Source organism: Corallococcus exercitus (genome assembly GCF_003611585.1).
In the GTDB taxonomy this organism is placed as follows: Bacteria; Myxococcota; Myxococcia; order Myxococcales; family Myxococcaceae; genus Corallococcus; species Corallococcus exercitus.
In genome coordinates this window covers 1-44,792 of the sequence record NZ_RAVW01000022.1, presented here as the reverse complement: position 1 = coordinate 44,792, position 44,792 = coordinate 1, and the positions used below count along the sequence as shown (strand labels likewise).

At 69.4% G+C, this 44,792-nt stretch carries 36 protein-coding genes and 2 tRNA genes; 31 read left to right on the top strand and 7 right to left on the bottom strand.

Translation table 11 applies throughout. The features are described from left to right. The coding region (locus tag D7W79_RS04955) for a fatty acid desaturase (protein ID WP_208729639.1) at positions 1-379 on the top strand (379 nt) is incomplete at its 5' end. 67 nt (positions 380-446) lie between these two features. On the opposite strand, the gene D7W79_RS04950 is transcribed toward D7W79_RS04955, so the two are convergent. After that, positions 447-2,969: a DNRLRE domain-containing protein gene (locus D7W79_RS04950; RefSeq protein WP_120524164.1), complete on the bottom strand. Its 2,523-nt coding sequence runs from the start codon at positions 2,967-2,969 to the stop codon at positions 447-449. A gap of 198 nt (positions 2,970-3,167) precedes the next feature. Here D7W79_RS04950 and D7W79_RS04945 point away from each other — a divergent pair, with 198 nt between their 5' ends. Further along, positions 3,168-4,547 carry an FAD-binding oxidoreductase gene (locus D7W79_RS04945; protein ID WP_120524163.1) on the top strand — a complete coding sequence of 460 codons (1,380 nt, stop codon included), beginning with the start codon at positions 3,168-3,170 and terminating at the stop codon, positions 4,545-4,547. 3 nt (positions 4,548-4,550) lie between these two features. Here D7W79_RS04945 and D7W79_RS04940 read toward each other — a convergent pair whose 3' ends face one another. After that, a complete protein-coding gene (locus tag D7W79_RS04940) occupies positions 4,551-5,513 on the bottom strand; it encodes a hypothetical protein (protein ID WP_120524166.1) in 963 nt (320 codons plus the stop codon). Between the two features lie 206 nt (positions 5,514-5,719). Between D7W79_RS04940 and D7W79_RS04935 the strand changes: the two genes are divergently transcribed. From D7W79_RS04935 to D7W79_RS04875, 11 genes are all read left to right on the top strand, one after another. Continuing rightward, entirely contained in the window at positions 5,720-6,094 is a 375-nt protein-coding gene (locus D7W79_RS04935; protein WP_120524162.1) for a hypothetical protein, read from the top strand. Positions 6,095-6,120: 26 nt separating this feature from the next. Then, positions 6,121-6,411 (top strand): hypothetical protein, encoded by a 291-nt coding sequence (locus D7W79_RS04930; protein WP_120524161.1) that lies wholly within the window; start codon positions 6,121-6,123, stop codon positions 6,409-6,411. 46 nt (positions 6,412-6,457) lie between these two features. Next, positions 6,458-7,312, top strand: coding sequence for a hypothetical protein (locus D7W79_RS43525; protein WP_158616890.1), 855 nt, complete (start codon positions 6,458-6,460; stop codon positions 7,310-7,312). A gap of 38 nt (positions 7,313-7,350) precedes the next feature. Further along, on the top strand, positions 7,351-8,268 hold the full coding sequence (locus tag D7W79_RS04920; protein ID WP_120524165.1) for a DUF6310 domain-containing protein: 918 nt from the start codon (positions 7,351-7,353) through the stop codon (positions 8,266-8,268). Next, a complete protein-coding gene (locus D7W79_RS04915) occupies positions 8,265-9,020 on the top strand; it encodes a DUF5953 family protein (RefSeq protein ID WP_120524160.1) in 756 nt (251 codons plus the stop codon). The genes D7W79_RS04920 and D7W79_RS04915 overlap by 4 nt, the downstream gene beginning before the upstream one ends. A 137-nt stretch (positions 9,021-9,157) precedes the next feature. Then, positions 9,158-9,823, top strand: a complete 666-nt coding sequence (locus D7W79_RS04905) for a TetR/AcrR family transcriptional regulator (protein WP_120524159.1) — start codon at positions 9,158-9,160, stop codon at positions 9,821-9,823. Positions 9,824-9,920: 97 nt separating this feature from the next. Beyond that, positions 9,921-10,064 carry an acyl-CoA dehydrogenase family protein gene (locus tag D7W79_RS04900; RefSeq protein WP_244221601.1) on the top strand — a complete coding sequence of 48 codons (144 nt, stop codon included), beginning with the start codon at positions 9,921-9,923 and terminating at the stop codon, positions 10,062-10,064. A 30-nt stretch (positions 10,065-10,094) separates the two neighbouring features. Continuing rightward, a complete protein-coding gene (locus tag D7W79_RS04895) occupies positions 10,095-11,306 on the top strand; it encodes an acetyl-CoA C-acetyltransferase (RefSeq protein WP_120524158.1) in 1,212 nt (403 codons plus the stop codon). 37 nt (positions 11,307-11,343) lie between these two features. Then, positions 11,344-13,521, top strand: a complete 2,178-nt coding sequence (locus D7W79_RS04890; protein ID WP_120524157.1) for a 3-hydroxyacyl-CoA dehydrogenase NAD-binding domain-containing protein — start codon at positions 11,344-11,346, stop codon at positions 13,519-13,521. A gap of 573 nt (positions 13,522-14,094) precedes the next feature. Next, a complete protein-coding gene (locus D7W79_RS04880; protein ID WP_244221600.1) occupies positions 14,095-15,060 on the top strand; it encodes a hypothetical protein in 966 nt (321 codons plus the stop codon). Positions 15,061-15,105: 45 nt separating this feature from the next. Further along, a complete protein-coding gene (locus tag D7W79_RS04875; RefSeq protein ID WP_120524155.1) occupies positions 15,106-16,029 on the top strand; it encodes a diiron oxygenase in 924 nt (307 codons plus the stop codon). Positions 16,030-16,107: 78 nt separating this feature from the next. On the opposite strand, the gene D7W79_RS04870 is transcribed toward D7W79_RS04875, so the two are convergent. Continuing rightward, positions 16,108-16,704: a hypothetical protein gene (locus D7W79_RS04870; protein WP_120524154.1), complete on the bottom strand. Its 597-nt coding sequence runs from the start codon at positions 16,702-16,704 to the stop codon at positions 16,108-16,110. Positions 16,705-16,852: 148 nt separating this feature from the next. Between D7W79_RS04870 and D7W79_RS04865 the strand changes: the two genes are divergently transcribed. Continuing rightward, entirely contained in the window at positions 16,853-17,656 is an 804-nt protein-coding gene (locus D7W79_RS04865; protein WP_120524153.1) for a LytR/AlgR family response regulator transcription factor, read from the top strand. Here D7W79_RS04865 and D7W79_RS04860 read toward each other — a convergent pair. Beyond that, a complete protein-coding gene (locus D7W79_RS04860) occupies positions 17,607-19,754 on the bottom strand; it encodes an ATP-binding protein (protein WP_244221599.1) in 2,148 nt (715 codons plus the stop codon). The genes D7W79_RS04865 and D7W79_RS04860 overlap by 50 nt on opposite strands. Positions 19,755-19,860: 106 nt before the next feature. Continuing rightward, complete coding sequence (locus tag D7W79_RS04855; RefSeq protein ID WP_147441801.1) at positions 19,861-20,466, bottom strand: hypothetical protein; 606 nt, start codon at positions 20,464-20,466, stop codon at positions 19,861-19,863. A gap of 211 nt (positions 20,467-20,677) precedes the next feature. Here D7W79_RS04855 and D7W79_RS04850 point away from each other — a divergent pair, with 211 nt between their 5' ends. From D7W79_RS04850 to D7W79_RS04795, 12 genes are all read left to right on the top strand, one after another. Beyond that, complete coding sequence (locus tag D7W79_RS04850) at positions 20,678-22,564, top strand: DUF4091 domain-containing protein (RefSeq protein ID WP_120524150.1); 1,887 nt, start codon at positions 20,678-20,680, stop codon at positions 22,562-22,564. A gap of 90 nt (positions 22,565-22,654) precedes the next feature. Then, entirely contained in the window at positions 22,655-22,915 is a 261-nt protein-coding gene (locus tag D7W79_RS43145; RefSeq protein WP_147441800.1) for a hypothetical protein, read from the top strand. A gap of 4 nt (positions 22,916-22,919) precedes the next feature. After that, the gene (locus tag D7W79_RS04840) at positions 22,920-23,696 is read left to right on the top strand and encodes a hypothetical protein (RefSeq protein ID WP_120524148.1); all 777 of its coding nucleotides are present in this window, start codon (positions 22,920-22,922) and stop codon (positions 23,694-23,696) included. 101 nt (positions 23,697-23,797) lie between these two features. Further along, positions 23,798-27,481, top strand: coding sequence for an AsmA family protein (locus D7W79_RS04835; protein WP_120524147.1), 3,684 nt, complete (start codon positions 23,798-23,800; stop codon positions 27,479-27,481). Continuing rightward, a complete protein-coding gene (locus tag D7W79_RS04830) occupies positions 27,478-28,017 on the top strand; it encodes a DUF1318 domain-containing protein (RefSeq protein ID WP_120524146.1) in 540 nt (179 codons plus the stop codon). The genes D7W79_RS04835 and D7W79_RS04830 overlap by 4 nt, the downstream gene beginning before the upstream one ends. Beyond that, positions 28,017-31,517: a TolB-like translocation protein gene (locus D7W79_RS04825; protein ID WP_120524145.1), complete on the top strand. Its 3,501-nt coding sequence runs from the start codon at positions 28,017-28,019 to the stop codon at positions 31,515-31,517. The genes D7W79_RS04830 and D7W79_RS04825 overlap by 1 nt, the downstream gene beginning before the upstream one ends. Positions 31,518-31,707: 190 nt before the next feature. Continuing rightward, positions 31,708-32,208, top strand: coding sequence for a Spy/CpxP family protein refolding chaperone (locus D7W79_RS04820; RefSeq protein WP_120524144.1), 501 nt, complete (start codon positions 31,708-31,710; stop codon positions 32,206-32,208). A 381-nt stretch (positions 32,209-32,589) separates the two neighbouring features. Then, positions 32,590-32,661, top strand: a tRNA-Val gene (locus D7W79_RS04815). A gap of 21 nt (positions 32,662-32,682) precedes the next feature. Continuing rightward, positions 32,683-32,759, top strand: a tRNA-Asp gene (locus D7W79_RS04810). A gap of 214 nt (positions 32,760-32,973) precedes the next feature. Further along, complete coding sequence (locus D7W79_RS04805; RefSeq protein ID WP_208729638.1) at positions 32,974-33,417, top strand: DUF3592 domain-containing protein; 444 nt, start codon at positions 32,974-32,976, stop codon at positions 33,415-33,417. Positions 33,418-33,673: 256 nt separating this feature from the next. Beyond that, the gene (locus tag D7W79_RS04800) at positions 33,674-35,014 is read left to right on the top strand and encodes a YncE family protein (RefSeq protein ID WP_120524142.1); all 1,341 of its coding nucleotides are present in this window, start codon (positions 33,674-33,676) and stop codon (positions 35,012-35,014) included. Between the two features lie 311 nt (positions 35,015-35,325). Further along, a complete protein-coding gene (locus D7W79_RS04795; protein ID WP_120524141.1) occupies positions 35,326-38,199 on the top strand; it encodes an Ig-like domain-containing protein in 2,874 nt (957 codons plus the stop codon). A gap of 88 nt (positions 38,200-38,287) precedes the next feature. On the opposite strand, the gene D7W79_RS04790 is transcribed toward D7W79_RS04795, so the two are convergent. Continuing rightward, positions 38,288-39,733, bottom strand: a complete 1,446-nt coding sequence (locus tag D7W79_RS04790; RefSeq protein ID WP_120524140.1) for a glycoside hydrolase family 43 protein — start codon at positions 39,731-39,733, stop codon at positions 38,288-38,290. Between the two features lie 151 nt (positions 39,734-39,884). Between D7W79_RS04790 and D7W79_RS04785 the strand changes: the two genes are divergently transcribed. Next, positions 39,885-40,094 (top strand): hypothetical protein, encoded by a 210-nt coding sequence (locus D7W79_RS04785; RefSeq protein ID WP_120524139.1) that lies wholly within the window; start codon positions 39,885-39,887, stop codon positions 40,092-40,094. 54 nt (positions 40,095-40,148) lie between these two features. Here the strand turns inward: D7W79_RS04785 and D7W79_RS04780 are convergent, their stop codons facing one another. Then, positions 40,149-40,427: a hypothetical protein gene (locus tag D7W79_RS04780; RefSeq protein WP_244221598.1), complete on the bottom strand. Its 279-nt coding sequence runs from the start codon at positions 40,425-40,427 to the stop codon at positions 40,149-40,151. Between D7W79_RS04780 and D7W79_RS04775 the strand changes: the two genes are divergently transcribed. From D7W79_RS04775 to D7W79_RS04760, 4 genes are all read left to right on the top strand, one after another. Continuing rightward, complete coding sequence (locus D7W79_RS04775) at positions 40,426-41,970, top strand: pectate lyase (RefSeq protein ID WP_120524138.1); 1,545 nt, start codon at positions 40,426-40,428, stop codon at positions 41,968-41,970. The two genes, D7W79_RS04780 and D7W79_RS04775, sit on opposite strands and share 2 nt — an antisense overlap. 193 nt (positions 41,971-42,163) lie before the next feature. Then, positions 42,164-43,681: a glycosyltransferase family protein gene (locus D7W79_RS04770; RefSeq protein WP_208729637.1), complete on the top strand. Its 1,518-nt coding sequence runs from the start codon at positions 42,164-42,166 to the stop codon at positions 43,679-43,681. Between the two features lie 55 nt (positions 43,682-43,736). Next, positions 43,737-44,225: an NUDIX hydrolase gene (locus D7W79_RS04765; protein WP_120524136.1), complete on the top strand. Its 489-nt coding sequence runs from the start codon at positions 43,737-43,739 to the stop codon at positions 44,223-44,225. A gap of 108 nt (positions 44,226-44,333) precedes the next feature. Then, positions 44,334-44,792 (top strand): DUF2780 domain-containing protein (locus D7W79_RS04760; RefSeq protein WP_276375043.1); only part of this gene is annotated, 459 nt, incomplete at its 3' end.

Here is a 44,792-nt window from a genome sequence, read left to right as displayed (position 1 = left end):
CATCGGGAACGTCACGCTGATGATCTACATCGCCACCAACCACTGGATGCAGCCCGCGTCGGAGGAGACGGACAACCCGTTCGTGAACACCGCCAGCGTGGAGACGCACCCGGTGATGAACTGGCTGCACTTCAACTTCAGCTACCACCAGGAGCACCACATCTTCCCGGCGCAGAGCCCGAAGTACGCCCCGCTCCTGCGCAAGCACCTGCGGGAGCTGAGCCCCCAGGCCTCCATCGTCTATCCCCACCTGCGCGCCCTGCGCACGCTGTACCAGCGCCCGGCGCTCTACTCCGCGGATGGCCAGACGCTGATGGGCCGGGACGGCACACCGGAGCTGACCACCACGGAGCTGCGTCAGCGGCTCGAAGCCACCTGAGCGGATGCGAACAGGGCCCGGAACCGCGCTCGGTTCCGGGCCCCGTCCCTCACCGTCCGGCAGGCCGCTACTTCCCCGGCCAGTTCAGCGCGCCCCGGCTCGTCACCGTGCCGGCGGGCACCCCGAGCACCTGCGCCACGTCCGCGGGCAGGGGGCTGCCACTGAGGTACGCGGGGCTGGAGCTGCGCACGGCGTAGTTGCGCAGGGACTGGTTCACGAAGAATGGATCCCCACCCGAAGCCAGGTCGTGGCCGTGGGCCTCCCAGCCATGGGTCGCGCGCATCGCGGCCAGCGACGTGTAGTTCACGCCGCCCGTGTCCACCCAGTTGATCAGCGACTTCCCGCTGCCGCCGGAGCGGTAATAGCTGTTGTAGTCCATGGCCGAGAAGAACGTGTTCGGCCCGGTGTTGGTGAAGTTGTTGTCCGAGCGCGAGGCCTTGAAGGTGGTGATGTTCCCACCCGACAGGATGTTGTTCACCACCTGCACGTTCACGGTGTCCGGCCCGATGTCCGAGCCGCGCTTGTCCTGTTCGTTGCGGGAGTCGTCGTAAACCCACAGGTCGATGGCCGCGTTGTCCACCAGGGTGTTGTTGTAGATCTTCGTGTTCGCCGAGCACGTCTGGATGCCCGCGTACGTGTTGTCGTAGATGAGGTTGGACGCGATGATCCCCGTGTCGGAAACCTCGTAGAAGATGCCGATCTTGTTGTTGCGGGAGATGTTGTTGACGATGACGCCGCCGCGGCAGTCCTCGTCACACCAGAAGCCCGCGCCGCCCAGGTTGTTCTCGAAGACGTTGTTGCGCACCGTGAAGCCGTTCATGTGGGCAATCTTCACGCCCGCCTGCGCGCACGAACGCGAGCAGTTGGTGCCGAAGCGCTCCGTGTTGTTGGCGTTGACGATGTTCTCCTCCAGGACCAGCCCGTCCGCGACGACCGTGGAGGAGTTGGTGGAGCCGTTGGAGCCCACGGCGGTGAAGCCGTTGTTCGCGAAGACGGAGCGGCGCACCACGCCGCCCTGGGGCTTGATGCTCAGCGAGCCCGCCGCCATCCGCGTGAAGACGCAGTTCTCCACCAGCGAGTTCGTCGCGCCGATGTAGACGGCCGCGCTCGTGGTGCCGCTGTACTCGTTGGTCGCGTACCGCCGGAAGCCCAGGCCCTTCAGCGAGTAGCCGGTGGAGCCCAGCACCAGCGCCACGGGGCGCGCGGCGAGTTCCACCGTGTGGCCCGAGGGGTTCGTCGCGATGTAGATGCGGCGGTTGGTCCAGTCATAGAAGAAGTTGCCCGGGGTGGCCTCCGCGAGCGTCTTCACCTCGTGCACGTAGGCCCCGTCGATGAAGACCATCTGCGGGTCGCCCGCGGCGGGGTTCGCCGGGTCGCCGTACATGTCGAAGTGGCTGCACGGCCCGGTGTTCGTCGTCGGCTGGGCGTCGTACTTGTACTGGTAGTAACCGCCATTGCAGAAGCTGGGCGTGCTCCAATCCATGAACCAGTGCCCCGCGCCATCCGCCGTCCACGCCGAGGCCGGCTTGACGTCCGTGCCGTCGAACCAGACCTGTTCGTGCGGGTAGGCTTGAATCGTCATGGGCTTCGTCGCGACGCGGTAGTTGCCCGCGCCGTTGTTGAGCCAGTCGCGGTACGTGCCACCGCGCACGACGATGGTCCCGCCGGACGGCACCAGCGCGACGGCGCGGCTGATGGTGGCCACCGGCGCCGCCTGCGTCCCCGCGTTGCTGTCATTGCCATCCGTCGCCAGGAAGATGGCGCCCGAGGGGATGGCGTAGTTCGTGTCCGGAATCGTCGTGCCCGTGTTGTCCAGGCCGGAGAGGCCCGGGTTGCCCGCCGGGCCCTGGCCGTCCGGCAGCGCGTAGGTCACGGTCAGCTTCGGGCGGTTGGCGAGCGTCGCGGCCTCCGACGAGTCCAGTTCCAGCCCGTCCAGGTTGGTGGGAGCATCCAGCACGAAGCCCTGGTTCGTGGCCGCGTTCGCGACCCAGCCCTGCACGGCCGCGATGCCCGCCGCGTTGAGGTCCACGCCGTAACTGCCCGTCGCGCCCGGCAGCAGCGTGGCGAAGGAGACAGCGCCCCGGTCCGCCGCGCCGCTCGCGCCCGCCCCGCTCCACGGTGAGCCGGTGGCCGCGAGCGTCCAGGTGGCCTGTCCTTCCGTCCACGGACGGCCCGCGGCGTAGACGAAGTACCCCTCTCCGGTGGTGGAGTTGCGCACGTTGAAGGTCAGCCGGACGGCCTGCACCGTCGCGTTCGCCGGGATGGCGCTCACGTCGAAGCGAAGCAGGCCGTTGGTCGCCTTCCCTGAACCCGTCGGGTAGTCGCGGTCCAGGCGCAGGAGCGCGTCCGCGCCCGCGTTGACGGTGGGGCTGTTCTCCGAAAGCGTGGCGTCCGACACGCCGGTGTACGCGGCCGAGGGCGAGACCTGCTCCTGGAACGACACCGTCACCGGCGCCTCCAGGGCGCTGTCCACGGAGGCGGGGGCCTCCGCATCGGACGAAGGTACATCGCCGCACGCCACCATCAGCATCAGGTTCAGGAGGATCGGCGCCTTGTGGCGCCAGGACTTCGAGGGAGAAAACGAAGGCATCAGGAGGAGTCCGTTCAGGGGGAAGCGACTGGCACGAACAGGCCGGGTCGCGAAAAACGGAATTCTCGTAAATCCTCCAATTTTGTTGCGGAGGCCAGGCACGTCAGCAGGGCAGGCATCCGAGCGGGCCCCGCTCCGACAGCAGAGGCCTCACCCCTCGGCGGAACATTCCGCACCTTCCATCAACGGAGGCAATGGATGCTCACGGAGTCGGTCACAGGGGGTCCCCGGGTGGAGGTCTCTTCCCAGGCCCAGTCACTTCACGAAGCGAAGGTGGAGGCCATCGCCCGGCAGCTGCGGCAGCGGAAGGGAAAGGGCCCCGCGTCCTTCAAGAAGAAGTCCCCACCTCACAGCGTCCCCAAGCGGTTCGACTCGCGGCGCCGCGATGAGAAGGTGGACCTGAGCGACCTGGATCAGATCCTCGACATCGACACGGTGGGGATGACCTGCACGGCGGAGCCCGCGGTCACCTTCGACGAGGTGGTGCGCGCGACGCTGCCCCACGGGCTCATCCCGTACATCGTCCCGGAGCACAAGACCATCACGCTCGGGGGCGCCATCGCGGGGTGCTCCATCGAGTCCATGTCCTTCCGCCAGGGCGGCTTCCACGACACCTGTCTGGAGTACGAGGTCATCACCGCGAAGGGCGAGGTGCTGCGCTGCTCGCCGCGCGAGGAGCCGCTCCTCTTCGAGATGATGCACGGCTCGTTCGGGACGCTGGGCATCCTGTCGAAGCTGCGCTTCAAGCTGGTGCGTTGCGCGCCCTACGTGCGGGTGACGAACGAGACGCACGACTCGCTGGAGTCCTTCCAGCAGGGCATCTGGCACCACTTCCAGGACCCGGGGGCGGACTACCTGGACGGGCAGATCTTCTCCCCCACGAAGCACGTGCTGTGCGTGGGCCACTTCGTGGACAGGGCCCCGTACGTGCACCGCTACGACTGGCTCACCGCGTACTGCGAGAGCATCCCGCGCCGGAGCGAGGACTACCTCCCGACGTACGACTACCTCTTCCGCTACAACCGGGGCGTCACGCACGTCAAACCGAAGAACCTCGTCGCGCGGGCACTGTTCGGCAAACTCATCCACTCCGACAGCGTGCTGAGGACGGCCAACCGCTTCACCCGCCTGCTGCCGAAGAAGGATCCGCCGGTCATCGTGGACGTGTTCGTCCCCTTCTCGCGCGCGGCCGAGTTCATGGACTGGTACCACCGCGAGATGAAGCACTACCCCGTCTGGTGCGTGCCCTTCCGGCGGACGCGCGACTACGAGTGGCTGACGCCCCAGTGGTGGTCCGGCATGAAGGACCCGCTGTTCCTGGACCTCGCCGTGTACGGCATGCCGCAGCCGCCGGGCCGCAACGTCTACAAGGAGCTGGAGGACGAGCTCCAGCGCGTCAACGGAACCAAGACGCTCATCTCCTACAACTACTACGACGAGGAGACGTTCTGGAGCCTCTGGAACAAGGACACGTACCAGGCCGTGAAGCAGCGCACGGACCCGGACAACCTCTTCCGGGACCTGTACACGAAGATGTGCAAGGCGGCGCTCGGCCTGGATTCACCCCAGGCCCACTGAGGCTCAGCCAAGCTCCGTCTTGAGGTTCAGCGGCCCGGCGGGAACGCCAACGTCATGGCCCGCCGGGTCGTCCTTCTCCGTCTGCCAGGCGTTGGCCTCCGTCACGGTCTTGCCGGTCGCCTCGTTGGTGATGGACATCTTGCCGTTGTGGCCCGCGGGGGAAATCTGGCTGGTGTCGTAGCCGCTCCAGCCCGTGCCGGAGTTCGCGAACGTCGCCTCGCCCCACGTCTGCCCGGAGTTCGCGCCGGGCTTCGCCGAGCCGTCCTTCGACGCGCACCACGCCACGCTGCTGTTGCTGTCGAACGCCACCACCTGCGACTGGCCGGGCTGGAGCGTGAACGTCTTCGGCGTGCTCTTGTCGAAGTTCTGCCCGTCGTTCGGGTTGCCGTTCTCCCCCGTCTTGTTCCAGAGGGTGATGGTCCGCGGCGCGTTCGTGTTGTTGGTGAACGTGTTGGTGTACTTGAACTGGTCCTTCTGGCCCGGGTCGATGAGCTGCATGTTGCTGTTGTAGGGCGACCCGACGTTGTTCTTGGCCAGCCACGGCGCGTTCGCGGGCGCGGGCTCCGTGGAGCCGGCGGACGGCGGGCCGAAGCCGGGGCCCGCGTCACTGTTGTACGTGGGGTGCGCCGGAGCCGCCGCGCTCGCGGTGGGAGCCGCACCACCCGCCCCGCCGACCTTGGGAGCGGCAACCTGCGCGTCCTCGCCCAGGTCGCCCAGGGACGGCACCTCCAGGGCCTGCACCAGCTGCGAGAGCTGGCTCACCGCCTGGGCCAGCTGCTTCTCGAAGTCACCGGAGGCTCCGCCGACGCGGCCCGGTCCCTGCTCGAAGGAGTCCGTCATGAGCATGCGCCGCAGGTCTCCGCGGGGCTGCTGCGCCTGGGTGCCCGCCACGGCGGCCGGCTGGAGCTGGGAGGGGCTCGAGAGGGGCTGGGAGAAGGACGCGCGGTTCAGGGAGGAGATGGACATGCCGGGACCCAAGAGCACGGCACATGCCAGCCCCCGGGCTGCGAGGCCCTTCCGTGAAATCAGTCACTTGGGACGCGAGTTCCCCCACGACGCGGCGCGTGGCCCGATGACGCGGTTCATCACCTGATGTCTCAAGTCATCAGTCCAGACAGGAACGTGACAGCCTCGTATTGACGGGTTTTCCCAAGAGGCCCTACAGCTCAGGCATGAACCTCAAGCGAAGCGCCGTCGTGTTGGGAGTCTCGGGACTGCTGGCGGTCGTGCCCGGCTGTGGGCCGGAAGCTCCGGAGGAGCGCTCCCCGGACGAGGGCCGTGGCAGCGTCGCGCAGCAGGTCTACACGGACCACGCCATCGTCACCTGTCAGAGCGCGACGATGTACGGCAACTACTCGACGACGTCGGGACCGAGGGATCCCATCCGCGTGCTCGGCTACGGCGACAAGGTCGGCATCCGGCAGGACGCGGGCACGGCGTCGTGGGCCGTCATCCTGGACTACGGCCCGGATGACTGGGGCTACCTGCTGCGCTCCTGCATGACCCGGTGCGCGGGCCCCAACAACCCCATCGCGGGCTGCTTCTGAACCCCATGCCCGGAACGAGGACGGAAATGACGACCTTCCAGACGAAGCTGGTGCGCGCGGCCCTGGTCGCGCTCTGCGCGGTGGGCGCGTGGCAGGCCTTCCAGGTGAAGCCGGCGTGGGCCAGCTCGCGGCTGACGGTGTGCGCGCAGGACCTGTACGTCCGCGACGCGCCCGCGGGCATCTTCATCGGCACGCTGTACGCGGGGCAGACGATGGAGGTGACAAAGTACTCGCCCAGCGGCGAGTGGGCCTACGGCTTCGCCTATGGGCACGTGAACAAGTGGGGCTGGGTGCAGAACGGCTGGTTCTGCCAGTAGGCCCGCTCGTGGACCGGCATCGCCTCGACTGGCAGGCTCCTCCCGCATGGGAACGTGGCTCAACGTGGCCTTCATCCAGTGCGCGGATCTCGCCAGGGTCGAGAGGGAACTCTCACGCTTGTTGGTGGAGGCGGGCCGGCGACTGACGACCCCCGGGCCGCGCACCCCGGAGCCGTACGATCGCATGCAGTACGGGCTCGGGGACGAGGTGCGGCGCTGGGGTCTGGCGGGCTTTCACGGCGCCCCCGGATGGACGGTCCTGCGCACCGCTCCCTTCGAGCTCCTGATGCAGGGAACCCCGCCGCTGCTCGCGCGCCTTGCCTCGCGCCTGGGCGTGCCTGCATTTCAGTACAACATCTACGACAGCACCCCTGAGTTCCTGATGGAGGTGGATGCCGGTGGGCGCGTCGAACTCTCGGGGTACGTCGGTCAGGAGTTCACGCGCTATTGGAACAGCGAACCGCCGATGGACCGCGTGGATACGCGGTTTCGGATCATCGATCCATCGGCGGTGGCCGCATGGTCGGAGTCGGCCATGCCGGAGGCGAGCGTGACCGGATGGCTCGCGCCCTCCAGCGGCAAGCCGCCCAGGACGGACTTCGACAAGCTTCTTGAGTCACAAAGAGTGGACCTCGTGCGGTGGCTCGGACAGCTGGGCACTCGAATCGATCCTGGGAGCCATGAGTGGACGATTCACCCCGCGCACATCGTGCGCAGGCTTGCTCAGGCAGGCAGCGCATCTCTTTCCGCTGAAGAGTGCGTGGAGCCGGCCATCAAGACAGTCTTTGGCGGACTGAACGCCGAGCACTGCGACAACCTCTTTCTCGTGAAGACGCTGGTCCCCCATGCACCCATGCCCGTCGATGGGTTCGTGCTGTACGCGGAAGCGGGCAACCCGTAGACGTGAGTCCGCCGCTCCGTGGTTGAAAGGCCGTGGTCATGCGCATCCGCGCTTGCATCCCCCTCCTCCTCTTTCTCTCGGCCTGTGCTGCATCGACGCCGTCACCCGCTCCGCATAGGCCTCGGAGCCAGCGAATCACCCACCTCCAGCGAGCAGCGAAGCTGCCCTGGCTTGATGGCGGCCGTTGCGTCGTCCGTGAGGCGTCCCAGCCATGGCCCGTTTTGGTGGAGAGGTGCTTCCAGGCCCTCGACCGTGACCGGGTCGAGTTCCACGACCCCACGGGAAGATGCGCGGTTGCCTCCACTGGCGCCGCAGCCGTGGGACTTGGGTTCTGTGTCCTGGCGGCTCCGGAGGTCGTCGTGGGAGCCGTGATCGTCCTTGGCGTGGTGGTGGTCGCCGTCGCCATCAAGGAGGAGCTGGATGCATATGAGCTACGGCATCTCTACCCTGAAGAATCAGGGACCGCGCGAGGAACGAAGGCGGCATCCCGGGAGGCCGTCGCGAAACGGAAGCCAGAGGCGGAACCCGAGCCAGCAGGGCAGGACAGGCAGCCCCCGGTGCCACCTGTCCCCGTGGGCCCAACGCGCCACGCAAGTTGCGAGCCCGTTCCTGTGCCTCACGCGGGCCAGGATACTTTCCATAACGACTGTGCCGACAAGGTCCCGCCCAACCGTTATCCCGGGATGGACGTGCTCGTGGGCGGTGCCCGCTTCGATGCGCTGCAAGTCGGCGTGCGGGTGTTGTGGGAGATCAAGACCCATCAGTTTGATACGTACAACGCCTTCGTCCAAGACCAGGAGATTGAGAAAGAAGTGAAACAACTCAGGAAGGAGCGAGACGCGGCGGCGGCATGTGGATATGGCTTCGTCATCGGGGTGAGCACTCAGTCACACAAAGACGCGCTCCTCGACCAAATTCCCTCGCTGGATGTCGTCGTCACGGGGTGCACACGATGACCAGGCGTAAAGCCCTCACTCTTATCGTCTACGCGCCTGTGCTCATGGCCGACGACGGCCGCACGCTCGCCATTGCCCATGGGATGGAACATGCGCTCCCCGGCTTGCGCCTGGAATGGGAAGTCGGCGAAGGAGGGCAGCTCATCGCCCTGCCGCAGCGCGACGCGTGGCTCGTCGAAAGAATCAAGGACGGTGGCTTCCCTCTTGTATGCAACGGAGACGAGCGTCACCCCGTGACGCTTACGGGCTGGGAAAGCCCGGCACTCCTCAGCCCAGGCGGTCGGCCCCAGTTTGAAGTTCATGCAAAGCTGCCACTGGACGCAGCCGTGATCGCGGCTTCGGCAGCTGTGCTTGAAGCCGTGGCGGAGGGAGCGCGCTCGTTCTGGGGGCATGCGTCGCCCAATGGTTACGGTGCGGAGGTCGCGCAGCAGATGCGCCGCTCGGCGAATGGGCCGGAGCGCTCACCCCGTGGGCTTCCCATGCTCCACCTTCCCGAGAAGCTCCCCGCCCCCGAGATTCCATGTTTCCTGGGGTGGCTGAACTACTGGTCGGCCGCTGCCGCACGGACCATCGGGTTCCCGGATCCTGCTCGCGACACCGAATTGCTCGCGCGGTCGCGGCGGACGGCGTCGGGCGGGTGGGTCGTGCAACTCACGGACGCGCCACTCGATTACAACAACCCTGCCCACCTGGACACGCTCCTGCGGACCTACGAGCGCTTCCCGGAGATTGGCGGACGCTCGATGCCTTGAGCCCCGCGGACCAGCCTGGCGGACAGCCCTGACGCGCTAGAAGGCGTCATGGCCTTCATGCAGAAGCGACCCGCGCGATTCTCCCGGACGGAGACTCAGGACCTGCCCGCGTTCCTCCCCTGGCCGGGGGCACGCCGATGAGCGCCCTGGCCCCCCGCTGGAAACGGCTCGAACCGGACGAGCGTCGGCAGCAGATCCTCGATTGCGCCATGCGCCTGTTCGGCGAGCGCCCCTACGCGGAGGTCTCCACCACCGACATCGCCAAGGAGGCGGGCGTCGCGCGGGGACTCCTCAACCACTACTTCGGGCAGAAGCGGGACCTCTACCTGAAGGTCGTGAAGCGGATGCTGCTCATGCCCGGCATCGAAAAGAGCGTCCCCATGACCGGCACCCTGCGAGAGCGCGTCGAGCGCAGCGTCGAGTGGTACCTGGACACCGTGGCGACCCACGGCAAGACGTACCTGGCCGTCATCGGGAGCGGCGGCATCGGCGTGGATCCGGACGTCGAGCGCATCATCGCCGAGGCGGACGACGTGGCCGCGTCGCGAACGCTCGAGTTCCTGGGGCTCAAGGCCGAGGTCGGCAATGATTCAAGGCAGCGGGCGATGATCCGCTCCTACGGCGGACTGGTGAAGTCCTCCATCCGCGAGTGGCTCCGCGACGGGACGCTCAGCCGCGAGGAGACGCACCTGCTCCTAAGCGAATCGCTCCTCCTCATCGTGCGCGACCTGCTCCCCCAGCTCGCCCGGACGGCGACGCCCGGGCGCGGCGCCGCGACGAAGAAGCCGGGGCCCCCGAAGTGAGCGGACCCACGGGCGGTCCGGGCCCCCTCGCCTGCCGGGCACCGTCCACACGGCGGCCATGGCGAAGGACTGCGTGTCCGACCAGGCCTGACTCGGCGTGGACTGGTGCCTCCAGCTGTTCGGCGGGTACGGCGATATGAAGGAATACCCCATCGCCCATCTGTTCGCGGACACGCGCGTCCTGCGAATCTTCGCCGGCGCGAACGAGGTCATGAAGGAACTCGTCGCCCGGTCCCTGTAGCGTCCTCCCCTTCTCACAAGGAGGCTCCCCGTGAGCCAGGAAGCATTCATCTTCGACGCGGTCCGTACCCCTCGCGGCAAGGGCAAGAAGGGCGCCCTGCACGGCACCAAGCCGGTGTCGCTGCTCGTCGGCCTGGTGGACGCGCTCAAGCAGCGCCACCCGAACCTGGACCCGAAGTACATCGACGACGTGGTGCTGGGCGTCGTGTCCCCCGTGGGCGACCAGGGCGCGGACATCGCCCGCACGCTGGTGCTGGCGGCGGGCCTGCCGGAGACCACCGGCGGCGTGCAGCTCAACCGCTTCTGCGCCTCCGGCCTCACGGCGGTGAACCTGGCCGCGCAGCAGGTGCGCTCCGGCTGGGAGCACCTGGTCATCGCGGGCGGCGTGGAGAGCATGTCCCGCGTCCCCATGGGCTCCGACGGCGGCGCGTGGGCCATGGACCCCGCCACCAACTACGACACCTACTTCGTGCCGCAGGGCATCTCCGCGGACCTCATCGCCACCATGGAGGGCTTCACCCGCGAGGACGTGGACCGCTACGCGGTGCGCTCCCAGGAGCTGGCCGCGAAGGCCTGGGCGAACGGCTACTTCCAGAAGTCCGTCGTCCCCGTCGTGGACCAGAACGGCCTCACCATCCTGGACCGCGATGAGCACATGCGCCCGGACTCCACCGTGGCCTCGCTGGGCCAGCTGAACGCGTCCTTCACGACCATGGGCGAGATGGGCGGCTTCGACGCGGTGGCACTCCAGAAGTACCACGCGGTGGAGCGCATCAACCACGTGCACACGCCGGGCAACTCCTCCGGCATCGTGGACGGCGCGGCGCTGGTGCTGGTGGGCTCCGAGCAGGTGGGCAAGAAGCTGGGCCTCACGCCGCGCGCGCGCATCGCCGCCGTGGCCACGTCCGGCGCGGAGCCGACCATCATGTTGACGGGGCCGCTGCCGGCCACCCGCAAGCTGCTCGACATCGCGGGCCTGTCGGTGAAGGACATCGACCTGTTCGAGCTCAACGAGGCCTTCGCCTCCGTGGTCCTCAAGTACCAGAAGGACCTGGGCATCCCGGACGAGAAGCTCAACGTCAACGGCGGCGCCATCGCCATGGGCCACCCGCTGGGCGCCACCGGCGCGATGATTCTTGGAACCGTGGTGGACGAACTGGAGCGGCGCAAGGCGCGCCGCGCGGTCGTCACCCTGTGCGTCGGCGGCGGCATGGGTGTGGCCACCCTCGTCGAGCGCGTCTGAACCCTCCCCCTCCTTTCAAAGACATCCGAGCAAAGCCATGAGCGAACAGAACACCCTGCGCTGGGAACAGGACGCGGACGGCATCGTCGTGTTGACGATGGACGACCCCTCCCAGTCCGCCAACACCATGAACGCCGCCTACGTGAATTCCATGCGCGCGGCGGTGGACCGGCTGGTGAAGGAGAAGAACAGCATCACCGGCGTCGTCATCACCTCCGCCAAGAAGACCTTCTTCGCGGGCGGCGACCTGAACGACCTGCGCCGCGTGAAGAAGGACGAGGCGAAGCAGGTCTTCGAGCTGGGCCAGGAGATCAAGGCGCAGCTGCGCACGCTGGAGACGCTGGGCAAGCCCGTGGTCGCGGCCATCAACGGCGCGGCGCTGGGCGGCGGGCTGGAGATCGCCCTCGCGTGCCACCGCCGCATCATCGCGGACGTGAAGGGCGCGCAGGTGGGCCTGCCGGAGGTGACGCTGGGCCTGCTGCCCGGCGGCGGCGGCGTGGTGCGCACCGTGCGCATGCTGGGCATCACGGACGCCCTGATGAAGGTGCTGCTCCAGGGCCAGCGCTACCGCCCGCAGGAGGCGAAGGACCTGGGGCTGGTGCATGAGGTGGTGCCGTCCGTGGACGCGCTCCTGCCCGCGGCCAAGGCGTGGGTGAAGGCGAACCCGACGGCGCAGCAACCGTGGGACCAGAAGGGCTACAAGATTCCGGGCGGCACGCCGTCCCATCCGGCGTTCGCGGCGAACCTGCCCGCGTTCCCCGCCAACCTGCGCAAGCAGCTCAAGGGCGCGAACATGCCGGCGCCGCGCGCCATCATGGCGGTGGCGGTGGAGAGCACGCAGGTGGACGTGGACACGGCGTTCACCATCGAGTCGCGCTACTTCACGGAGCTCGTCGTCGGCCAGGTCGCGAAGAACATGATGCAGGCGTTCTTCTTCGACATGCAGCACATCAACTCCGGCGGCGGCCGCCCCAAGGGCTACCCGCAGCACACGGCCAGGAAGGTCGGCGTGCTGGGCGCGGGCATGATGGGCGCGGGCATCGCCTACGTGTGCGCCAAGGCCGGCATCGACGTGGTGCTCAAGGACGTGAGCCTCGCGGCCGCGGAGAAGGGCAAGGGCTACTCCGTCAAGCTGGTGGAGAAGGCCGTCTCCAAGGGCTCCGTCACGAAGGAGAAGGGCGACGCGCTGCTGGCGCGCATCACCCCCGCGGAAGACCCCGCCGCGCTCGCGGGCTGCGACCTGGTCATCGAGGCCGTGTTCGAGGACGTGAAGCTCAAGCACAAGGTCTTCCAGGAGATTCAAGGCGTGGTGGCGCCGGACGCGGTGCTGGGGTCCAACACCTCCACCCTGCCCATCACCCTGCTCGCGGAAGGCGTGTCCCGGCCGCCGGACTTCGTGGGCATGCACTTCTTCTCCCCCGTGGACAAGATGCCGCTCTTGGAGCTCATCGCCGGCAAGCAGACGAGTGACGCGACGCTGGCGAAGGCCATCGACATCGCGGTGCAGATTGGCAAGACGCCCATCGTCGTCAACGACAGCCGGGGCTTCTTCACCAGCCGCGTGATTGGCACCTTCCTCAACGAGGCCATCGCCATGGTGGGCGAGGGCATCGCGCCCGCGTCCATCGAGCAGGCGGGCCTCCAGGCGGGCTACCCCGCCGCCCCGCTCCAGCTGGTGGACGAACTCACGCTGACGCTGCCCCGGAAGATCCGCCAGGAGACGAAGGCGGCCGTGGAGGCCGCGGGCCAGCCGTGGCAGGACCACGGCAGCTACGCGGTCATGGACGCCATGATCGATCAGCACGGGCGCAAGGGCCGCTCCACGGGCGGCGGGTTCTACGACTACGCGGACGGCAAGCGCACGAACCTCTGGCCGGGGCTGGAGAAGCACTACACGAAGCCGGGCCACACCATCCCCTTCGAGGACATGAAGGAGCGGATGCTCTTCGCGGAGGCCATCGACACGGTGCGCTGCTTCGACGAGGGCGTGCTGCGCTCCGTCGCGGACGCGAACGTGGGCTCCATCCTGGGCATCGGCTTCCCGCCGTGGACGGGCGGCGTCGTGCAGTACATCAACGGCTACGAGGGCCCGTCCGGCACGGGGCCCCGCGGCTTCGTCATCCGCGCGCGCCAGCTCGCGGAGCGCTACGGGAAGCACTTCCTTCCGCCCGCGTCGCTCGTCGCCAAGGCGGAGCGTGGAGAGCTGCTCGAGTAGACGTAAAGCAGCGGGCAGCATCTACGGGGAGCTGAAGACGGCCCTCAAGGGCGTGAAGGCCTGGATGCAGCCCCGGAAGGGCTCCGCGCCGCTGGTCATCCAGCGGCGCGGGCCTGGCAGTACGCGGATCCGCTGGGCGTGACGCTCATCATCGAGCCCTGGAACCAGCCCCATCAGCTGTCATCGCGCCGGACTGCGTGCTCCTGCCCCCGGAGCTGAAGGGGCGCTTCACGGAGCTGCTCCAGCAGGCGTGCGGAGCTTCTACGGCGACGACGCGCGGACGAGCAGTGACTACGGCCGCATCGTCAACGCCCGCCACTTCGGCACGGCCTCCGATGATTATTGGCACCCTGACAACAAGAGGGCTTGTAGGCCCCTGCCCCCGGGTGCTCAATACGCACCGCGTTAGCGTGGAAGTGGCGCCTGACACTGTGTTGCGCCGTTGCGGGTTTTACTTAGATGGCTGTTTAGACCCGTCCAGGTCGGTCCAGCCCCTCACGTCAGGGTAAAGGTTTACGGGAACCGCACTCGTTAGGCTTCGCAGTCGTCGCAATGCCTTGTGGGGGGGTTCACATGAAGACTCAGACGTCGAGCATGGGCCGTGCCGTGGCATTCCTTTGCCTGGGGCTGCTTCTGGGCGCGGGAGGCTGCGTCGGGAGCGAAGAGGATGCGCAGCCGCCTCCGGAGCCAGGCACGCTCTCCCAGGAGGTCCTCACAACCAACGGCCTGTCCACGAATGGCCTCTCGACGAATGGGCTCTCGACGAACGGCCTGTCCACCAATGGCCTGTCCACGAATGGGCTCTCCACCAACGGACTGGCGGCCACCTCGTTCACGGCCTGGTTCAACGGGAACGCGTCCGTCACCTACTCCGACATGGTGATGAAGTACGTCGTCGCGTGCGCCCTGCCCGCCGGTCAGACGCGCGTCTGGACCAACCCCACCACGGGCGTCACCTACACCTGGCCGGGCCGCCTGGGGCTGGCCACCGCCTGGGCCCAGGGCGCCGCCGCCACCGTGGCGGAGCAGCAACGGCTCTCCGCGTGCCTCGCCGCGCACGTCAACAAGCTCGGCGTCTCCGTCCCCATCTCCGTCCGGGGCCGCGACTCCACGGGCGGCGCCATCCCCATGGCGTCCAACGAGGCCGCGGACTACCCGGAGAAGGAGGCCTGCTTCTTCGGCAACCTGTTCACCACCGAGGGCATCTTCGTCGGCAACGACCGCGTCCTGAGGCGGGATGAGAGCACCACCCGGGGCTGCGCGCTCTCCGCCAGGGGGACCGGTGAGGACACCGGGTGTGCCCCGCTCCAGCACGTGGGCCAGTGCGCAACCCTTTGCACCCGCGATGCGACGCACACCTTCTGGGAGCGCTGTGTCATCAACGGCATCTCTTATCAGCCCATCACCACCCAGCTGCGCTCCCAGGACATCTACAGCTGCGGAGATGGAACCTGTCAGGTCACCGAGTCGTGCGGCACGGGCAAGACCTATGACAGCTGCGCCTCTGATTGCTCGACCTGTGGTTCAACGCGCAAGTGAGTGGAGGGATTGACTGGCAACCGGAAACACCTGTCTGATTGATGAATGCTCAATCAAACGGCGGAGTATCAGTCCTGCATCCAGAGTTCGGAGAAGGTGTCCTGGCGTCTTGATGAGTTGTTGCCCAAGGACACCGTGCTCGACTTCAGCCACCGGTTCCTTTCGGATGCGCTGACAGGGACGGAAGCCATCCCCTTCCTGAGCACGGAGGAGCGGCTGATGTTGAATCACATCCGCTCCAACAGCTACGCCCACCTGTTCCTGTTCCTGGAGGAGTACGCCGTCGCGCTGGCCGCCCAGCGCGCCGGCCTGGAGCTGCACGGGAACGCGACGCACATGCGCGCGCTCCTGCGCTTCACCGAGGAGGAGCTGAAGCACCAGCAGCTCTTCTCGCGCTTCACCGGCGCGTTCGCGAAGGGGTTCAAGGTCGCCCCGGCCCTGCTCGACAACCAGGTGGAGGTGGCCCGGGCCATCATGGCGAAGTCGAACCTGGGAGTGCTCATCTTCAACCTGCACATGGAGCTGATGACGCAGCAGCACTACCAGGAGACCGTGCGCGGAAACAAAGACGAGACGCTGGATCCGCTGTTCTGCAACCTGCTCAAGCACCACTGGCTGGAGGAGGCGCAGCACACGCGGCTGGACTTCCTGGAGGCCCAGAAGATCCTCGCCGAGGCGCCCGACACCCTGGAAGCGGCCCTGACCGAGTACTCGGAGCTGCTCCAGGCGCTGCGCGGGACGCTGAACGCCCAGCTCGCGCTGGACCTCCAGACGCTGGAGAAGGCCGTGGGGCGCACGTTCACGCCCGCCGAACGCCAGCAGCTGTCCGAGTCCCAGGAGCGTTCGTATGTCCATGGGTTCATCGGGATGGGGATGAAGGCTCCCCTCTTCCTCTCCCGCCTGCGCGCGCTCTCTCCCCTTGCCGAGCAGCGTGTGCTGGAGTTGGCCCCGACGTACTATTGCACCTGAAGCGGATTCAGCGACCGCCGCGGCGGTGACGAGCGGCGTCCGGGCCCCACGCCCGTCACGCCGCCGTCACGCCTGACATCAGAAGGTGATGGTCAGGTCATGCAAAACCGCCGAACACCCCGTCCGCGTCCCCGCCTCGTCCCCCGCCGTGTCGCCCACGCACGTGAGGCTCTGCACGATGCGCGTGTTGTCGGGGACCTGCTGGAACCCGAACGCGTCCAACGAGTGCCCCGTGTCCTTGTAGTGGAAGCTGAACTCCGGCCCGAAGGCGGAGTACTGGCTGATGGGGCACGGGGACGGCGACACGCTCACGATGGGGCTGGCGGTGGTGGCGATGTGGTAGAACTGGTCGCCGTGGACGCCCGTGGTTCCGGGCACCTCGCTGCCCCAGATGCGCATGGCGATCCACAGCTCATTGCCGTTGCGGACGTCCAGCTCGAAATCGATGTCCATCTGCGGCCCATGCCCCGCGAAGTCTCCGTCTCCCGACACCTTGGGAGGAACGTAGAAGGCGAGCGGGAAGTCGTTGATGGTGATGGTGCTCAGGCCCTGCTTCGTGGTGGCCACCGCCGGCTCGGCGGGGCTCTCGGCCGGGGCCTGGGTCTCGGGACCACCGCAGCCCGCGAGCAACAGCGCGGCCGCCGGCACGGCGTACGACATGAAACGACGCATCATGGCTGACTCCAGACAGCGAAAGGGAAACGCCGTGAGGAGTACCGGCATGGACAGACACCCGCCATCACCCTGCCGCGAGCCGCTCCCTGCCTGGGACGAAGCGGCCCGGACCGTGGGTGAGCTGGCATTGGAGACAGGGAGGAAGAGGATGGACCTACAAGAGGCGTTGTTCGAGTCGGTGCCCATCCGCGTGGGGGTTGTCGACAGTGAGCCTGAGACCTGGCGGCTCGTGCGGCTGCTGCTGGACGCCGATGCCGACATTCGCATCACGGGAGTCCACGACACGGGGAGCGCCGCCGTGGAGGCCCTGCGGCGCGAGCCCGTGGACATCCTCTTGCTGGACACGGCGCTGGCGGACATGGATGGCTTCCAGGTGCTCCAGGAGGCGGGAGGCACGTGCGCCCAGGCCGTGGTCTTCATGACCGCCCGGGAGGAGCACGCGCTGCGCGCCTTCGAGGCCGGCGCGCTGGACTACCTCCTCAAGCCCCTGGTGCCACAGCGCTTCGTCCAGGTGCTGGGCCGCGCGAAGGAGCACGTGCGCCGCGAGCGCATCCAGCAGCTCGTCCTCCAGCTCGCGGGCCTGGTGAAGGCGCGCCCCGAGCCGTCCCGCGCACCGCGCTACCTGGACCGGCTGGTCATCCGCGAGGTGGGACGGGTGACGTTGCTCCCCGTGGACGACGTGGACTGGATGGCGGCGGAGGACAACTACGTCCAGGTGCACGTGGGCGGGCGCGGCCACCTGCTGCGTCAGCCGCTGCGGGAGCTGGAGGCCCGGTTGGATCCGGAGCGGTTCGTCCGCATCCACCGCTCCACGCTCATCAACCTCCAGCGGGTCCAGGAGCTGCGCCCGCTGCTCCATGGCGAGTACCAGGTCATCCTGCGCGACCGCACCACGCTGAAGCTCAGCCGAGGCTACCGCGAGCGCCTGGGCCTCCTGTTGGCCCAGGGGTGAAGGGCTGTCCTCCCGCCGAGGCGGCCTGGAGGCGGCACCGGGCCTCGGCGGCCCGCGCCTGCACGGCGTCCTCGTGCTGTCCCACGGACTGCATCAGGGCCGCGGCCCGCGCGTAGTGCTCCGCCGCCAGCTCCGGCGGCAGCACCTGTTCGTCGGAGCGCGCGGACGCCAGCAGGTGCGGCAGCGCCCGCTCCGTCCACCCGGCCTCCAGCCAATGGTGCGCCAGGAGGATGGAGGGGGCGCCGTCCTCCTCCAGCACCGTGGCGAGCCGGGCGTGCAGCACGCGGTCCTCGCCGGGTCCCATCCCGGCCCGCACGGCCTCCATCACCAGGTCGTGGCTGAAGCGCTCGCCCATCAGGACCTGGGCCGCCTCCAGCTCCGCGAGCGCCTCGTGCGCGTCCGCCGGCGTCACCTGGAGCACCCCGGGCACGAGCGAGGTCCGGAAGAAGGCCCCCGCCAGGGCCGCGAGCCGCGCGCACTGGAGCGCCAGCGGTGACAGCCGCTCCAGGCGCCGCTGGATGAGGGGGCCCACGCGTCCCGGAGGCGGCAGCCGCTGGGGCCACTCCCGGTGCAGCGAGTCCGTCTCCAGCAGGTGCTTCAGGGTCTCCACCACGTACAGCGGATTGCCGCCCGTGTAGCGGGCCAGGGCCTCCACGTGCGCCTCCGCGCCCTCCAGCCCCATGCCCGCCACCATGCGCTTCACGTCCTCGTCCGTCAGCGCGTCCACTTCCACGATGCGCGCCAGGCCCGCCTCGACGAGCCCCGTCACGTGCATCCGCGCATCGGGCGACAGCTCTCCCCTGCGGTAGCAGTCGATGAAGCGCAGGCTCCGGGCGCCCTGGGGGGTGGCGTCGGCCAGCCGGGAGAACGCGAACGCGAAGGCCCTGGCGCTGGCCGGGTCCCAGTACTGCACGTCGTCCGCGACGCTGATGTCCTCGTGCTCGTGGAGCAGGTGGAGCGCCGCGACGATGGCGTCGTAGAAGCGCAGCATGCCGGCCTCGGAGGCCAGGGGCGGCAAAAGCCGCGGCTCACCCAGTTCGGGGAGGATGCGCGACAGCTCGGTGCGCACCCAGTCCGGCAGCTTCACGTCCGGCCAGCGGTGCAGCTGCGTGCGGAAGGCGCGCGCCTGGGAGGCGAACGGCACGTCCCGGTCCCCTGCCCGCGCCTCGATGCGCCCCCAGCGGCCCTGCGTGGTCGCGAACTCCTCCGCGAGCCGCGTCTTGCCGCTGCCGGGCTCGCCGGAGATGAACAGCAATTGGCCCGCTTCCCAGCCGGCCTCCAGCTGCCGCCACGCGGCCTCCCGGCCCACGAGCACCGGCGGGCGCAGCACGGACAGGGGCAGCGAGGAGCGCGTGCCCGGAACGGCGGGCGGGCGCGGCGTGGCCTTCTCCACCTCCCGCACCAGGGCGAGCGTCTCCGGCATGGGAGTGACGCCCAGCTCCCGGTCCAGAACGCCGCGCAGGTGTTCGAAGGCCGCGAGCGCCGCGCCCCGGTCTCCCTGGAGGTAGTGCAGGCGGATGAGGTGGCGGCCGGCCTGCTCGGATTCGGGCTCCTGCCGCGCCCACGCCTGCGCCAGCCCCAGCGCGGCGGTCCAATCCCCGGAGGCCGTGAGCTGGGCGATGCGGGCCTCGCGCGCCTCGCGCACCCAGCCATCGATGCCCGCGCGCGCGCCGTCCAGCCAGCGCGCGAGCTCCGGGCAGTCATCGAAGTCGAAGCCGGCCAGCAGCGTGCTGCCCTCGGCCCCGACGGCCTCCAGGGCCTCCGCGGGGGCGCGGGCTTCGGCGGCGGCCTTGAGGCACGCGGCGTCCACCGCCAGGGGCGAGACCAGTGCCAGCCGTTCGGTGTCCCCCTCCACCAGGGCCTCGTCCCCCGTGGCGAGGCGCAGGCGGCGCAGCAGCTGCCGCAGGTTGCTGCGCACCGTGGTGGGTGGCGAGTCCGGCCACAGCAGGGCGGCGAGCGGGAACTTGGGCGAGGGGCCCTGCAATGCCAGCCACGCCAGCAGCGCCGCCGTGCGCCGCTCCAACCTCACCCGCTGACCGTCGGGGCCGCACAGCTGCGACAGCCCCAGGACCCTTACCCGCCATTCCCTGCCAGCCACCGGAGTTCTCCCAAGGCATCGCGCCGTCATTCAAACGGCGCGCACCTTACTACCGGCGGACCATGTCCAGGCATTCCTCGAATATCTGGACATCACCGAGCAACTATCAGAGCACGCCCGCGGCCGCCTTCGCCTGCGTCTTGGCGAAGACCTCCCGCAGGCGGGTGGCGACCTTGGGCATCACGTCCTCGAAGGCGAACTCGGTGGACTGCCGCAGGGCCTCCTCTCCCGCGAACGCCCCACCCATCCACGCCGAGGCGGCCTTGCTCTTCTGGGACTCGCCCTCGAACAGGTCGCTCACCTGGACGGCGTCCTGACTCCCCCGGGAGCGCACCGTCAGCTTCAGCTTCGACACGAAGCCGCCGCCGTTGACGTCGAAGAACTGGATCTCCGGGACGATGAGCACGTCCGCGTCACCCAGGTCGTCAGGGCTGGAAGCCTCCTGGACGGACTGGAAGACGGTTCCCATCATCTGCGGGAAGCTGCGCGTGAGCGCTTCGCCAATGGAGATGTTCCAGGTGTGCGCGGCGCCCAGGACGAAGTAGTTGTCCGAGTCGATGCGGGCCTTCTGCTCCGGGGAGATGAAGTAGCGCGCACGAAGCGCCAGCGGCGTCCCCGCGTTGGACATGGGCGCGGGACTCGGCCGCACCTGATGGGTACAGCCGACCAGCGTGAGCAACGCGAGCAAAGGCAGAGCAAGTGTCTTGGGCATGGCGCCTTCATAGCCCACCCTTCGCTCGGGCCCAATTGCACACAGGGATGAGCACCGGATGTCTGGGTAATCCGCCACCCATCCCGTTCGAGGGAGCGCATCGCGCCAGCCATGGAAGCCCGTCCCTGGAGGGCTGGCCAACCTGGATGACGGGGAGGGGCGAAGGGCCTGGCGTTGGAAGTCCTTCACCGGCGGTGCGCGTTGCGTTCGTATGGTGAAGATTCAACAGTACGGCCTCGCGTTGCTGTCGTTGTCCGTGGCCTGGCCTGCGTTCGCGGCGGGCCCCGCGGTGTGGGGCGAGGGGATGATGGTGAAGGTCCGGCCGGACGCCACCGTCCCCGGGAGCAGCACCGAGGTGCGCCTCACCGCCGCGCGCGACGAGTTCGCCTCCTTCCAGGTGGCACTGCACGGCGGTGAAGCCGGCCTGCGGGGCGTGCGCGCCCGCCTGCCCGCGCTGGAAGGGCCTGGGATGCTCACGGGGCCGGACGTGACGCTGTACCGGGAGGCGTACCTCACGACGCGGCAGGCGTCCGTGCCCGGGCAGGCGGTGGGGCGGTGGCCAGACGGGCTGGTGCCTGACACGGACGAGGTCGCCCGGGAGACGCGCAATGCCTTCCCCTTCGACGTGCCCGTCAACGAGGCTCGCGCCATCTGGGTGGACGTGCACGTGCCCCGGGATGCACCGCCCGGCGAGTACACGGGCACGGTGACGGTGGAGGCGGATGGAGGCTTCCAGCGGCAGGTGACGGCGAGGCTGACCGTGGTGGACGCGGTGATGCCGGGCACGTCCTCGCTGTCCACGGCGTTCCTGCTGTCGCCGGTGCAGGTATGCCGCGCGCACATGGGCCGGGACAACTGTTCTTCCAGCGAACTGCAATCGCTGCTCACGCGCTACCAGCAGATGGCGCTGGAGCACCGCCTCACGCTGCCCAGCATCTTCCTGCGCGCGCCCTGGCCGCCGGAGTGGAGCGACTTCGACGCGACGTGGGGCCCCTACCTGGATGGCACCTCGCCCACGCGGCTGTCCGGCGCGCGGATGACGAGCCTGGAATATGAAGGCCCGCTCATCGCCGAGGACCTGCGCGACTTCACCGAGCACCTGCGGCAGCGCGGCTGGCTGGGCCAGGGCTTCATCCAGATTGGCGACGAGCCGCCCCACGGTTCGACGTTCGAGCAGGTGCACGCCGCGGGGGAACTGGTGCGGCAGGTCGCGCCCGGCCTTCGCACAATGCTGACGACGAACTCCCTCCAATTGAAGAACAACGGCCTGGAGTCCCTGGTGGACGTCGTGGTGCCGCTGGTGAACCACCTGGACGGCACGGAGCCGGGCTTCGTGGGGGACCAGGGCGCGACGTACACGGGCTTCCTTTCACGTCCTGGAACGGAGCTGTGGACGTATCAGAGTTGCATGAGCCACGGCTGCCCGCCGGGGAGCAGCATGCCGGAGAACCAGCCGGGGTCGGGCTGGCCGTCATACCTGGTGGACCGCTCCGCGGCGAAGGCGCGCGCGATGGAGTGGCTGACCTTCCTCCATGGCGGCAAGGGTGAGCTGTATTACGAGACAGCGGGCATGCTCCCCACGGCGTGGACGGACCAGTACCACTTCAATGGCAATGGGGACGGGACGCTGTTCTACCCGGGCACCCCGTCTGTCATTGGCGGGCTGACGGACGTGCCGGTGGCGTCGCTGCGGCTGAAGCTCATCCGCCAGGGCATGCAGGACTATGAGTGGCTCAAGGCGGTGAGCGACGCGGGCGACCCGGACTTCGCGCGGAAGGTGGCGCGGGAGCTGATGCCCACCGCGTGGCGGGTGCCGGACGACGGCGCCGCGTTCGATGCGGCGCGGCTGCGGCTCATCCAGCGCTACCAGGAGCTGACCGAAGGCAACCCCCTCGCGCCGCGAATGGGCGCGACTCCGGGGCTGGTGGAGGCGCCGTCCCAGAGCGGGCAGGTGGCTCCGGGCACGAACGCGGCGGTGGGCGGCTGTGGCGCGGGCCCGGGAGGTTCAGCGGCGGTCGCGGGAGGTCTGCTCTGGGCGGCCTGGTTGCTGGGCGGAGCCTCCAGGTCGCGAGGGCGGTTGTCTGCCCGGAAGCCGTGAGCGGCAACCCATACATCCACCATTTCCATCGCGGACCTTCATGGGCCGGCACGGATGATCCGCCGGGGTTCCCCAGCCTAGACTCCGGGCATGAACCTTGTCCGTGGCATCCCCCTTCTCGCGGCCGCGCTGTCGCTGCTGTCCGGTTGCGCGACGCTCGACACGTCGAACCTCACGCCGTCCTGCCGTGACCGGTACGACGCCTGTCTCAACAGCTGCAAGGCGTCTTCCCTCCCCCCCTCGCGGCAGCCGCCGGACTCCGTGCAGGGCCACGCCGAGCGGCTCACCCCCGATACCCAGACGCCGGCCTGTACCAACTCCTGCAACCAGCAGGCGAAGACCTGCACCTGAGCCCATGACCCCGGAACGCTACGAGACGCTGGACGGCTCCACGCCGGACGTCACCCCGCTGGCGGCGGAGGTCGGGCTCAAGCAGCCGCTGAGCGCCTTCACCTTGCTGGAGGGAGGCGACGTCTTCGAATCGCGCGCGGGCCGTCCTCCCGCGGAAGGCCCCGCGAAGGCCCGCGCCTATGTGAGCGCGAAGCTGGAGCTCAAGCCGTACGGCGCCCCGGCGGCGCAGGTGAAGCGGGTGCAGGAGGAGATCGCCCGGCAGCTCGCCGGCAACCTCCAGCTCATCGCTCGGATGGAGGCCGCGCGGCCCCTGACGCTGGAGCTGATTCCCCCCGGGCACACGCTGGCGAAGTACGGCTATCCCCGCGCGGTGTCCCCGCAGGCCGCGGGCCTGTTCTGGGACCACCCGGACTGGCCCCGGGCCAGGATCGCGCTGCGCCAGGACCGGCTGGAGTCAGAGCAGTACCTGGTCTTCCACGAGATGGCGCACGCCATCCAGGGGTTGGCCTTCACGCAGAAGGAGAGCGAACTCATCTACCGCACGATGCTCCGCACGTACCGCAGCCGCGCGGCGGTGGACGAGGTCTTCGCCATCTACAGCGAGCGCGAGTTCGTCACCGGCGTCTCCGAGCACGACCTGCGCGCACCCGGCGTGTACGGCATGGCCCGCCAGCGGTGGAACGAGGAGCACGTGTTCACCCGCTTCGTGCGCAACCTCTACTTCCCCTACAAGCCCCTGGCGGGCGGCACCGCGGGAATGACTTCGTCCAGCTTCGGTTGAAGCGGCGCCCGGGCGGCGGGCCCGCGCGAGGCGTCCTCGGATTGAAGCCCGATTCCGCCACATGCTAGGAGGGGGCTGGCCGGTCGCCTCGACGGAACTTCATGGACTCCCCCGGTGCTGGACGGCCTCGTCGGCGGTTGACGCGAATCATCGCCGGCGCGCTCCTGATCATTCTCGCGACGTTCGTGCTCCTGCTGGTCGCGGTCGTGACCGCGTTGCACCACCTCGACCACTCCTGGCTGAAGCCGCGCATCGTCGCCCAGGTGGAAGCGGCAACGGGCGTGCGGCTGGACTACCAGACGGCGCGCATCGACGTGCTCTCCGGGCTGCGCCTGGAAGGATTGGTCGTGTGGACCCCACCGCCGTTCCAGGCCGTCGCCCCCGAGCTGCTGCGCGTCGGCACGCTGGAGGCGTCATGGTCGTTCGGGGCGCTGGTGAACGGGCCGGTCCGGGTGGAGCGCGTGGTGGTGCGGGACGCGACCGTCGTCCTGGTCGCGGATGACAAGGGCACCACGTCCCTCACGAACCTGACCAAACCGCCGGAGCCCGAACCGCTCGATGAAGCATCCCCCGGCCCCTCCCGGCAGGTCGCGGACGTCTTCGGCACACCGCTCCCCGTCCGAAGCATCGAGCTGTCAGGCGTGTCGCTGACGTATGCCCGCGTCCAGGGCGGTGCGGTGGTGGACCGCTGGTCGCTGCGAGGGCTTCAGGCCGGAATCGACGCGAAGCCCCAGGCTCAGGGCTGGAAGCTCCTCGTGGACCTGGGCCACACCGGGAAGCCCCTGGCCCTGACGCTGAACCGCGAAGGCCCGGCGGTCCCTTCCGCCGAAGCCCTGCTGGAGCTGGCCCTGGCGGTGGAAGCGGACGCGGCCGCCGCGCACGTGAAGGTGGACCTGGACGTCGCGAGGCAGACCTTCGACTCCCGCTTCGCGCTCCGCTCGCTGCTGCACGGCGCGGTGACGGCGAAGTTCGATGCGACGAAGCAACTCACCACCCTCGAGCTGGACCGCACGCAGCTGACCGACAGCGCGGAGGTGCAGGCCCAGGGGGTGCTTCCGGATTCAGCGGAGGTCCCGCCCGTCCTGACGCGAGCCCTTGCGGACGTGGACCTTGGACGGCTGCTGCGGTGGATCCCCGCGGACCTGGTGCCGTTCACGCTCAAGAGCGGCAAGGTGCACCTGGAGGCCCAGGAGGTCACGCTCAGCGACGTGCCCCAGCTGGGAGCCCAGGGTCGGTTCGGGCTGGACGTGGACGTGGCGCAGCTCCTCTTCGTCCAGGAGGCGCTCCGGGTGGAGCTCGGCGGTGGACGCGTCTCGCTGACGGCGACCCCGGATGCGCCGCGGGGTCTGGCCACCCGGCTCACGTTCGCGCTCCAGAAGCTCGACGTCGGGGGCGCCACCCCGCTCCGCGTTCCGCAGGCCTCCGGTGAGCTGACGGGACGCCAGCTGCGGCCCGACCTCGCCTCGCCCTTCCGGGTGGCGGGAGACGCGGCGCTGTCCGCCAGGATGGATGTGTTGGACGTCCGTGCCTCCGGGCTCCGCGCGACCGCGGAGCGCCTGGGCTTCCAGCTCCAGGTGCCGCTGACGGCGAAGCCCCCCTTCGCGCTGAAGGCGGACCTGCCCGTGGAGACGCTCCGGGTGGTCACCACCGACGGCCGCGAGGTGCTGAAGGGTCCCGCGCGCGTGCAACTCCACGTGACGGACGCCTTTCCCACGATGGAGGAGCCCCGCCTCAGCAAGGCCCGCGCGCGGATGGAGCTGGACGTGGGCACGCTGCACGCGTCGTTGGACGCCACGAAGGGGACCGACGACGTGGCGTACATGCTGGACGTCCAGACGCCGGACCTCGTCGCCGCCCGGCCCTTCATCCCGGATGACGTCGCCGCACGGCTTCCCTGGAAGCAGCTGGCCGTGACACTGGCCTCCAAGGGCAAGGTGATGGCCCTCTTCGCGCCCTCGCCTCGCGTGGACCACCGCACGGAGCTGAGCCTGCAACGGCCGGGCTGGGACGACGTGTCCGCGGGCAGTGCCGCCATCGTGTTGCGTTCGCAAGGGGATGACTGGAAGCACAAGGGAGACCTGGACCTGCGGGTCGAAGGGCTGCGCATCGGAGAGACGGACGCGGGCGCCCAGCACCAGACGCTGACGTTCGACGTCGACCGCAGGAACCTCGCGCTCCAGCTGGGGCTCACCGGCCACACCGGCCTGAAGGTCGCCGCGAACGCGGCGCTGGCGTTCAACCGGAAGACCCGCGCGCTCCGCTTGGACGTGACGGGCGACTTCCCGCCCCTGGGCCCGCTGTCGCCGCTCCTGGCCAAGGCGCGGGTCCCCCCGGAAGTGGACCCTTCGAAGCTCGCGATGACCGGCGAGCTGCACGGCACCCTGACCGGCCTCATCACGCACCTCGGCTCCGACGGCACCGTCCGCCTGGCCGCCATGCCCCCGCGCGCCGCCAGCTTCGAGGGCAAGGCCCAGGTGGACCTGCGCGGCGTGCGCTGGAAGCAGGCGGACCAGACCCTCAACGTCCCCGCCCTGCGCTGGCAGGGTGAATCCCACGCCGAGGGTTCCAAGCGAACCGTCCACACGACCCTCGCGGTGGAGAAGCTCACCGTCAGCAGGAACGAGCGCCGGCTGACCTTCGCGGACCTCTCCAGCGACAGCACCGCCACCTTCACCGACCAATGGGAGAAGGGCGACATCGAGCTGAAGCAGCGCGTGAAGGTCCGCTCGCTCGAACAGAAGCCGGCGCTGCCCTACCCCGTCCAGGACGTGGAGGCGTCGTTCTCCGTCCTGCGCACGCCCGCCGGCGTCATCCGCATCCCGGACCTGCGGCTGTCCAACGGAGGCACCCAGACGCAGTTGAAGATGCAGGGCCGCCTGGACCTGAGCAACGACCAGCAGCGCATGGGGCTGAGGGGCTCGCTGGAGCAGGACCTGGCCCACCTCGCGCGGCCGGGACAGGTGGAGAGCAGCGGCAAGGCCACGGTGGACTTCCGCGTGGCGTCACCGGACCTGGTGGTCTTCCGCACCGTCTCCAACCTCAAGCTCCAGGACGTGAACGTGCGGATGCCCGAGTCCGGCATCGCCGTGGAGACGCTCAACGGCGACGTGCCGCTGACGGAGAACGTGGAGGTCTCCCAGGACGGGGTGCGGCTCCTGAACGACCTGGACGTCAATCCGTACTCGATGCTGCGCTTCGCGGATCAGCACCCGCTGCTCACGCGCAGCGGCTTCCTGTCCGCGGACCGCATCACCACGCCGTGGATGACCATCGCGCCCCTGGCGGGCAACCTGGCCATCAACCAGAACGTGTTCTCCATGAGCCAGCTGGAGATGGGCGTCCGCGGAGGGCGGATCACCGGCCAGTGCATGCTGAACTATCAGGGCAAGAACTCCACGATGGAGGCCCACGTGCGGGCGACAGGCGTGAAGTCCTCCCGGGGCGAGCCCTTCGACGGCAACGCCGCCATGGTCATCTCCGCCAGGGACCGCAGCATCAACGGGCGCGCGGAGATCCTGCGCATCGGCAACCGCCACCTCCTGGACCTGCTCGACCTGGAGGACCCGCGCCACGCCGACCCCGCCACCAACCGCGTCCGCTACGCGTTGAGCCTGGGCTATCCGGAGCACGTGCGCGTGAGCTTCAAGCAGGGCTTTGGCAGCCTGCTCATCACCATGGGCGGACTGGCCAGGCTGGTCAGCATCGATGAGATCCGGGGCATCCCCCTGGGCCCCATCGTCGACCGCGCCATCACCACCATGTTCCCTCCGGAGGCTCTGCCATGACACGCCGTGGATTGCTGCTCATGGCCGCCCTCGCCGCTCCCGGGTGCATCAGCGCGCCGGAGATCGTCATGGTGGACCGGGCGACGGCGCTCGAGGAGCAGGCCGCCGGCTCGTACAAGGACGTGGAGCAGCGGCTCGCGAGAGCGGGCATGAACCCCACGCCGGTGCCGCTGACGCCCAACCAGCTGGAGGACCTGGGCATCCAGCCCCCGCCGCTGGTGGAGAACCTGGGCAAGACGCAGGCGGACCGCGTGGACGACCTGGTGCGGCGTCACTGCGTGGGCGAGGGCAAGGACGGGCTGCTGGTGGTCACCCGCAAGCAGTGCCAGGCCGGACGCGTGTCGGCGGACGACGCCGCCATGGTGGAGCGGGTGAACCGGGCCCGGCGTCAGCTGTGGCAGTGGATGCGGACCGTGCGCCCTGGCGTGCCGGAAGAGACGCTGCGCCAGAACTGGCAGCAGGCGCACGCGGAAGGTGTCGTCTGCGGCGGCTGGGTGGAAGCCGCTGACGGCACCTGGGGGGAGAAGAAGTGCTGATGCTCCGAGCCCCCTGGGGAGCCCCCTGGGTCCTGGCCCTCGCCGTCCTCGTCGCGAGCGACGCCTGGGCACAGGACGACGAGAACGACGGAGGCATACGCCAGCCCGAGCGGCTCACCGTGGGCATGGGGGATCAGTTCCTGGGGCAGCTGGGGCCCGACGAGAACTCGCTGCTGTTCGTGTCCAACCGGGACATCGCGACGGAGGTCTTCGTCCAGGACCTGGAGAAGGGCCGCGAGCGCCGCCTCTTCGACGAAGGCGCGGACGTGACGTGGCCGCGCATCAGCCCCGACGGCAAGCAGCTGCTCTACATCTCGTTCCGGACCCAGGCCGGCGGCCAGCTCTGCGTGCGCGAGCTGCCGGAGGCGAAGGAGCGCCGCTGCCTGGAAGAGGAGACCAGCGCGCTGCAGGCGGAGTGGATCGACGACACGCACATCGCGCTGGTGAGCCGCGCGACCATCCAGGGCGACCTGCGGCTGTCGAAGGTCGCCTTGGGGGCCGCATGGCACGTGACGCCCCTGCTCGAGCGCAACCTGACCAGCCCCACCTTCTCCCCGGATGGACGCTGGCTGGTGTACGTCCCCGTCGAACGCTCCGTACGGCAGGTGGGCCCGGGCTTCGCCGCGCGCGCCGCGCCCCACCTGGAGGCGGTCCGGTTGGATGTTCCCGGAGCGGCCCCCGTCCCGCTGACGTTGGACATCCCGGGCAAGACGGGCCAGCCGGTGTTCGCGCGCGACGGACGATCGCTGTACGTGGTGCAGTTCTTCACCGACTCCAACGGGGATGGGGAAATCGACGCGAGCGACAGCGGGGTGCTGTTCCGCGTGCCTTTCTCCCCTGAGCGGGACGACGCGCCCGCGCAGGCCACCGCCACCAGCCCGGATCAGCTCACCAGCCAGGGATGGAACTGCGAGTACCCCTCCCCCACCGCCGCGTCGCTCATCACCACCTGTTCCCGGGGCCAGTCGCTGGACGTGTACCGGCTGCCGCTGGATGGACAGGTGCCCGGCGAATGGGACGTGCCCCGCCTCAACGAAGAGCTGGGCATGGTGGGCCGGCGCGCGGATCAGCTCCTCCTCTACCGCCAGCGGCTGTTGCTCGAAAAGCGGCCCAAGCTCCGCCGGTTGTTGATGATGCGCCTGAGCCAGCTGCACCTGGCCTATGGCGACTTCGACGCCGCGGACTTCTACGCCCGCCACATGCACTCGGTGGAGGACCCCGCCACCGCGGGATTGTCGGAGCCGCTGCGGCTGCTCATCGCCCACCGGCGCGCCCTGAAGGAGCGCGACCGGGGCCGCATGGTGGACGAGCTGCAAGAGGCCGAGCGCCAACGCATGGCGGCGCTGGACCCCGCCGCCGCGCCCAGCCCGCCCTCCGCCGTCTATCAGCACGTGCTGCGCAGCGAGCTGGCGCAGTCGGCCGGTGACTTCACGCTCGCGCGTCAGGAGCTGGAGGCGGCCCAGCTGACGGACACCACGCCGCGCGCGGTGCTGGAGGCCTGGTACGAACAGGCGGACGCGCTGTACCGCGAGCTGGACGACCGGGAGGCGCTGGCCGCCGCGGGCCTCCAGCTCTCCAGGAACAAGGTCTTCAAGGCGGATGATCAGCTCGACTTCGCGCGCGCCGCCGTCCGCGCGCTGTACCGGGGACGCCCCTGGGCGGAAGCGGACGCCACCCTGGCCCAGGCGCTCGCGGCGGAGCCCCCGGGGACGCCGTATGCGTTCGCCCTGGAGCTGGGCCGCCGCGTCAATGCGTTGCACGAGGAGCGCCCTCCCCGCCCCGTCCGGGACGCGCTGGTCGCCTTCTACAAACAGCAGCAGGACCCGCTCCGCCGCCGCGTGGTGGTGCAGGACACCGCCGAGCGCGCGGCGAGCCTGGGCGCGGACGGCGTGATGGAGGACCTGGCGACGCTCTACATCGACGACACCCCGCCCGGCACCGAGGAGCGCCGCCGGGCGGAGCGGCTCTTCCGCCGCGCGCTGCTGGGCCGCGCCTACCGCCGCATGGGGCGGGACCGGATGGACGAGGCCCGCGCCGACTTCGACCTCGTGACCCGGCGCACGGGCTCGCTGGAGAGCGCCGTCGAGTCCATGAGCCTGCGCCTGCGCGCGGGCGTCGCCCCGGAGGTGGTGATGAAGGAGGTCACCACGGAGGTTCCGAGCAAGGCGAAATCGCTCTCGCACTTCGTGAAGGCCTACGTGACGACGCGCCGGCTGTCCAAGCTGGATGACGACGCCCACGCCCAGGCGGTGAAGACCGGCCTCGCGGAGCTGCGCGCGGCGTGGCAGGAGCTCAAGAACCAGCGCGAGGTGCAGGCCCTCATGGGGGCCATCCACCACGAGGACTTCCTGCGGGGCCACAACCCCGCCGCCGCCGAGCGCGCCAACCGGCACTACCTGGTCGCCCTGGACCTGGTGCGCAACAACCCGCGCTACAAGGCGATGATCCTCGGCGCGCTGGGACTGCTGCACACGCAGGTGGGCAACCACCACATCGCCCTGGGCTACCTGGACGAGCGGGACAAGCTGCCCTACGCGGACAGCGCCGCGGGGCTGTCCGTGTCCCTGGCCCGCGCCCGCGCCCTCCTGCACGTCAACCGCGAGGCGGAGGCCGCGCAGTCCGCGGAGAAGGCCCTGGCCATGGTGGAGGCCGCGCCGAAGCTGGCCCGGTTCATCCCGTTGGTCATGGATCGCGCGGCGCTCTACAACCTGGCCGCGGGCCGGTTCGATCAGGCGCTGGCGCTCTATGATCGCGCGCTGCCCGGCATCGAAGCCAGCCCTCGCGACGAGCAGGGCCTGCGCAACCGGCTGGTGATGCGGCTGGCCCGCTGCGCGGCGGCGCTGGGCGCGGACAAACCACAGCGGACGCTGGAGGACCTGGACCAGGTGGACCGCGAGCTGGCGACGCCCGCCGTGCGGGCCACGCTGAAGCAGGCGCACGCCACGCCCGCGTTCGTCCACCGCGCGTACCGCATCATCGCCGCCGGGTTGCGCGCCAACGCGGAGACCCGGCTCGGGCGCATGGACGCCGCCGCCCGCGCGCTGGAGCAGCGGCGCGCGCTGTTCCTGGAGCAATTCGACGAATCCGACCGCGACGAGGACATCCGCGCGGTGACGCTCGCGGAGCTGCGGCTGGCGGAGAACGCCGTGGACCGGAGGAATCCGGCGCAGGCGGCGCAGTGGCTGGGCAAGGCGCTGGAGCACGCGGACTCGCTGATGGCGCGCACCCACGCGCCCGTCGATGCCGGCCAATTGGACGTGCTCTGGTTCGCGGCGCAGCTGCAGTCCGAGGACAAGACGCGGATGCCCTTCGACGTGCCCCAGCGGATGAGCCAGGCGCGGCGCACCCTCATCGAGCAGCGCGACCCGGCGTGGCGCGTCTGGCTGGCGTGGTTCAACATCTATCTGGCGCTCAGCGGCACCGAGGGTTCCCTCCCGGTCGCCGCGGAGAAGCCAGACGCGACGCAGGACGCGCGGACCGAGGCCGAACACATTCGGTAACGCGCGGGACATTTTCGCGGCACATGGCGGGAGCACCTTGCACCGTGTCAGCCCGGAAGCCCCGGGCCTGAGCGGCACGGGACTCCGTGGGGGACAAACCCCTCCCAGTCGGTTCCGCACGGCGTCCACGTGCCATCAGGCCAATGGCTTCCGGGTGCGGTCATCACGCGCAAGCTGGAGGTACGTCACCATGAAGCGCCATCTGTTCATGCTGGGCCTGCTGTTCGCCGTTCCCGCCTTCGCCGGATCCACCCCCACCCCCACCCCGCAGGACGCGTCCCAGGGCGCGCGCCGGCCGCCCCCGTTCGAGCGCAAGTCGCCGGTCCAGGTGCTCATCGACCACCGCCAGGACCTGGCCCTCACCGACGCTCAGGCCTCGAGCCTGGAGAAGATCCAGGCCGCACTCGACGTGAAGAACGCGCCCGTGAAGCAGTCCCTGGAGGCCCTGCGTCCGCCCGCGCCGCCGGACCGCGCCCCCCAGGGCACGCCGTCCGCCCAGGACCAGGCCAGGCACGAGCAGGCCCGCGGCCTCTTCGAGCAGCTCCGCGCCAACACCGTGGCGGCGTACCAGGAAGCGGAGCAGGTGCTGACGGACGCCCAGAAGACCCAGGCCCGCACGCTCCTCCAGGCGGAGCGGGGCTCCCACGGTCCGGGGCACGGCGGCCGGGGCGGTCCTCCCCGGGGCGAATAGCCCTCCAGGACGGGTCCGGCCAGCCGCCCGTCAGGACGGCCGGAAACCCGGCGGCTTGGAGTGTCGTTTCCTGAAAGTCACGAACCCCCCGTCAGGATGTCAGAGGGACTCCGTATGGTGCGGGGTACCTGGAGGCGATGATGCAGACGATGTTGGTGTTCGTGCCGGTGGCCCTGCTGGTGGCCGCCGTAGTGATGATTCCCCGTTCCCGCCGCCGCGTGCGGCGGTGGAAGCTGCGGGCCTAGCAGGCGGATCCGCGCCCGTCGGATCCGCTGGTTTCCGGGGGGCGGAGCGGAATGCAGGTGCCTCGAAAACAGATGCTTGACGGGGGCGGAGGGGGACGATACAAGCCGCCTCACTGAATCACGGCGGGGCCGCGCAGGGCGGATAGCTCAGCGGTAGAGCGGCGCCCTTACAAGGCGATGGTCACAGGTTCAATCCCTGTTCCGCCCATATAGAGTTAGCAGGGTTTGTGGGGAGTTAGTTCAGTTGGTTAGAACGCCGGCCTGTCACGCCGGAGGCCACGGGTTCAAGTCCCGTACTCCTCGCCACTAGAGAGGCCCGGAACCGAAAGGTTCTGGGCCTTTCGCTTTTCTGGCCGCCCCTTCCCTGCACATGGCCGGCGTCGGCGGCGGTGACGAAGGGCGCCTCTCCCAGGGTCCGGCCGTCCGTTTTCCCGGATGCTGCTCGCCGCTTAAGCAGGCAGCGGTGCCTGCGGTCAGCGGAGGCTTCATGAACCCCTTCAGCTCCGGTTCCCCCCGACGCATGACCCAGATGGACGGGGCCCTGTTCCTGCTCATGGGCGTCATCGTCGTCGTGATGGTCCTGGCCGTCTTCAAGCAGGACCTGCGCGTCCATGCCGAGGGGGCCTGGGCGCAAGGCCGGGTGGTGCGCAAGGAGGTCCGCGCCCGAAGCCGTCTCTCCTCGGGCCGGGACTACGTGCTGCACTACGGCTTCACGCGACAGGGCGGCGGCTGGCGGACGGACCAGCGCAACGTCTCCAAGGACCTGTATGAGCGCCTGCGCGCGGGCAGTGAAATCCAGGTGCTCTACGACCGCGACGACCCCAGCCACAGCTACCCCGAGGGCGAGGGCGGCATCCCCCTGGTGCTCGTCGCGCTGGCCTTCGTGATGGCCGGAGGCCTCGGCCTCATGGGCCTGGTGATCATGCTGAGGAAGGGCACCGCGGAAGAGGACTTCCTCGCGTAGCCCACGGCCAGGCGGAAGCAAACCCTGCAATTCAATACAACGCAGGTTCGCGCCGCTGCCTCCATGGGAGGGGTTGGAATCCACCCCGCGCTGCCTTCGCGTCCCTGGACCTTCAGACATCTTGCGAGGCCTTCACCGTCAGGCTTTAGACTGCCGCCCGTCGCTGCCGGGGCTTCAAGAGCAGACAACGAAGGGGGCGTGGTCCCAGGGACCACGGAACAAGATGAACATGAAGATTGCCAATCGATTGGTTTGGATGCTGGCCACGTGTGTGTGGCTGACGGCGTGTCAGGGGATGCCCCCGGAGGAAACGACGGGCACCGAGACCATCCGCATGGAGATCTCCCTGGCGGGAGATGTCTGCGGGGTCACCTCGGCCAACGCGACGGTCTCCGCGCCGGACATGACGACGCTCGGTCCCGTGCCGCTCCAGGTGACGGAGGCGGTCATCCAGGGCCGCATCTCCCAGGTCCCGGCGGGCACGGCCCGGACGGTGCGCGTGGATGCGTTCAACGCTTCGGGGCTGCTGGTGTACTCGGGAAGCACCCTGGTGGACGTGGTGGCCGGCAGCGTGACCTCGGCCAACATCGTCCTGCGCCGCGACCTCCCGAACTGCCCCAACGCGCCGGGGACGGGTGACATCGACATCACGGGGACGCTCGACACGGGCGAGCCGTCCTCCGACGCGGGCACGCCCGACGGCGGCTCGCTCCCGGATGGAGGCCTCGTCCTCGAAGGCGCGCAGCTTGCCTTCAACCTGGACGACGCCACCCTGACCAGCGGGGGCGTCATCCACTTCTTCGACCGCGGCGCGGACCGGGTCCACCGGCTGGACGTGGCGAACCGCCGCTTCCTGAGCTCCTACGCGGGCACGGCGGACGCCGTGACCATGGCGGTGTCTCCGGACGGGACCACCACGTACCTGGCCTATACCGGCGGGCGCATCGACACCTTCTCGAGCGACGGCACCTCCCGCTTCTTCGCCGCGGCGCCGGAGACGGTGTCGAGCATGGTGGTGGCCGGCAACTACCTGTTCACCATCGACGGCTCCGGCGCGTGGGACTCGCACTCGCTCTACCAGCGCTCCACCGGTGCGCGCGTCGCCACGGCCGAGTGGCGCTACTCCGCCCGCAGCCTCGTGTTCTCTCCGGTGAACAAGCGCGTCTACCTGCTCAACTCAGGCGTCTCCCCGACGGACGTGACCATGGTGGACGTGGACCCCGTGGCGGGCACGCTGGGCGCGGAGCGGGACTCGCCGTACCACGGTGACTACAACCTGCCCAACCCCATCCGGCTCCTGCCGGACGAGTCAGCCGTCATGGTGGGCAGCGGCCTGTTCTTCAACGCCGCCGACCTCACCTACCGCACCAGCCTGGGCCTGTCGTTCGTGGACGTCGCCTTCCACAACGGGCGCTACTACCTCATCGACACCGTGGGGAACACGACGCAGCTGCGCGTGCTGAGCAGCACCTTCGACATCCTCTCGGCCAGCTATTACCCCGGCGTCGCGAAGCGGGTGTTCGTGCACGGCGGTGAGCTGGTGCTCGTCACGGGAGTGAGCACGGGGCAGCTCCAGGTGCGCATCCTCGCGCTGTAGCCGCGGAGAAGCCGAAACACAGTCAGGAGCCCAGCAGCCCCACCGGGTTGCTGGGCTTTTCCTTGCCCCGGGCCTCATGCGGCGTGTGTGTCGGCGGCGACCGACGCGCGTCCGGTTCACCCCAGGCGCTCCGTCGCTGGGCCCGAGTCAGGCCTGTTGCGTATACCGCGTCTGTCTTTGGCTACCCACCCGAAGGACGTGCGATGAGAGTTTCACTCAGCCTGACCCGAACCCTGATGTTGTGCCTCGCCGGATGGTCTTGCGCCCCCGGCCCTTCCGATACCGCTTCCGCCCCGGATGCCAGCGCCTCCGTGGCCCAGCCACTCGCCTCGACGGACGCGCAATATGACGCCCAGCTGGCGGCGCCCGCGTGCACCTCCAATGGCGCTCGCTGTGATTCCAACACCACGCTGACGGGCCGGGGCACGGTGGGCCCCGAGTCCAACGCCCCCAACACGCTGGGAGGAAGCTGCGCCGACGGGAACGACGGCACCTTCCAGTCCGACGCCTCCGTGGAGGCCCTCCGCGTCTCCACCGTGGATGGCGTCTCGTGGCTCGCCCAGGGCCGGACGGTGAAGGTGGAGGCGGACGTGTGGGGCGCCCCTTCCTCCGGCAGCGCGCTGATGCTCTTCCGGGCCGCGGATGCCACCGCGCCGCAGTGGGTGCACCTGGCCACCCTGCCCGCCGCCGGCGGTGCCGAGACCCTCTCCACCACGTTCACGCTCCCCACGGGCAGCCTCCAGGCCGTGCGCGCCGTGCTCGTGGACGCCGCCCAGGCGCAGGGCGCTGCGTGCACCCCCGGGGCGGTCCATGACCACGACGACCTGGCCTTCGCGGTCTCCGCGCCGGACGTCACCCAGCCCACCGTCACGCACGTGCCCGCCGCCGGGGCCACCGTCTCCGGGCAGGTGACGCTCGTGGCCCAGGCCGTGGATGACCAGGCCATGGGCCGGGTGGACTTCTTCATCAACAACACCCTCGTGGGCAGCGACACCAGCGCGCCCTTCGAGGCGAGCTGGGACAGCTTCTCCGTGCCCAACGGCAGCGTCACCTGGATGGTGCGGGTCTACGACGCCGTGGGCAATGCCCGGGCCTCGTCCGTCAACCTGAACGTCCGCAACGATTACGCCGCGCCCACGGTGAACCTCATCGCCCCCGTGGAGGGAAAGACGGTGGGCGGATGGGTGAGCGTGGTGGCCAACGCCAGCGATGACATCCGCGTCACCCAGGTGGAGTTCTATCTCGATGACACCGTGCTGCTCGGCACGAGCTTCCAGAGCCAGTTCGGCATCCCCTGGGATGCCAAGACGGCGCCGCCCGGCCTGCACACGCTGACGGCCCGCGCGTACGATGCCTCCGGGAAGGTGACGACGTCGGTGCCCGTGAACATCACGGTGGACCCGCCGCCCACGGTGGCCGTCACGTCGCCCGCGGCGGGCGCCGTGCTGAGCAGGTCGGTGCCGATCACCGCCACGGTGGCGGACAACGCGCCCATCTCCCGGGTGGACTTCCGCGCGGAGCTGAACTCCACCATCCTGTGCAACGGCTACAGCCCCACCTTCAGTTGCAGCTGGCCCACCCAACTCCTGCCCAATGGCCCCACCCGGGTCCGGGCGGAGGTCCACGACGCGGCGGGCAATCTCGTCTACTCCGAGTGGGTCACCGTCATGCTGGACAACGACTTCACCGCGCCCACCGCCACCGTCACCGCGCCCGTGGCGGGAGCGACCGTGCGGGGGAGCGTGGTGATCTCGGTCGACGCCTCCGACAACCGCGGGGTCACCCAGGTGGAGTTCATGGTGGACGGCAAGTTCGTGGCCACGGACACCACGGCGCCGTACACCTTCACGTGGAACAGCGCCCTGGCGGCCAATGGCTCCCACACGGTGTTCGCGCGGGCGTGGGACGCGGCGTACAACCTGACGAGCTCGGCCACGGTGAGCTTCACGGTGGACAACGACACCGTCGCGCCGGGGGTCTCCTTCACGTCGCCGGTGGAGGGCGCCGTGCTGCAGGGGACGGTCACGCTGGAGGCCAGCGCGAGCGACGACCACACCGGCATCAGCCGGGTGGAGTTCTACCGGGGCACCACGCTGCTCGGGACGGACACGACTGAGCCCTTCACGTATGACTGGGCCACGCGCTCGCTCGCCAACGGCGCGTACACGCTGACGGCCAAGGCCTACGACGGCGCGGGGAACGTGGGCAGCACCACCCGCAACGTGACGCTGAGCAACGACTTCACCGCGCCCACGGTCTCCATCACCTACCCCGCGCCGAACGACATCCTCGTCCGCGAGTCTTCGTACGTCCTCACCGCTTCGGCCAGCGACAACGTCGGGGTGACGCGGGTCGAGTTCTTCCTGGACGGGATGCCGATGGGTGCCAGCACCAGCACCAGCACGCCCTACTCGAAGTCCTGGTACAACTACACCACTCCCGGGTCCCACTCCCTGTCCGCCAAGGCCTATGACGCCGCGGGCAACGTCACCACCAGCGCTTCCGTGATGGTGACGGTGAACTATCCGCCCCCGGCCAACTACAGCCCCTTCAGCTACAGCGCTCGCAACACGAGCGACGCGACGGTGGGCACGGTCAACCAGGTCATCGCGATGGTGGCGGGACAGACCTTCACGGTGGGAACCTGTGGCGTGGCGGGCTCGGCGTTCACCGGAGACACCTACCTGCGGCTCTTCAACGCGAACGGCACGCAGGTGGCCTTCAGCGACAACGCGTGTGGAGGAGCGGGCTCGAGCTTCGTCTACACGGTGCCGTCGAGCGGCAATTACTATCTCAACGCCGGCTGCTCCGCGAACACCTCCTGCACGGGCACCGTGGCCTGGACGCTCAGCGCGACCGCGGGCTCCGGGCCGCTCAACTACAGCGCGAGCAACACCAGCAGCGCCACGGTGAACACGGTGAACCAGACGTTCGTCCTGGCGGCGGGACAGACCCTCACGCTGGGAACCTGCGGTGTGACGGGCGCGTCGTTCACCGGAGACACCTACCTGCGGCTCTTCAACGCGAACGGCACGCAGGTGACCTACAGCGATGACGCGTGCGGTGGGACGGGTTCGAACTTCGTCTACACGGTGCCCGCGGGCGGCAGCGGGAGCTACCAGCTGCGTGCCGGCTGCTACTCGAGCAACTCCTGCAGCGGCACCGTGGCCTGGACCATCCGGTAGTACCCGGGTCCTCGCGACGCAGTCACCGTGAACGGCCGCGCGAGCCAGTCATGGCTCGCGCGGCCGGGCTGTCCGTGGGAAGCGCCCGCTACGGCATGGGACGCGAACCCGAGGACGGGGCTTCCGGAACCGCGGGCCAGCCGTTGGGCCAGGTGATGGCATCCACGAGCATCACCCGGGCCGTGTGGGCGCTGTTCCACGCGTGGTAGACCATGACCGTGTCCCCGCCGGGGCCGGTGACCACGGAGTTGTGGCCGGGCCCCACCCAGCCGCCCGCCGTCTTGAGGATGGGGTTGCCCAGCTTCGTGTAGGGCCCCAGCGGACTCGTGGCCCGGGCCACTCCCACGGCGTAGGTGCTGTTGGCGTACGAGTTGCCGCTGTAGAAGAGGTAGTAGTACCCGCCCCTCGCGACGACCCACGGCGCCTCGACGACGCCGCCCTCCCAGGAGAGAGTGTTGCTCATGAGCGTGCGGCGCGTGCCGGTGAGCGACAGCCCATCCGCCGACAGCGTCTGGCCATAGATGGGCGTGGACTGCCCCACCGCGTTTCCGTCCGCCTTCCACACCAGGTACGGCACGCCCGCGGTGTCGTAGAAGAACGTGGCGTCAATCATCCCCATGCCCGCGTCATGCACCAGGGGCTGGCCCAGGTCCGTGAAGGGCCCCAGCGCGCTGGTGGCCGTCGCCGCGCCAATGGACAGTTTCCCGTCCTGGTGGCGCGCGGTGAAGTACGCGACGTACCGGGTGCCGACCTTGTGGATCTCCGGCGCCCAGAAATCCCCCGTGGCCCACGTCGGGCGGCGCGTGGAGGGGAAGATGTTGCCCGCGGCCGTCCAGGTGACCAGGTCCTTGGAGGTGCGCAGCGGGAACGCGTTGGCCGCGCCCCCCGACGTGCAGGCCGCGACGTACTGCGTGCCGTCGTGGATGACGCCGGGGTCCGCGCAGTCCACGGGCACCACGGGGTTCTGGTAGAGCCCGCCACAGCCCGTGTAGCGCAGCGCGACGCCACACGCGTTGCTGCCGCTGAAGTACGGCGCCCAGTCGTTCGACAGGACCGTGTATGAATTGGGGGACGCATTCGTGCAGCCCCGGTCCCAGGTCACGCGGCCGCCCACGTCGTCGTACTGGGCCGTGTGCCCCGAGGGATGCAACCACGCCGCGCCATAGGTGACGCGCGTCGCGCAGCTCGTCGCGCCGGAGCAGTCCGTGTCGAGCGCCATCACGCAGGCGTCGTGCCCGGTGAAGTAGGGCTTCCAGCCGTTCGACAACACGGCGTAGGAATTGGTGCCGTCGTTGATACAGCTGCCGTCCCAGGTCACCAGGCCGGTCGCGACGTCGTACTGCTCCGGGTGCCCGGGGTGGATCCACCGGTCCCCGTAGGTGATGCGCGTGCTGCACGCGAGCGCCCCGCTGGACGTGCCCACCGGAGCCTCGTCCGCCGGGAGTTCTTCGAAGCGCTCCTCACCACAACCCGCCGCGAGCGCGGAGAGCGCCCCGGCGAGGACCACGGCGGAAAACAACGGGCGGTTCTGCATCGATGGACCTCCAGATGGGTGAAACCCTGGATGTCGTGTCTATCAGTTTTTACGCCAACACATGGGGGTGTTTTACTTGGCTTGCGGGCATGAGGAGTATTGCCGGTTGAAGTATGCTTCAAGCCGCAACATCTCACCGGGAGACACACACATGATGCCGTCGTTGAAGAAGGCTGGCCGGGTGCTGTTCGCGATGGGCGCGGGCGCCTTCGTTTCGTTTGGCGCCACGCTGGCGCTGTCCACGCCCGCGACCGCGGAAGCGTCGCAGGTGGAGTGCTACGCCGAGGAGTGCAACGCCAGCTGTGTGGCGAAGGGCTTCCGTCTGGGAAAGTGTTACAAGGCGGCCTGCACCTGCTTCTAGCAGCGCCCGCGACGAGGCCCGGTGCGAGCGCGGCCGGGCCTCGTCCACGCGCCCCTACAGCTTGGACTCGAGCAGCGACTGGATGCTCTGGGTCCGGTCCTTCACGTCGTCCACGTTGGTGTGGGGCTTGTTGTCCAGCAGCAGGGTCCCGCCCTCGAAGGAGGCGGCGAACCGGGAGGCGTTGCTGGTGTCCGCGCGGTTCTGGATTTCAATCTTCTTGAGGCCCGCATTGAGCGCCTCCTTGCCCATGTCATCAATGGTGATGGCCTTGAGCGCCGCGATGAGCGGCACGAAGTACACCTTGGACCAGCACTCGCTGTCGCATCCCCCCATGACAAGACATCTCAGCCTCGCGCTCCTCCCCCTCCTCTACACGTTCGCATGCGCTTCCCCGGCCCCCGAACTGGGCGTCGAGCTTGGGGCGTCCGAGCAAACCGCCACGACGCCGCTCCGGCAGAAGGCCCTGGGCCGCATGCGGAACGCGGCGAAGTACTTCCACGACAACGTCGCGCGCCACGGCGGCTATGCATGGCACCACAACGCCACCAACCTGGATGAGCGCTGGGGGGACATCCAGCTCGACGTAGATCAGATCATGATCCAGTCGCCGGGCACTTCCGACGTGACGATTGCCTTTGTCGAGGCGGCCCTGGCGGACCCGGCGACTCCGGCCCTCACGACCTACGCGCTGGACGCGGCGACGGCGCTGCGCCAGGGGCAGGTGAAGTCCGGAGGCTGGCGCCTCTACGCGGACTTCAAGCCGGCGCCCACGCTCCAGGCCTGCTACCTCAACACCACCGCGAACTGCTCCTGTGGCGGCTGCGCGACATCGACGTACGACGACCAGGTCACGCAGAACGCGCTCATCGCGATGATGCGCACGGACCAGCTCCTCGGGTTCGCGAACACGGCCATCTCCGGCTCCTCCGCGTACGCGCGCGCCCGGGTGGAGACGTCCCAGTTCCCGACGCACGGCGGCTTTCCCCAGGTCTTCGCCGGTCCCGTCGCCGCGCGGCCCGCGCTCTCCGCGAGCTACCCTCCGTCGATTGGCACCTCGTGTGGCCTGGCCCACTGCTACGCGAACTCCTATCCGAACGAGTACTGGGACGACCCGACGCTGAACGACAACCTCGCGACGGCCTTCGTCGAGATGCTGTCCTGGGCGAAGGAGATCTATCCCTCTCAGGCCGCGACGTATCAGGCCATGCGCACTTCGTTCGGTGACTTCCTCCGACGCGCGCAGATGCCGCAGCCCCAGCCCGCCTGGGCGCAGCAATATGACATCCAGATGCAGCCGCGCTGGGCCCGCAACTGGGAGACGCCTGCGATTGCCGGCCAGGAGAGCCAGGACGTCATGTGGGCGCTGCTGCGGCTCTACCAGCTCGACCCCAGCGTGCCGGCGAACCGCGCCGCGGTGGGGACGGCGCTCGCGTACCTGGAGACGGTGGACTACGCCAATGACACGCTCCTCTCCCGCTACATCGAGCTCGATGACACCTCGCCGTCGAACATCGGCTTCTACACGGTGAAGCCCGGCGGCTACCCGGTCCGCTTCTCCACCGCGCCGCCGACCTACCAGAACTACAGCTGGGAGGGTCCGTCGCAGCTCGCCGCCATCCGCGCGGAGTACAACCGGCTGGCGACCGACACGACCGCGATGAAGCGCTCGTGCCAGCAGCTGCGCGCCGACACGGCGCAGGCCGTCGACACGGCGGTGAACAACGAGCGGTGGATCACGACGTACAGTCCTGGCGGCCCGCGCAGTGGCGCCACCCCGGGCGACTACCTGGACACGAGCACGTTCGTCCGGAACCTGCGCACGCTGGCGGAGTTCGTCACGCGCACGACGACTGACTGCACCGCCTGGAACTACTGAGACGGCGCGGGCGGTGTTGCATCCACTCACGGTGTGACAAAACCGCGTGTTTCATCGGGGGCTCACGTGTTTTTCGTGCACCCAGCCCTCGTGCGGCTCGCGTGAAACAGGGCGGGCCGCGTAGCATTCTCGCGCTTTGGACGGATTGACTTGGATGAGGGATGGTGGCAGGGCCCGGCGTTGGTGGCCCTGGGTGCTGGCGGCGGTCGCGGTGGGCGCTTGGGTGCTCCGGGCCTTGCCGTTCTTCCACCGCGCTGGAGCGCTCGGCTACGTCGTGAACTACGACGAGGGCGTCTACGCCGCGGCGTCCACGCTCTTGTGGAAGGGGCTGCTGCCCTACCGCGACTACCTCTTCGTGCACCCGCCGGGCGCGCTGCTGCTGGGCGCTCCGGCTGGGGCGCTGGGCGCGTTCGCGGACCCGGCCGCGGGCTTCGCGCTGGCGCGATGGCTGGCCACCGGACTGGGCGCCGTCAGCACCGTCCTCGTGGGCCGGCTGGCGATGCGGGCCTGGGGACCGGTGGCGGGCATCGTGGCCGCGCTGGCCTACGCGGCGCACCCGGAGGTCGTCACCATGGAGCGCGGGCCGTTCCTGGATCCGCTGCTCAATCTGTGCGGCCTGGGGCTCGCGAACCTCTGGCTCCTGCCTTCGGGCCGCGCTCCCCTGCCCCGCCGCGCGGGTCTCGCCGGGGTGCTGGCGGGCGTCATGGCGTCGGTGAAGGTGCTGGGCGGCATCTGGGGCGCGGCTGCGCTCGTGGCCCGTGCGCCCGGTCCCCGCTGGAGCCTGGCGCGGCGCTTCGTGCTGGCCGCTTCGCTCACGGTGCTGACGCTGGTGGGGCCCCTGGCCTTGATGGCCCCGGGCGCCTTCGTGCGCGACGTGCTGTGGTTCCAGTCCGCCCGGCCCGAGGACGGCGTCATGTCTCGCTGGGAGCGACTCGTGGAGATGACGCACGAGCGGCGCCGCTACGCCCTGCTGCTCGCGGCGGTGGGACTGTGCGTCGCGCTGTTCCGGGCCATGCGGCGGAGCACCCGCGCGGAGGCCGCGCCCGAGCGCTTCGTCGCCACCGCGTACCTGCTCACCGTCGTCGCGTATCTCGCCGCGCACAGCTACTGGTCCAACTACAACGCGCTGCTCGCGGGGCCGGAGGCGCTGCTCGCGGGACTGGGCGCGGCGGCGCTCGTGGGCTTCGCCGCCGCGCGAGCCCGGCCCGTGGGCGCGGTGGCGTTCGGGCTCGTGCTGCTGGGGCCGCTGTACTCCGTGCGGGAAGCGCTGCGCGGTTCGGAGATCCGGCCTCCGGAACAGGTCCTCCAGGCCCGCTACGTGCGCGAACAGGTTCCTCCGGACGCGTCGCTGTGCGGCTTCGAGCCGGGCTGGGGGCTGCTGGCGGGAAGGCTTCCGCCGGTGCTTCCGGGACAGGCCGTGCCCGTGGATCCCTACGCGCTGATGCTCCAGGACGCGCTCACGTCCGGGGCCCGCTTCCCGGACGCGGCGGCGGCCTTCACCAGCGAGGACTCGCAGAAGCGCATGCTCGCGCTCCTGCGACACTGTGACTTCGTGCTCCTGGGCGCTCGCGGCCAATGGCAGCTGTCCTCCGACAGCCGCCGCTGGTTCGAGGCGAACTACACGCGCGGCGTGTCGCCGGATTCCCCCGCCGTCGAACTCTGGCGCCGTCACGAACCGCTGACCGGGGCCACGACCGGCGCGTCACCGTAGGGTGCCCGGACAGACGGCTTGACGCCCCGTTCGAATCAGGGGACGAACCGGCCCCATGCCCTACACCCCCATCGTCGCCACGCTGGGCTACGTGATGTCGCCGGACGGCCAGCAGGTGCTGCTCATCCACCGCAATGCGCGCCCGGATGACGCCCACTACGGCAAGTACAACGGCCTGGGCGGCAAGATGGAGCGCGACGAGGACATCGCCGCGTGCATGCGCCGGGAGATCCGCGAGGAGGCCGGCATCGAGTGCACGCGCATGGTCCTGCGCGGCACCCTGTCCTGGCCCGGCTTCGGCAAGCACGGCGAGGACTGGCTGGGCTTCATCTTCCGCATCGACGCCTTCACGGGCACGCCCCTGGAGAAGAACCCCGAGGGCTCGCTCTCCTGGGTCCCCGTGTCCTCCATCCCCTCCCTGTCGCTGTGGGACGGGGACCGGCACTTCCTGCCGCTCGTGTTCGACGCGGACCCGCGCCCCTTCCATGGCGTCATGCCCTACGAGGGCGGCCGCGCGCTGAGCTGGTCCTTCACCCGACTGTAGGGCCCGGCGCGGCGTCCTGAGACCAACGCTCGCGAGCGCCCCTTCTGGTTTTCCAGCCAGCCCCCAGGCCCTGACCGCTACAACCGCCGCCTCTCACTTTCGACACACGTGAAGGAGCGCGGCATGGACCTCATCGGACAGCTCTCGCAGCAGCTTGGGGTGGATGGCACGCAGGCACAGGGGCTCGCGGGTTCGCTCCTGAAGATGGTGCAGGGCACGGTGCAGGAGAAGGTCGGCCCGGACGCGGCCCGGCAGATGGATCAGGCCATCCCGGAGATGCAGGGCTGGCAGCAGCAGGCCCAGGCCCATGCTCCGGCGGGCGGTGACGGCGGAGGCCTGATGGGCGCCCTGGGCGGCATGCTCGGCGGCGCGGGGGGTGGCGGCGGTGGTGGCGGCCTGATGGGCGCCCTGGGCGGCGCGGCGGCCCACGCGGGCGAGATTGCCGGCGTGGTGGCCATCCTCCAGCGCTTCAACCTGGACGCGGGCAAGGCGACCCTGGTGGCGCCCCTCCTCCTCAACTTCCTCAAGTCCCGCCTGGACCCGGGCCTGGTGGGAAAGATCCTCGCC

Coding starts and splice junctions, on each gene's coding strand:
- D7W79_RS04835 (WP_120524147.1), top strand. CDS start 23,798: ATGGACTCCCCCGGTGCTGGACGGCCTCGTCGGCGGTTGACGCGAATC.
- D7W79_RS04800 (WP_120524142.1), top strand. CDS start 33,674: ATGCTGGCCACGTGTGTGTGGCTGACGGCGTGTCAGGGGATGCCCCCG.
- D7W79_RS04840 (WP_120524148.1), top strand. CDS start 22,920: ATGACCCCGGAACGCTACGAGACGCTGGACGGCTCCACGCCGGACGTC.
- D7W79_RS43525 (WP_158616890.1), top strand. CDS start 6,458: ATGGGAACGTGGCTCAACGTGGCCTTCATCCAGTGCGCGGATCTCGCC.
- D7W79_RS04785 (WP_120524139.1), top strand. CDS start 39,885: ATGATGCCGTCGTTGAAGAAGGCTGGCCGGGTGCTGTTCGCGATGGGC.
- D7W79_RS04820 (WP_120524144.1), top strand. CDS start 31,708: ATGAAGCGCCATCTGTTCATGCTGGGCCTGCTGTTCGCCGTTCCCGCC.
- D7W79_RS04930 (WP_120524161.1), top strand. CDS start 6,121: ATGACGACCTTCCAGACGAAGCTGGTGCGCGCGGCCCTGGTCGCGCTC.
- D7W79_RS04765 (WP_120524136.1), top strand. CDS start 43,737: ATGCCCTACACCCCCATCGTCGCCACGCTGGGCTACGTGATGTCGCCG.
- D7W79_RS04935 (WP_120524162.1), top strand. CDS start 5,720: ATGAACCTCAAGCGAAGCGCCGTCGTGTTGGGAGTCTCGGGACTGCTG.
- D7W79_RS04880 (WP_244221600.1), top strand. CDS start 14,095: ATGAAGACTCAGACGTCGAGCATGGGCCGTGCCGTGGCATTCCTTTGC.
- D7W79_RS04950 (WP_120524164.1), bottom strand. CDS start 2,969: ATGCCTTCGTTTTCTCCCTCGAAGTCCTGGCGCCACAAGGCGCCGATC.
- D7W79_RS04780 (WP_244221598.1), bottom strand. CDS start 40,427: ATGGGGGGATGCGACAGCGAGTGCTGGTCCAAGGTGTACTTCGTGCCG.
- D7W79_RS04915 (WP_120524160.1), top strand. CDS start 8,265: ATGACCAGGCGTAAAGCCCTCACTCTTATCGTCTACGCGCCTGTGCTC.
- D7W79_RS04805 (WP_208729638.1), top strand. CDS start 32,974: ATGACCCAGATGGACGGGGCCCTGTTCCTGCTCATGGGCGTCATCGTC.
- D7W79_RS04875 (WP_120524155.1), top strand. CDS start 15,106: ATGCTCAATCAAACGGCGGAGTATCAGTCCTGCATCCAGAGTTCGGAG.
- D7W79_RS43145 (WP_147441800.1), top strand. CDS start 22,655: ATGAACCTTGTCCGTGGCATCCCCCTTCTCGCGGCCGCGCTGTCGCTG.
- D7W79_RS04825 (WP_120524145.1), top strand. CDS start 28,017: ATGCTCCGAGCCCCCTGGGGAGCCCCCTGGGTCCTGGCCCTCGCCGTC.
- D7W79_RS04790 (WP_120524140.1), bottom strand. CDS start 39,733: ATGCAGAACCGCCCGTTGTTTTCCGCCGTGGTCCTCGCCGGGGCGCTC.
- D7W79_RS04905 (WP_120524159.1), top strand. CDS start 9,158: ATGAGCGCCCTGGCCCCCCGCTGGAAACGGCTCGAACCGGACGAGCGT.
- D7W79_RS04945 (WP_120524163.1), top strand. CDS start 3,168: ATGCTCACGGAGTCGGTCACAGGGGGTCCCCGGGTGGAGGTCTCTTCC.
- D7W79_RS04855 (WP_147441801.1), bottom strand. CDS start 20,466: ATGCCCAAGACACTTGCTCTGCCTTTGCTCGCGTTGCTCACGCTGGTC.
- D7W79_RS04870 (WP_120524154.1), bottom strand. CDS start 16,704: ATGATGCGTCGTTTCATGTCGTACGCCGTGCCGGCGGCCGCGCTGTTG.
- D7W79_RS04775 (WP_120524138.1), top strand. CDS start 40,426: ATGACAAGACATCTCAGCCTCGCGCTCCTCCCCCTCCTCTACACGTTC.
- D7W79_RS04850 (WP_120524150.1), top strand. CDS start 20,678: ATGGTGAAGATTCAACAGTACGGCCTCGCGTTGCTGTCGTTGTCCGTG.
- D7W79_RS04940 (WP_120524166.1), bottom strand. CDS start 5,513: ATGTCCATCTCCTCCCTGAACCGCGCGTCCTTCTCCCAGCCCCTCTCG.
- D7W79_RS04920 (WP_120524165.1), top strand. CDS start 7,351: ATGCGCATCCGCGCTTGCATCCCCCTCCTCCTCTTTCTCTCGGCCTGT.
- D7W79_RS04890 (WP_120524157.1), top strand. CDS start 11,344: ATGAGCGAACAGAACACCCTGCGCTGGGAACAGGACGCGGACGGCATC.
- D7W79_RS04830 (WP_120524146.1), top strand. CDS start 27,478: ATGACACGCCGTGGATTGCTGCTCATGGCCGCCCTCGCCGCTCCCGGG.
- D7W79_RS04865 (WP_120524153.1), top strand. CDS start 16,853: ATGGACCTACAAGAGGCGTTGTTCGAGTCGGTGCCCATCCGCGTGGGG.